The organism is Arthrobacter livingstonensis (assembly GCF_003219815.1).
Taxonomy (GTDB): Bacteria; Actinomycetota; Actinomycetes; order Actinomycetales; family Micrococcaceae; genus Specibacter; species Specibacter livingstonensis.
The window spans coordinates 192,588-247,968 of the sequence record NZ_QJVD01000002.1 but is presented as its reverse complement, the minus strand read 5'-3'; the positions used below and the strand labels follow the sequence as shown (position 1 = coordinate 247,968).

Genomic DNA, 55,381 nt, shown 5'->3' with positions numbered 1-55,381 from the left:
ATCCTGTACCGGACCACAACGCGGGTGCCCAGGGGGAGGGCGGAGAGAAGTTCAAGGGCACGGTTCACCTCTTCATACTAAGTCTCGCTGGGATGCGGGTCGGGGTACGGTGGGGGATAATGAACGTACCCCGGCCTCCAGCCGGCGGTTGAGTCTTTTGTGAGGAAGGTCGGGACGTGACGTATGTAATTGCGCAGCCGTGCGTGGATGTCAAGGACAAGGCATGTGTTGAGGAGTGCCCTGTTGACTGTATCTACGAAGGTGAACGCTCCCTCTACATCCACCCCGACGAGTGCGTTGACTGTGGTGCCTGCGAACCGGTCTGCCCGGTGGAGGCCATCTACTACGAGGACGACACCCCCGAGGAATGGGCCGAATACTACAAGGCCAACGTGGAGTTCTTTGATGTCCTGGGTTCCCCCGGCGGGGCCGCCAAGGTCGGCAACACGCACACCGACCATCCCATCATCGCGGCGCTTCCGCCGCAGAACCAGGGCTGATACGCATCCGATGAGCACGGCACCGCACAATCCAGTCCGGCATGGCCTGCAGCTTCCTGACTACCCGTGGGACTCCATGGCCCCTTACATGGCCACGGCAGCCAAACACCCGGATGGCATGGTGAACCTCTCAATCGGCACGCCGGTGGACCCCACGCCTGCCCTGATTCAGGACGCGTTGAAGGCGGCCTCCGACGCCCCCGGCTATCCCACCACCCACGGGACCCCGGCCCTGCGCCAGGCCATCGTGGACTGGTTTGCCCGCCGCCGCAACGTCCCCGGCCTGGACGCCAACGACGTCATGCCCACCGTGGGCTCGAAGGAAATGGTGGCGTGGCTCCCGCTGTTGCTGGGGCTGGGAGCCGGTGATGTCGTCGTCCGCCCCACGGTGGCCTACCCCACCTATGACATGGGTGCGGTTTTCGCCGGTGCCACGTCCGTTGCCGCTGATTCGCTGGACGACCTCGACGCCGGCACCCGGGCCCGCGTGCGCCTTATCTGGGTCAATTCCCCCGGCAACCCCAACGGCATGGTCCGCCCCATCGCGGAACTGGCCGAACTGGTGGCACAAGCGCGCGGGATTGGCGCCGTGGTGGCCTCCGATGAGTGCTACGGCGAACTTGGCTGGGGCCGGTGGGACCCGGAAAACGGAGGTGAGGCCGTGCCCAGCGTCCTTGATCCCCGTGTCAGTGGAGGCAGCAATGACGGGCTGCTGGCCCTGTACTCGCTGAGCAAGCAGTCCAACGTGGCCGGCTACCGGGCCGCCTTTGTGGCCGGTGACTCCGGGATCATGGCGAACCTGGTCAGCAGCCGCAAGCACGCCGGCATGATTGTGCCGTTCCCGGTGCAGGAGGCCATGCGCGTGGCACTGGGCGACGACGCCCACGTCAGCGCCCAAAAGGCCCTGTACAGGTCGCGGCGCGAACAGCTGGCCGGCGCGCTCGAGGCATTTGGCCTGTCAATCCACCATTCCGAGGCCGGGCTGTACCTGTGGTGCACGGCGGGCGAGGACACCTGGACCACCATTGGCAGGCTTGCCGCGTTGGGCATCGTGGTCGGATCCGGCACGTTTTACGGCGAGGCCGGGCATGGCTTCATCCGCGTTTCGCTGACCGGCACCGATGAGCGCATTGCCGCCGCCGTTGCGCGGCTCGGCGCAAATTCGTGACGATTCAGGCCTTGACGGCCCCGGAACGGGCCGTGGATTGGTGTTGGAAGGCACCTAAGCGGTAGTTTCTTACATAGACGTCTATGCCACCGTGCTCCTTTGCGCCGATTCGCAGCCGCTGCCCCGCAGCAACTTCGACAGCCGCGCAACCCGGTCTTTCGGTGCGTGGTGAACCCCACGGGCGGAAAAGTTGCGTAGATCTGACCAAAGCCTTTCGCGGGCTACCTCATGAAGGGGACTCCATGTCTGATTCCACGAGCGCCACACTGCGCTACGACGGCGGAGAGCTTGAGCTTCCGCGGATTGAAGCCGTAGAAGGCAACGCCGGTTACGACGTGTCCAAGCTGCTGGCAAGCACCGGTGCGGTCACCTACGACCCCGGTTTCGTGAATACCGCCGCCACCTCGTCGGCCATCACCTACATTGACGGCGACCAGGGCATCCTGCGTTACCGCGGCTACCCCATCGAGGAATTGGCGGAGCACTCCAGCTTCCTGGAAGTGTCCTACCTTTTGATCTACGGCAACTTGCCCACCCCGGCCGAGTTGGACCGGTTTGACCAGCGGATCCGCCGCCACACCATGCTGCACGAGGACCTCAAGGGCTTCTTTGGCGGCTTCCCGCGCGACGCGCACCCCATGCCGGTGCTCTCCTCGGCGGTTTCGGCCCTGTCCACGTTCTACCAGGACTCGCTGGACCCGTTCGACGACGAACAGGTCGAAATGGCCACCATCCGCCTGATGGCCAAACTGCCTGTCCTGGCCGCCTACGCCCACAAGAAGTCCATTGGCCAGCCCATGCTTTACCCGGACAACTCCATGGGCCTGGTGGAGAACTTCCTGCGCCTGAGCTTCGGCCTGCCGGCCGAGCCCTACGAGATGGACCCGGTGGTAGTCAAGGCCCTGGACCTGCTGCTGATCCTCCATGCGGACCACGAGCAAAACTGCTCCACCTCCACCGTGCGCCTTGTCGGCTCCGCGAACGCCAACATGTTCGCGTCGGTTTCTGCCGGCATCAATGCCCTGTTCGGCCCGCTGCACGGCGGCGCCAACGAGGCTGTGCTGAACATGCTCCGTCAGATTCAGGCCAGCGGCGAGCCCGTTGAGAAGTTCGTTGAGCGTGTGAAGAACAAGGAAGACGGGGTCAAGCTCATGGGCTTCGGCCACCGCGTGTACAAGAACTACGATCCCCGCGCCAAGATCGTCAAGGAAACTGCCCACGAGATTCTCGAGAAGTTGGGCGGCAACGACGAACTCCTGGACATCGCCATGCGCCTGGAAGAGGTTGCGCTGACGGATGAGTACTTCATCTCCCGCAAGCTCTACCCGAACGTGGACTTCTACACCGGCTTGATCTACAAGGCCATGGGATTCCCCGAAAAGATGTTCACGGTGCTCTTCGCCATCGGCCGCCTTCCGGGCTGGATTGCCCAGTGGCGTGAAATGATGAAGGACCCGCAGACCAAGATTGGCCGCCCGCGCCAGCTGTACACGGGCGAGCCGGAGCGCATGTATCCTTCGCGCTAGTCCCCACTTGCCGGGCCGGGAAATCGCTGGCGCGATTTCCCGGGAACCTGGCAAGCGTGGGCCCAAACGCCCTACTTGCCTCGCAAGCTCGGGGCGGGTCCCTCGGAGCTGTGGGCCCATTGCCGGCCCGATAATCCCCAGCCAAGTACGACGGCGGCGGGCGGCTTTCCCTTCCTGGGAGCCACCCGCCGTTGTTGTGTAGGCAGCAGTTGTGTAGTGAAACAGCCATCAGGAGAAACAAATGTTGAAGATGATTAGCCAGGCCTCCGCCCTGGCGCTGGGGCTGGTCACCGTAGTGCTCGGCGTTGTGGCATTGGTCGGGCATGCGGAACTGTGGCCATTCGTCATTGGGGCGGCCGTCATCACGGCGGCGCTGGTTGTAGTGGCACTCGTGGGCAAGCGTAAATCCGCCCTCGGCAAGTAGCAGTGACCGCACAGATGTGCGACATCCCCCGCGTCGGCAGCGCAATTGGTTGAATGATGAAACATCTGTGCTAAAAAAGACTTGTGCCTAAAATTGTGAATGCGGATGACCGCCGCGAATTGGTTGCCGATGCCGTCTTCGAGGTGATCCAGGGGCAAGGGATCGCACAAGCCTCCCTCCGCAACGTCGCTTCCCGGGCAGGCCTGGCACTGGGCTCGGTGCGCCACTATTTTGAGAACCAGGCAGAGCTCATGGAGTTTGCCTTCAGGGTCAATTCCGAGCGCATCCACCTGCGTGCCCTGGACCGGCTGGAGGAGCTGGAGCAGTCCCCGCTGCCGCAGGACGGCTCGGAGCTCGTGGCGAAATGTGTCGTGGTGCTGGAGGAACTGCTTCCCCTTGACCCGCAGCGCAGCGCCGAGGCTGTGGTCCACATGGAATTCATGTTGGCAGCCCGTACCGGAGGCGCTCTGCAGGACGCCGCGCAGGACGACTACCGAGCCACGGGCGCCGTAGTGGGCCGCGTGGTGCTGCAACTGCTCGAAAGCGGCCTCATGGCAGGTTCTCCCGAACCGGTGGACGAGGCCGAGCGCCTCATCGCCGTGCTGGACGGGCTGAGCGTCCGCATGGTCCTGCAGCCGGGCTGGTCCAGCGCGGAACAGGGCCAGGCCACCCTGCGCCGCCACCTGCAATCCCTGCTGGCTCCCTGACTTCCCACGCCACCATCGGCCCCCGCCTCCCGGGTCAGGGGAAGTGGCTGGATATTGCATGCACGATAATAGAGACTCCCGACAGCCGCTGAAGTTGGTCGATGTGTCTCACGCATGAACATCCGCCAGGACCGGTCCACCGTTCATGGAGAGGCATGAACATGGGGGCGTTGGGCAACCGATCGGCGCCTGAAGTTTTATTTGTTGGCGAGGATGGTGTTGACGAGCTTGACTAGTTCGCCGCCGGCGGCGGGGGTGATCGCAGTGCCGGTCTTGACGACAGTGGCCGCGAGGTTGCCTTTGATGGCGGTCACCGTGAGGGCAGTGATTTTCCGCCCGGTCGGGGCAGTCTCACTGGTCAACGAACCCGGAGAGGTATCACCGCTCGTGGTGACAGGCACCGGCATGACCTTGGTGGTGGTTTTCTTTCCCGCCACGGCGATGGTCACCGATGAACACTGCGAGGCCGCTTTCTGGCTCGCAGATAACTGCCGGGCCATCGAGGAAGCATCCTTGACGGCGAACGCAGTGACGGTGATGCTGGTCTTATCCGCGGCCGAAATGCTGTTCGCGGCCGCGTAAGTGCTGCCCTCAGGCACCTGGGAGTTGTTGGTTGCCAGGACCCCGCACGCTTTCGGGGTGATCACCGCGGTTTTGGGCAGCTGCCGGGCCACCTGCAACCCCTGATCGATCTGCGCGGCCGCAATGACTGTAAACGCCCGGCCCTTGGGGTCCTTGAGCTTCGTGAGCATCGCGGCCAGGTCATCGTTCGTATATGCCTTCGCGACGGCGGAAGCCGAAGGCGTCGCTGAGGTTGTCCCGGCGTTTCCGGCCGGGCCGGTCGAAGGGGAGGTGCCGGCTGTCCCGGAGTTTCCACAACGGGTCAACGCCGCTGCCAGTGCCGCTGCCAAAACAATGCCGCATGGTGCAAAACGGATTTTCATGCGATGCCCCAATCAGAAAATGTATCCACGGGTCGCCGTCGTGCTTGTTTTATCCGTCATTCTGCCTTAATCCCAGCTCTGCAGACACGCCAATTTCAAGGAATTCCTCGGTCGGAGCCTTGACGATTCCCGCTTACCGACCAGGAAAGTCAGGACCAGGAACGTGCCCTCGGTCATCGGCTGCGCCCGTATAGTCATCAGCCATCCGGGCATTTTCGAACCGGTCCTGCCACTGGAACCCCGCACAGAGTAACCTTAGGAGTTGGGAGTGCTGCAGTCCCGCTGCAGCGTGTGGAGGCGAGAATTATGCATCATACGGGCGGCCCCGGGTGGCGCATCACCATGGATACCTGCGGACCCATGCTGATAGCCCTGTACATCCGGGACGTGGCGGACCTGGCGGGCGCCGGCCACCCGGCGCTGTCCCACATGGCCCCACACATCCGGGCAGCGGACCACAGCCAGCTGACCGCACATCTGGGCGGGACCGACGCCCTGCGGGACCAATGGGAGCACTGGTGGGGCAGGCTGATGGCTGTCCACCCGGCGATGGAACCGCCACTGAATCCGCCAGATTTTGGCGACTTCGCCGGCATGCCTGCGCTGCAACGGGTGCTGCAGGCCCACTTTGGCGCCGCGTTGACCTGGTCGCGGGAACAATGTAGCGCCTACCAGCTGTTGGCGGCGGAGCGCGAAACCATGGGCGGGCACAAGGTGCTCGCCGACATGGTGCAGAACCGGGAAATGGAGTTGGGGCGCAGCGCACGGGACTTTACGCTCACCATCGTGGAAATGCCTCTGGCGGAGGCGCGCGCCTGGTTCATCGAGCCCGACCGGCTGATCATGAGCCAGCACCTGCTCGATGACCAGCAAAACTTTCTCAGCTATGTCCAACCGGTGGTCGAACTGCTCGTTTAGCCCACGGTCCCCCGCAGTCTATGGTGCGGGCGGTGCCGCCATGGACAGCACCACGTGGCGGGGCTCCGCTGCGGTCCCGGCGGACTGCCATCCTGCATTGGTTCCATTGTTGTTGGCGTCGCGGTCCCACCGGCGGCCGTCATAGCTGACCTTCGTGATGCCAAATTGCTGGGCGTTGGCCACGGACCAGTGGGCCACTTCCCAGCCCATCGTTGCCGGGACCGGCACCGTGACGGTGGTGGAGGATTCCCCGGCAGTGCTGGTTACGGGGAGCGGGCCCAGTACCGCATCCAGGGCGGCTTCCAGGGTTTTCGGGGTGCCCACGGGCGTGGCCGGCGCCAGCGTGCAGTTCAGCGCGGCGGGCGACTGCCCCGTCAAGGCCGAGGCAAATGCGCGGGAAAGGCCCTCATGCTGGGCATAAGCCTGCGGAAACCCCGAACGCTGGACGATCTGAGCGGCGTCGTTCAGGGGCATGTCAACGTAGCCGGGGACCTTTTCCAGGACGTTGTAGAAGGCCGTGGCGGAGTAGACGGGGTCCATGATCTGTTCAGCCGTGCCCCACTCCTGCGAGGGGCGCTGCTGAAACAGGCCCACCGAGTCGAGGTCGCCGTAGTCGATGTTGCGCAGCTTGGACTCCTGCAGCGACGTGGCCAGGGCGATCGAGGCTGCCCGGGCCGGCATGCCTCGCTGGACGGACAATGCGCTGATCAGCGCCGCATTCTCCGTCTGGTCTACGGCAAGGCGGTAGGTGCCGGTGCCCACAGTGGCCGTGCAGCCAATGGCCAGGGGAGGGGCAAGTGAGTCGCGAAAGTAGCCGGCCACCCAAACGCCGCCGGCAATGAGTAGTGCTGCGGCCAGTGCCGTCACCGTGAGCCAGGCAAGCAACGCCCGGCCGCGTTTGCGGCTCACGGCCGCGCCCCGGGGCCGGGCCGGTTGAAGTGGTGCAAGCTGCCCTAGTTGCTATGCAGCGAGTCATTGAGCTCCACGGTGGAACCCTTGCGGGGGAGCACTTCGACTTCGCCGGAGCTGGAGTTGCGGCGGAACAGCAGGTTGGGCGCGCCGGAGAGCTCGCTGGCCTTGACGATGAGGGTGGTGTCCTCGCCGTCGGCGTTCTTCGGCCCCAGGACGCGGACCCGCGTGCCGGCGGTGACGTAGAGTCCGGCCTCGACGACGGAGTCGTCGCCAATGCTGATGCCCACGCCGGAGTTGGCGCCCAGGAGCACACGGTCGCCGAGGGCGATGCGCTCCTTGCCGCCGCCGGAGAGCATGCCCATGATGGACGCACCGCCGCCCACGTCGGTGCCGTTGCCCACCACGACGCCGGCCGAAATGCGACCTTCCACCATGGAGGCGCCCAGCGTGCCGGCGTTGAAGTTGACGAAGCCCTCGTGCATCACCGTGGTTCCATCGGCGAGGTGGGCACCGAGGCGGACACGGTCCGCGTCGGCAATGCGAACCCCGGCGGGTAGGACGTAGTCCACCATGCGCGGGAACTTGTCCACCGAGTAGACAGTGACGGTGCCGCGGCGGCGCAGCCTGGCCCGGGTCAGCTCAAAGCCCTCCACGGGGGCGGGGCCGAAGTTGGTCCACACCACGTTGTTGAGCTGGCCGAAGATGCCGTCGAGGTTGATGGTGTTCGGCGCGGCCAGGCGGTGGGAGAGCAGGTGCAGGCGCAGGTAGGCGTCCACGGCGTCGGCGGGGGCCTGGTCCAGGTCGATCTGGGCGAACACCACCGTCGGGGTGACACCGCGGTCGTCGTCGCGCCCGGCCACGGCCAGCCCGGTCAGCTCGGGGCCGGCCTCCCTGGCGGCGCCGAGTGAGTTGACGGACGCGCCCAGGGCGGGGCTTGGGAACCACACGTCAAGGACGGATCCGTCGTCGGCAATGGACGCCAGGCCGAATCCGTGGGCGGTGCGTTCGGCGGTCGTGGCGGGGGCTGCGGAGGTCTGCGTCATGCATGAAGTCTATCGAGCGGGCGGGCACCTTAGAAAATGACGCCGGCCCGCCTGGGCGGACAGCCCGCGGTCTACACCACGGTGAACGTGATGGAGTGCCAACCGGAGGAGCCGTCGGGCTCCGGCGGGGCCTGCTTTTCAATCTGCAGGGTGCCGTCCGTGTCATAGGCGCGAACCCGGACATTGTGGGAGCCAGCCGTGGCCCCCTCCCACAGGTACGACCACTGACGCCAGGTGTCCACGGACGCTTCGGCAGCTAGGGTTGCCGGCTGCCAGGCACCGTTGTCGAGCTGGATTTCCACCTTGGAAATGCCCCGCTGCTGGGCCCAGGCGCTGCCGCCGATGCCCACCTTGCCGGCCGGAACGCGCCCCAGCGCGCGCGGCACCTCCACGCGGGACGCAGTCTTGATGGGGCCGTGCGACGACCATCCCCGGGATGTCCAGTAGCCTGCCTTTTCGGCGAAGGTGGTCACCTCCAGGTCCACCACCCATTTGGTGGCCGAGACAAAGCCGTACAAGCCGGGAACCACCATGCGCACGGGGAAGCCGTGTTCCAGGGGCAGCGGTTCGCCGTTCATGCCCACGGCAAGAAGGGCATCGCGGTTGTCCTGCAACACGGGCAGCGGGGTGGAGGCGCTGAATCCGTCGGAGCTCGTGGACAGGACCATGTCCGCCCCGGCCTTCGGCTTGGCCCGGGCCAGCACCTCGCGCAGCGGGTAGCCGAGCCATTTGGCATTGCCGGCAAGGTTGCCGCCCACCACGTTGGATACGCAGGTCAACGTCACATACGTCTCCACCAGATCGGCGGCGAGCAGTTCGTCGAAGGACAGGGTGAACTCGTTGTCCACCATCCCGTGGACGCGCAGCTGCCATTGGCTGGGGTCCAGCTCGGGGACAACCAGGGCAGTGTCAATGCGGTAAAAATCGGCGTTGGGAGTGACAAAGGGGGTCACGCCGTTGACCGCAGCCTGGACGCCCGACGGCAAGTCGCGGGCTTTGACCTTGGGAGCGGGGAGCCTCAGTGCATCACGGACCTGCCGTGCCGTGTTGCGGGCCGTGGAGAGCACATTCGCGCCGACCCCGACGACGACGGCGGCGCCGGCCACGAGTGCCGAGCGCACCAGGAACGCGCGGCGACTGGGAAGCGGGGCGGAATTGCCGGCGTCGAACGGTGCCGTTGCCGCCGTCCGGCCTGCCCTGGTGAGGTACCGCAACGCCCACAGCCCGGCCACCGTGCCTGCCAGCAGCGGAACCAGGTCGAGGACTGTGGCTCCGGACCGGGTGACGATGCAGGCGGCCATGACGACGGCGAAGGCGCCCACCAGGCTTGCGCCGGCGGCGAACCGCTTCCGCGCAACCACGCCGGCCACGGCCGACAGGACGACCGCGGCCACCGCCATGGAAAGCAGCAGCACCGTTTTGTCATTGGTGCCAAAGGTGGCGATGGCGAAGTTCTTCATCCACGCGGGAGTGAAGTCGATGAATGTCGACCCCACCGAGGTGAGGGGGGACGAGACCGAGCCAAAGAATGCGGACAGCAGTTCTGCCACGGCAAACAACACGCCTGCGGCTATGACGCCCGTGGCCGCTCCGGCCAGAATCCCGCGACGGCCGTTCACTGCGTGGCCCGGTGCCGTGCTCTTGCTGCGTTTTCCCATGACGGGCTCCTCAGGACGGTTTTGCCGCTACCGCCTCTCGGGCTGGCAGCTGTTCTAGCCTGTACTTCGGAGCCGGACGCCCCGCGGATTGGAAGCAACCGATCGGACCTTGCGGACAGGAACTCACGGATGACTAACGGTGGACGTCCTTGCGGAGATCCACCGTTAGTCATTCTTTGTCCGCAGCGCCCTAGACGGATTGCACCAGAATGGGGGTGGTGGTCGGCTTCGGGGAACCGCCGTCGGGCTCCACCGTGATGCCAACATGGGTGGCGCCTCCCAGCTCCCCATTGAGGACCTGCATGGCGGCGGCCGTTCCCGTGGCGCCCGGCATCAGCCCAGCAGGGACTGCGCCCGTGGCGGAAATGAACCAGAGTTCGTAGGTCTTCCCGGTGGGCAGGACCGGCAGACCGCTGGCCATGACGGCCGCCTGGTTGACCTTGCCCGAGGAGGCAACGGTTACGGTTCCGCCGTCGGCTATCGAGGTGGTCGCGATCTTCGCGTCGGGGGCGGCCATGATGGCCAGCAGGGCCGCCTGCCTGGCTTGCTGCGCCTGTGCCACGGCGACCTGTTGTTCCAGGCCCTTGTGGCCGGCGGACTGGCCCATGGCCCATCCGCCGAGCCCCACTCCGCCCACCAGGACCAGTGCAGCTGCTGCTGCCACCGCCGGATTCCAGTGCCGTCGCGACTGGGAGGCCCTGCGGGATTGCGGGGAAGTGCCCCGGGCGGAGGAGATGTCCCGGACAACGGACGAGGCCGGAAGCTGGCGGGTGTTGCGGATGGCGGCCATGACATTGGCCTTGAGCTCAGGCGGCGGAACTTCAGTGGGCGTGCCGTAGGCGAGCAGGGCCGCGGTCTCACTGAGGCTGCGGACCTCGTCGCGGGTCTCCGGATTGCCCAGCGCGTGACGTTCAAAGTCCGCACGTTCGGCAGCGGTGACGGCGTTGAGGGCGTAGGCGCCGGTCAGCAAATGCAATTGATTTTCCATCACGCCACTCCTAACCTGTCCCTGAGTCTGATCATTCCATCGCGAATTCTGGTTTTGACGGTACCCACCGGGATTTTAAGCAGCTCCGCCACTTCCTGGTGGGTATAGCCGCCATAGTAAGCCAATCGAATGGCTTCCTCTTGGGGGCCGGTCAACGTCTTCAACGCCCTTTGGACCCGTTCGGATTCCATTTGGGTTTCCACGGTGTCCGCGACGTCGTCGTAACTTTCCTGGTACTCCTTGATGCCCTGACGCAGGTCCCTGTCCATGCTGGCCTGGCTGGCTCGAACCCGGTCCACGGCACGGCGGTGGGCAATTACCAATATCCAAGACATTGCCCGCCCCCTGTCCGCATCAAAGCGGGCCGCCTGCTGCCAGATATCCAGAAATACTTCCTGGGTGACTTCCTGGCTTTGCGCAGGGTCGCGGACCACGCGCCGCACCAAGCCAAAAACGCGGGATGATACTTCATCGTAAAGTTCTTCGAAGGCCGCCTCGTCGCCGAGGGCGACGAGGCGGATCAGGTCTTCATGGGTTGATGGCGCCAATGGCTCCACCGACCGCAACCAAGGTAAGCGCATGGTATCTACCTTGCCACGATCACCGACCATGATGCGTATCCTTACACTTCGTGTTGCAAGCGATGAAGGGCTTGCCGGCTACTTCTTGGCCGGCGGCATCAGGACGGTGTCGATGAGGTAAACGGTGGCGTTCGCCGTCTTGACCCCGCCACAGATCACCTTGGCTCCGTTGACCGTCATGTTGTCGCCGCTGCCCTCAACCTTGAGTGTGCTGCCTTCCGCCGTGGCGTGCTCGCCGTCGATCTTGGACGGAGCCAGCTGGCCGGGGACCACGTGGTAGGTCAGGATGGACGTCAGCGTCTTGGAATCCGTCTTCAGCCCGTCAATGGTGGCCGCCGGGATCTTGGCGAAGGCGTCATCGACGGGGGCGAAGACGGTGAACTGGCCTGAGTTCAGGGTGTCCACCAGGTTCACGTCCTTGTTCAGCTTCCCGGACACAGCGGCGGTCAGGGTCTTCAGCAGCGGATTGTTCGAGGCGGCCGTGGCGACCGGGTCGGCGGCCATGCCGGAGACTGAGCCCGCACCGCTCGGAACGGCTGCAGCGTAGGCGGCACAGCCCGGGCCCACCAAATCGCCGGCAGCGGCCATGGGGGAAGCGGCGGCGGAAGTTGCCATGGGTGCTTCTGACGTTGCAGGTGAGGCGGTGGTGCCGCCGCTGCAGGCGGTCAGGCCCATCGCCGTAATGGCAAGGAGGCCCATGCCGAGGCTGAGGCTCTTGCGGGTGCCAAACTTCTTGGTTGCATTCATGATGGTTCTCCGTGCCTTGAAAGCGGATGGTTTCCACTTGCTTCCCTTGCCGCCGATTCACCCGGTGTTGCTTGGTGTTTCAGGGCGGTGCGGGCTGTCAGGGAGTACTTCGGAACATCGCTGCATCCGGATTGGAAGTAGGCGGAGAAACTTTTCCCCTTGCCTGCCCCCGTAAGCTGGGCCGGTGACTAACGACGACGACACCACCCCTTCCGCATCCCGCACCATTGCGCCCGAAACAGCCGTGCCCCCGGTCCTGGACCTGACGCAGGACGTGGCCGCACTCACGGCGGCCATCATGGACATTGAAAGCGTCTCCGGCAATGAGACCGTGCTCGCCGACGCAGTGGAAGCCGCCCTGCGGTCCCTGCCGCACCTGGAAGTCACGCGCAACGGCGACTCCGTGGTCGCCCGGACCTCGCTGGGACGGGCAGAGCGGGTCATTTTGGCCGGACACCTGGACACCGTCCCGCTGCCCACCACGCCTGGTTCCCGCGGCACGGTTCCCAGCTCCTGGGAGGGGGACGTACTGTACGGGCGCGGCGCCACGGACATGAAGGGGGGTGTTGCGGTGCAGCTGGCCATTGCGGCCACTGTGCCCGAGCCCGTCAAGGACGTGACGTTCATCTTTTACGACCACGAGGAAGTGGCCGCCGCCAAGAGCGGGCTGGGCCGCCTGGTCCGCGAGAATCGGGACCTGCTCGACGCCGACTTTGGCATCCTGCTCGAACCCACCAACGGCACGGTGGAGGGCGGCTGCAACGGCACCATCCGGTTTGAGGCGACCACCCGTGGGCTGGCGGCCCACTCGGCACGGGCATGGATGGGCGAGAACGCAATCCATGCCGCCGCGCCCATACTTTCCCGGCTGGCGGCCTACGAACCCGCCACGGTGGACGTGGACGGCCTGGACTACCGCGAATCCATGAACGCCGTGAAAATCCACGGCGGCACGGCCGGCAACGTGATCCCGGACGCCTGCGTGGTGGAGATCAACTACCGCTTTGCCCCCGACAAGACGCCGGAGCAGGCGGAGGCCCACGTCCGCGAACTGCTGACCGGCTTCGACCTGGTGCGCACGGACTCCTCCGCCGGCGCCCGTCCCGGGCTCACCGCGCCTGCGGCGGCTTCATTTGTCGCGGCAGTGGGACGCGAGCCACTGCCCAAGTACGGCTGGACCGACGTGGCGCGGTTGGGCGAGATCGGCATCCCGGCAGTGAACTTCGGCCCGGGCGATCCCCTCCTGGCCCACAGTGACAACGAGCACGTGGCCGCGGACGCCATCCGCGCCTGCCTCGCCTCCCTCACCCGCTGGCTGGCGTAGCCTCTTAACGAATTCTGTGTTGCACTTGTTGGACGAAAAACCCTGAAATCGGGTCATTTTCGTCCAACAAGTGCAACACAGATGGGGGCTGGTGGATCTTAGCCGGCCAGGCCGACCTTCGTCTTGACGACCTTGACACGGGAGGACATCTTGGATTCCACCAACTTGGCAATGCCGGAGAGGATCAGGCACAGGCCCACGTAAATCACGGCCGCGACCATGAGCGCCGGGACAACGGGCGAGCCGTACTGGCCCTGCGAACCGAGGAAGTTGGCGTAGTACAGGACCTCGTTGTACGTAATCAGGAAGCCGAGCGCGGTGTCCTTGAGGATGACCACGAGCTGCGAAATGATCACCGGAAGCATGGAGCGGACGGCCTGCGGCAGCAGGATGATGCGCAGCACCTGGCCCTTGGACAGGCCGACGGCGAGCCCGGCCTCGCGCTGTCCCTTGGGGAGTGATTCAATGCCGGCACGGAAAACCTCGGCCAGGACCGAGCCGTTGTACAGGATCAAACCGACCACGACGGCGATGAACGGCGTGATGCCCTTCACGCCGGCGGACGGCAGCCCGTAGTACATGATCATCATCAGGATCAGCAGCGGAACGGCCCGGAACACCTCCGTAAACCAGTAACACGGCAGGCGGACCCATCTGGAGTCCGCGAGTCGGCCAAAGGCGAGCAGGATGCCCAGGACCAGGCTCCCGACAGCGGCAACGGCGAACGCCTTCAGCGTGGCCCCGATGACCGTCAGGAACATTTGCTGGACGCGGGGGAAGGTGAAGATTTCCCACTTCTTGGCGGTGAACTGGCCGGACTCGTTAAACCTGAAGAGGATGAAGGCAATGATGCCGACCACCACAATGACGGTGGCCACGTTCAAGTAAACGTTGCGTGTGCGGGCCTTGGGGCCGGGCACGTCAAAAAGTACTGAACTCATCGCTCCACCCTCCACTTCTTCTCAAGATAGCGTTGCAGCGGTGTCAGGATGCCCAGCACCAGCACGACAAAGATCACGGCCACCCACAGCAGGCCCGGCAGCAGTGGCTCGCCACGTTCGCTGAGGTTGGCGCGGATGGCACCGGCTTCCGCCACGGAGAAGCCCGCGGCCACGGTGGTGTTTTTCAAGAGGGCGATGAAGACGCTGAACAGTGGCGGCAGCACCGACCGGAAGGCCTGGGGCAGCACGATCAAGGTCAGCGTCTGCATGAACGGCAGGCCGATGGCGCGCGCAGCCTCGGACTGTCCCACGGAAACTGTGTTGATGCCGGAGCGGATGGCCTCGGAAACATACGTGGCCGTGTAAAGCGAGAGGCCGACGATGGCGGCATTCATGAAATCGATGTGCGGCAGTCCGAGCCTGGGATATCCCAGGGCGAAGAAGGCCAGGATCAGGGTCAACGGCGTGTTGCGGACGGCGTTGACGTACAGGGTTCCTGCAGCCCGCATGGCCGGTGCGGGTGAAACACGCATGCCGGCGACAATGGTGCCCAGGATCAGGGCAAAAAACGCGGAAATGACAAACAAAATGCCGGTGTTCTTGAAACCGGTGACAAAGAGATCGCTGTTGTCAGTAATTACATTCACAGGGCAGCATCGCTTTCAGTGAATTGGAGAGGGCGAAGTGGTGGTGTTGCGGCGAACGGGCTGCTGCAACACCACCACTTAGGAATGGTTGTTACTTTTCAACCGCGGGCTGTTCAACCTTGGTGCCCGACTTGCCCAGCGTGTCGTCGTAGATCTTGGTCCACGTGGCACCACCGTCGGTGAGCGTCTTATTCAGGAAGGTTTGCAGTGCGGTGTCGCCCAGGGGCAGGCCGATGCCGTACTTCTCAACCGTGAACGGCTCGCCAACCACCTTGATCTTGTCCGGCTGCTGGGAAGCAAAGCCCAGCAGGATGGCCTGGTCGGTGGTTACAGCATCAACGGTGCCGGCAATAAGAGCATCCACGCACTTGGAGTAGATGTCGAATTCGGTTGTTTTTACCCCCGGGAAGTTCTCCTTGATGTTCTGGATGGGGGTGGAACCGGTGGCGGAGCAAACGTTCTTTCCCGTCAGGTCCTTTTCGCTCTTGATGTCCGCGTTGTCTTTCTTCACCAGCAGGCCCTGGCCGGTGATGAAGTAGGGGCCGGCGAAGTCGACGAGCTTCTTGCGCTTGTCCGTGATGGAGTAAGTGCCCACGTACAGGTCCACATCGCCATTGGCGAGGGCCGACTCACGGTTGGCGGACGGGATCGCCTTGAACTGAATCTTGTCCTTGGCGATGCCGAGCGATGCCGCCATCCAGGTGGCAATCTCAATGTCGAAGCCGGTGCGCTCGCCCGTGGCCGCATCCAGGTAGCCCAAGCCGGGCTGGTCTTCCTTGACGCCAATGCGGATGGCGCCGGAGGACTTGATCTTGTCAAAGGTGGGGCTGCCGGTCAGGGCGACATCCTTGGCTACCTCGAAGGCGGGGCCGGCTGCGGCGTCGGACGAGCCGCCTCCTGGTGAGTCGGTGCCGCCGCCGCAGCCGGACAGGGCAAGGGCCGCGGCAGCGACGACTGCCGCAACGCTGAGGCTCTTTCGATTGAAGAAGTTCTTCATGGGATTCCTTTCATAAACGGCCGTCTGGCCGCAAGGTGCGAGTGATGATCGAGCGTGATGATCGTTGGAATGAGGGGACTAGTTGGCCAGGATTTTCGAGAGGAAATCCTTGGCCCGGGCGCTTTGCGGGTTGGTGAAGAACTCATCCGGGGTGGCTTCCTCCACGATTTGCCCATCGGCCATGAAGACAACCCTGTCGCCGGCCTTGCGCGCAAAGCCCATCTCGTGGGTGACCACCACCATGGTCATGCCTTCCTTGGCCAGTTCCACCATGACGTCCAGGACCTCATTGATCATTTCCGGGTCCAGGGCGCTGGTGGGCTCGTCAAAGAGCATTACCTTGGGCTTCATGGCCAGGGCGCGGGCAATGGCCACACGCTGCTGCTGGCCGCCGGAAAGCTGGGCCGGCAGCTTGGCCGACTGGTGCCCCACGCCGACGCGCTCCAACAGCGCAAGTGCCTGCTTGTCGGCGTCGGCCTTGGAAACGCCCTTGACCTTGATCGGGCCAAGCGTCACGTTTTCCAGGATGGTCTTGTGTGCGAACAAGTTAAAGGACTGGAAGACCATGCCGACGTCGGCACGAAGGGTTGCCAGGTCCTTGCCCTCCTTGGGCAGTTCCTTGCCTTCGATGGTGATGGAGCCGTCGTCAATCGTTTCAAGGCGGTTGATGGTGCGGCAGAGCGTTGATTTTCCCGAGCCGGAGGGCCCAATGACGACCACCACCTCACCCTTTTTGACTTGCAAGTTGATGTCCTGCAATACGTGAAGGGCGCCGTAGTGCTTGTTAACGGCCTTAAGTTCCACGAGGGCAGGTGCCTGTACGGGATTAGTCATGAAGCGAATCTATCCAACAAACGCGGTCATGGTAAAACTTTTTCACGTTTCCCCGGTGATCGTAACGGGAAAGAGACCTGCCTCACGGCGCCGGTCCGTGGGTGCAGGGCTTTCACGTACCCTTAGTGGCATGAGTGCACCCACCGGATCAAGCAGGCCCCTCCGTCCCACGAAACAGCGCTTCGGCAGCTGGACGAAAGGCGTGCCGGCGGGCTCCACAGCCGATTCGAGGCTGCTGGAGACCCCTCCCAGCAGCGGCTTCACGCACACCGACCCCTGGCGCGTGATGCGGATCCAAAGCGAGTTCGTCCAGGGCTTTGACGCGCTGGCCGACATTGGACCTGCCATCAGCGTATTCGGCTCGGCACGCACCAAGCCCGAAAGCCGCCACTACCGGACCGGCATGGACATCGGCCGGCTCCTGGTGGAGGCCGGGGTGGCCGTGATCACCGGTGGCGGGCCCGGCTCCATGGAGGCCGCCAACCGCGGCGCGAGCGAAGCAGGCGGACTGTCGATCGGGCTGGGGATCGAGCTGCCGTTTGAGCAGGGCATGAACCAATGGGTCAGCCTGGGGGTGGACTTCCGCTACTTCTTTGCCCGCAAGACCATGTTTGTGAAATATGCGCAGGGCTTTGTGGTGCTGCCAGGCGGCCTGGGCACCCTGGACGAGCTGTTTGAGGCCATGGTGCTGGTGCAGACCAACAAGGTCACCCAGTTCCCGATAGTCCTGGTGGACACCGAATTCTGGTCGCCCCTGCTGGACTGGATCCGCAACACCATGGTGGCCGAGGGACTGGTCTCGCCCGGCGACACCGACATTGTGCAGTTGGCCGACTCGCCCGAAGACGCCGTGGCGCTCGTCATGGCGGGCGAGGCCGGCACGAAGGTTGCCGCCGGCTGAAACACCCGCCCGCCGATGGGGCGGGCCGGCCGGGTTGATCTGGCACCATTGAGTGGTGAGCTACTTCCTGATCTTCCTCGCCATCATGCTGGCTGCCGCGGTGGCCGTCTACGTGGTGGGTCTGCGACGGCCCGGCGCGGACGTGTTCCGGGATGGGCTCCAGGCGCCCGTGGCCGGGCTGCCGCCCGTGCTCCTGCCCGCCGTTGCGGCCCCGGAGGACGTCGACAGGGTGCGGTTCGCACTGGGCCTGCGCGGCTATCGGATGGACCAGGTGGACGAGGTCCTGGACCGGCTGCGGGATGAACTGGCCGCCAAGGACCTGCGGATCGCCGAACTGGAAGCGTCCGACGCCGGACACCCAGCTGCCGGGGTTGGCGCGGCCCCGGATGTCTCCGAATCGGACAACGCAGGCCAGCCCGCCGCGGCCCCGGGAGCCGAAACAGACCGCGCAGCGCAAGGCGGGGCGGCCTCCGAAGGCGGCGCGTCCGGCGCGGAACCTGGAAAGGACTCCTGAGCATGGCCGACGTTGTTGTAGGCGCCGATGGGAAGGCCCGTTGCGCGTGGGCGGGGATCCAAACCGATGAACAGTACCAGCGCTACCATGACCAGGAGTGGGGCCGCCCCGTTGAGGGTGAACGCGAACTTTTTGAACGGTTGTCCCTGGAGGCGTTTCAGTCGGGGTTGAGCTGGATCACCATCCTGCGCAAGCGCGACGCTTTCCGGGAAGCCTTCGCCAACTTTGAGCCGGCCATAGTGGCGGACTTTGGCCAGGCGGACATCGACCGGCTCATGGCCGACGCCGCCATTGTGCGTAACCTGATGAAGATCAAGGCAACCATTGGCAACGCCAGGGCCATCCTGGCGCTTCCCGTCGGCGTCACGCTGGGCACGCTGCTCCATGCCCACGCACCCGTGCGCCCGCGCACCGGCGGCGAACCCATCCCGGCCAGGACCGTGGAATCCGCTGCGCTGGCCAAGGAGCTGAAGAAGCACGGCTTTGCCTTTGTGGGGCCGACCACGGCGTACGCCATGATGCAGGCTGTGGGCCTGGCCAACGACCACCAGCCAGGGTGCTGGGTGGCGGAGTCACTGAAGCTTCCGTGACGGAACACGCCCGCCGGGAGGCATCGCAGCGGCAGGCAGCTCCCACGGTCAACGAAGTCCTGTACGCCGCAGGGCGCCGGCTGCTGGCACCCTTGCAGCGGGCGCCGTGGTGGCTGCAGGTCTCCATCATGTACGCCGCCGCGCGGCTGGTCTCCTTCGCCATCCTGGCCGGTGCCGCTTATCACGCCGCAGAATCGCCCTGGTCCGGCGCGCAGCCGGACTACCTTGCCTTCATCAACCGCTGGGACGCCGGCTGGTACGAGCGCATCTTCGCCGGCGGCTACCCATCTGCCATACCTCGCAACCCGGACGGCACGGCGCAGCCCAACCAATGGGCGTTTTATCCGCTGTTCCCGCTGCTGGTGCGCGGGCTTAACGCCGTGACCGGACTGCCATGGGCCGTGGCGGGGCCGCTGGTGGCCACCGCGGCGGGGCTGGCCGCGGCCCTCATGATTTACCTTTTGTTCCGGCATTTCGCTTCGCCCGGCACGGCCGTTTGGGGAGTGGCTTTCTTCGCATTTTTTCCTGTTTCGCCTATCCTGCAGGTGGCGTACGCGGAATCGCTGAACACGTTCCTGCTCGCGGCGGCCCTTTACCTGCTCATCCGGCGCCGGTACTGGACCGGCGTTCCGGTGGTTGTCCTGCTGTGCCTCTCGCGGCCGGCAGGGGTGCCGTTTGCCGCCGTCGTCGGCATGCATCTCCTCCTGCGCCTGCGGCACCGGTGCCGGGAGCCGTTCCCGCCGCGCGAGGTGGCCGGCGCGGCGGTGCTGCTGGCGGCCAGCGCAGTCATGGCGCTTGCCTGGATGTTGGCTGCCTGGTGGGCCACGGGGGACCGCAGCGCCTATACGGACACCGAAACGGCGTGGCGGGGGACCCGTCTGGTGTTGTTCAAGCCATGGTTCGACGCCGGCGTCGCGTTGGCCGGTCCGTTCTGGGGGCCGCTGCTGCCGCTGCTTCTGGTGGCGCTCGCTGCCCTGTACCTGAACTCCCGGGCCGTGCGGCGCATCGGGACGGAACTGCGCCTCTGGTGTGCCTTTTACCTGCTCTACCTGTTGGCGGTCCTGGACCCGCAGTCGAGCACCTTCCGCGTGATGCTGCCGCTGTTCCCGCTGGCGCTGGCCGCAGCGTTCATTTCGGCCGGCCGGGCCTACCGGTGGGCCATTTTGACCATGTTCACCGTGCTGCAGCTGGTGTGGGTTGTGTGGCTGTGGCAGTTTTCGGCCATCAGCACCGGTCAGGCCTGGCCGCCGTGACGATTCATGGCTTTTCGCTGCGGGACGCAGGGGACCCCCGATTAGCACCCGGCAGCAGAAATACTGAATAATGGACTGTGAGGGATACAACACGAACTTGCATGTGGGATTGCCCCGCAGGCCTGTGGGTTCGAACTATGAAAAGGGGAACTCCTTATGGCGGCCATGAAACCCAGAACCGGCGACGGTCCGATGGAAGTGACCAAGGAAGGGCGAAGCCTGATCCTGCGGCTCCCGCTTGAAGGCGGCGGACGCCTTGTGGTGGAAATGAACGCCGACGAGGCCAGCAGCCTCAAGGAGTGCCTGGTGGGCGTGACCGAGTAGCTCGGGCAACCACCACTGATTTACCTGCGGGGCGGCCACGCTGCCCCGCTTGGCGTTTAAGGCGGTCCCGCGTGCATGCTCCCGAAGCCTTGAGGCGTGGATGGGCCCACGCGCCCGTGGGACCCGGCTGACGCGTCAGCGTCAGTCCTTGAGGCGTGGATGGGCCCACGCGCCCGTGGGACCCGGCTGACGCGCCAGCGTCAGTCCTTGAGGCGTGGATGGGCCCACGCGCCCGTGGGACCCGGCTGACGCGCCAGCGTCAGCCCGGGAGGGCGTGGGGATTAGCGTTTGACCGCTAGCAGCAGGCCGTCTCCGGTGGGCAGCATCGCCGAAATCAGGGAGTCGTTCTCCCGGACCATCTTGCCAACCTTTCGCAGTACCACCGTGCTGGTTTCACGGATGGCCGGATCGGAGACCCGGTCCTTGTCCAGGGCGTCGTTGATGACCAGCAGGCCGCCGGACTTCAGCAGCCGGATGCCCTGCTCCACATAGTCCGGGTAGCTGGGCTTGTCCGCGTCGATGAACACCAGATCGTAGGCGGCATCGGTCAGGCGGGGAAGCACGTCCTGGCCGCGGCCGGAGATGGTGCGTGTCCGGTTGGCGGGGGATCCGGACTCGATGAACGCTTCGCGGGCGGCCTTGAGGTGGTCCACGTCAGGGTCAATCGTGGTCAGAACGGCGCGCGGGCCCAGTCCGCGCAGCAGGGCCACGCCTGAAACGCCGGCGCCCGTGCCGACCTCCACGGCCGTCTGCGCCTTGGACGAAGCAGCCAACACGGTCAGCGCTGCGGCAACACCGTGGGTGACGGCGAACAAGCCCAGCTCGTGCGAGCGTTCGCGGGCGCGGCGAAGGACGTCATCTTCCACGGGGAGGCCCTCGGCGTAGGACCAGCTGGTGGACTTGTCGGCGCTCATGGGTGTGGTTTCCTAAACTGTTGCGGCGGGTTCCCCTAGCCTACTGCCTGCGCCGTGGGCTGAATTTCTCATTCGCCCAGCTAAATGTCAGTTTCTTTTGGCACAATATGGGAACCCGGTGGTGACAAGCCGGGCAGGTTTTACGCCTAGCCGCAAGAAATGAGGTGCAGCCATGGATTCAGCCCCCAGCTCAGCAGCTTTGACTGCCGTTTCCGCCGCCGACCCGCAGTGGACGCCGCCGTCGTGGGACGAAGTTGTCACCAACCACGCGGCGAAGGTCTTCCGCCTGGCCTACCGCCTGACCGGGAACAAGTTCGACGCCGAGGACCTCACCCAGGAGGTGTTTGTCCGCGCGTTCCGCTCCCTGGCCAAATTCAAGCCAGGCACCCTCGACGGATGGCTGCACCGCATCACCACCAACTTGTTTCTGGACCAGGCGCGCCGCAAGCAGCGGATCCGCTTTGACCCGCTGGCCGACGACGCCGAGTCCCGCCTGGCCGGTGCCGATCCGGGACCCGAGCGCACCTTTGAATTCAACAACCTTGACGTGGACGTTGCGGCCGCATTGGAGGCGCTGCCCCCGGACTTTCGCGCCGCCGTCGTGCTGTGTGACATGGAGGGGCTCTCCTACGACGAGGTCGCCCACGCACTGAACGTCAAGCTGGGCACCGTCCGTTCACGCATCCACCGGGGCCGGGCCATGCTGCGCGAGTCACTGGCCGACTTGGCGCCGGGGCGCGGCTGCGACGTGCGTCCGCCCAAGAAGCCGCTGCTGTCGATGCCCCGGATTGTTGGCGCCCACTAGGCGTGGACGCCTCCCCTTTCAGCGGGCCGGTGTGGTTCCGGCGGCCAACCACCGGACCCAAAACGTGTTCGGAGTCGTTGCTTTTAGTCTTGAGAGGGTAATCTTCCTAACGTGTTTGGTATCAATACCCCCGAGCTGGTCCTGATTATCGTTGTGGCACTTCTGGTGATCGGCCCCACGCGCCTTCCGGGCTATGTGGAGAAGCTGAAGAACCTGATCCGCGAAGTTCGCAGGATGGCTTCCGGCGCGCGCGAAACCATCAAGGAAGAAGCCGGGCTGGATATTGATGACATCGACTGGAAGAAGCTGGACCCGCGCCAGTACGATCCCCGCCGGATCATCCGCGAAGCCCTGCTGGACGACGACGACGTCAACGCCTTCAATTCGCTCAAGGCCGCACCCGGCGCGGCCATTGCCTCGATGATGGGCAAGGACAGCGACGGGAAGCCTGCCGAATCGACTCCGGCCGCCCCCGCGGTTGAGCGCCTGGCCGAGGGCCAGCGCGCCCCGTTCGACCTCGAAGCGACCTAGCCCCACCGATGCTCCCTCAGAACCGGGTGATTTCCCGCCGTCGCTCCCTCACATTCGGGTCATTTCTCCCCGACGCTCCCTCAGCCGGTGAGGGAGCATTTGCGTTTGGCCCCCCGAAGGTGATGGAGCGTCGGTCAACGCGGGGTGACACCCAGGTGCAGGCCGGCCAGGCCGCGCGGGCGCACGGCTAATTTCTCCGCAATGACCAGCAGCGCGGCAGCTGCCGGCGACTCCGGGTTGGCCAGCACGATCGGCGCCCCGATGTCCCCGCCCTCGCGCAGCGCCACATCGATCGGAATCTGGCCCAACAGCTCCACCGGCGCGTTGACGGTCTGGGTCAGCCGCTTGGCCAGCACTTCGCCGCCGCCGGAGCCAAACAACTCCAGGGTGCTGCCGTCGGGCAGTGTCAAGAATGACATGTTCTCAATGACGCCAGCCACCTTCTGTCCGGTCTGAACAGCGATGGCGCCGGCCCGCTCCGCCACGTCGGCGGCCGCCGCCTGCGGCGTGGTCACCACCAGGATCTCCGCCTTGGGCAGCAGCTGCGCCACCGAAATGGCAACATCGCCCGTGCCTGGGGGAAGGTCCAGAAAAAGTGCATCGAGGTCGCCAAAGTACACGTCGGTCAGAAACTGCTCCAGTGCCCGGTGCAGCATCGGCCCGCGCCAGGCGACAGGCTGGTTGCCGGTGACGAACATGCCGATCGAAATGACCTTCACACCGTGTCCAACAGGTGGCAGGATCATTTCGTCAACGCGCGTGGGAACCTGCGTGATGCCCATCAGCGCCGGTATGGAGAATCCGTAAATGTCCGCGTCCACAATGCCCACGCGCAGGCCCCTGGCCGCCAGCGCGCAGGCCAGGTTCACCGTGACGCTCGACTTGCCGACCCCGCCCTTGCCGCTGGCCACTGCGTAAACCCGCGTCAGCGAGGATTCGTCGTTGAACGGGATGCCGCGTTCGGGGTTTGCGCCCTTCAGGCTTTCCTTCAGCTCGGCGCGCTGCTCCGCCGTCATGACGGTGAGCTCCACATCCACGCCCGTGACGCCGTCGACCTTCGTCAGCGCCTCCGTTGCATCCCTGGTGATGGTGCCGCGCAGGGGGCAGCCGGCAATGGTGAGGCGGACGACGGCGCGTACCCGGCCGCCGTCGAACGCCTCCACCGACTCCACCATGCCCAGCTCGGTGATGGGCCGGCGCAGCTCGGGGTCGATGACCGTGGCCAGGGCGGCGTGCAGGGCTGAAGCGGTTGGTGCGGACATGTGGTGCTTGCCTTAGGGGTTGGAGGTGCGTCTCGGTGAAACCGTCTTGAGGGACGTGGTGGCGGGATTCCGGGGGTTGCGGGACTCGCGGCCGGGTTCGGCGTCGTCGTCCGAGATGGCGATCAGCTCCTCAAGAAGGCTGCGCAGCTCGGAGCGGACAAAGTCGCGCGTGGCCACCTCGCGCAGGGAGATCCGCAGGGCGGCGACCTCGCGTGTCAGGTATTCGGTGTCGGCGAGGTTGCGCTCATTGCGGGAACGGTCCTGCTCGATCTGGACACGGTCGCGGTCGTCCTGGCGGTTCTGGGCCAGCAGGATCAGTGGGGCAGCGTAGGAAGCCTGGGTGGAGAAGAACAAGTTGAGCAGAATGAACGGGTAGGGGTCCCACTTGAGGCTGAACAGGCCAATGACGTTGACGGCAATCCAGACGATCACAAAGACGGTCATGTACAGCAGGAAGTTCGCCGTGCCCATGTAACGCGCAAAACGCTCGGCGAACCGGCCGAAGAAGTCCGGGTCGCCGGCGAGGTTGGGCAGGAGCCGGGACCTCAGCTCCATGGGCGTGTCGAGGCCGCCGCCCTTGGCGTGGTGCCGTTCAGCCAATGCGGCCTCCTAATTTCCTAAACGGTGCGCCGTCCTCATGGGTCCGCCAGTCGTCCGGCAGCAGGTGGTCCAACAGGTCATCTACCGTCACCGCGCCCACGAGCCGCCCTTCCCGGCTGACCACGGGGAGCGAATTCAGGTTGTAGGAGGCCATGATGTGGCTGACCACGGAGATGTCATCCTGGTCGGAGACGGGTTCCAGGTTCTTGTCCACGAGGGTGCCCAGCTGTTCCGGCGGGGCACTGCGCAGCAGCTGCTGGATGTGGACCAGGCCCAGGAAGCGTCCCGTGGGGGTTTCCAACGGCGGGCGGCAGATGAAAATGGCGGAGGCCAGTGCGGGGGAGAGATCCTCGCTGCGTACATGGGCCAGGGCCTCCGCGACCGTGGCTTCCGGCGGAAGGATCACCGGCACGGGGGTCATGAGGGCGCCGGCGGTGCCCTCCTCGTACTGGAGCAGGCGGCGCACGTCCTTCGCTTCGTCCGGCTCCATGAGCAGCAGCAGTTCCTCGGCCTTGGCCTGGGGAAGGTCGGCCAGGAGGTCGGCGGCGTCGTCGGGGTCCATTTCCTCCAGGACATCGGCGGCACGTTCGTTGTCGAGCGCGGAGAGCAGGTTGACCTGGTCCTCCTCGGGAAGCTCGGACATGATGTCCGCGAGGCGCTCGTCCTGAAGTTCGCTGGCCACCTCGATACGGCGCTTGTCGCTCATCTCCTGAAGGGCGTCGGCAAAGTCGGCCGCCTTCAGGTCCTCGTGGGTTGCCACGAAGTGGGTGGCGCCTTGCGGCTGGGCGATGTCGTCGGGGTGGGCCTCGGCCCAGTCGATGAGCAGGGTGTGGCCGCGCCGCAGCCCGCGCAGGCGGGAGGTGGAGCCGCCGCGGCGGACAAAGAGCTTGGTGACCAGCCAGTCGCCATTGCGCTGCTGGTCCATGGCAATGTCCTCGATGACGGCGTCGCCGCTGCCGTCCACCAGGGTCACCTTGCGGTCAAAAATGCCGCCCACCACCAGCTGCTCGGCGCCGCGCTGTTCAAAGCGACGCAGGTTTACCAGGCCGGTGCAGATGATTTGGGACTGGTCCATGGAAGTCAGGCGGGTCATGGGCACAAACACACGTTTTTTGCCGGGCACTTCCACCACGATGCCGACGGCGTGGGGGGCCGTGTGGGGCTGGCCGCGGCCCAGCACCACCACGTCGCGCAATTTGCCCAGCCGGTCGCCCAGCGGGTCAAAGACGTCCAGGCCGAGGAGTCGCGCCACAAAGATGCGCGTGGGTTGTGTGCTCACCCTTACAGGCTACTTCCCAAGCCTGCGATTGGCGTAACCTTGGGGCGCCCTGCAGCGGGCTTGCATTTCACTGCCAGCGATACTACAGCCAATGCGCAGGAACATGGTGAACAATGGAGGGATGGCAAACCTCTTTGGACGTACCCGACCAATGGATGAAGCCCGAGTTGTTCCCACTGGGGAGACAATCGGTTCCTACACCTCGTATCTGGACGCCCAAAAGGCGGTCGACTACCTGGCGGATGAGAAATTCCCAGTCCAACACGTGTCCATTGTGGGCAACGATCTGAAGATGGTCGAACGCGTCACCGGCAAGCTCAGCTACCCGCGGGTGGCCTTGTCCGGAGCGATGACCGGCGCCTGGTTTGGCTTGTTCATCGGCGTCATGCTGTCGTTCTTTGACGGCGGCAGTGGCGCCGGCGGACCCTACCTGAACGTATTCACGGCCGTTCTCATGGGCGCTGCATTTTGGATGTTGTTTGCGATCATTGGCTATGCCGCCCAGCGCGGCAAGCGCGACTTCACCTCCACCAACCAGGTGCTCGCCACCAGCTACGACGTCATTGTCACGCCGGACGTGGCCATGGACGCCCGCCGCCTCCTCGCCCAGCTGCCCATGAAGTCCACCGCGCCGCGCCCGTTTCAGGGGCAGGGGCAGGGGCAGAGCTACCAGGGATACCGTCCGCCTGCGCAGCCGCCTGCCCAGGCTCCCGGGCAGCAGCCGCCGGCCCGCCCTGAAGGCTGGCACGATCCGTACGGGGCAGCGGCGCCCGCATCCCCCGAGGGTGCAGCGGAAGAAAGTCACGACCGCCCCGGCCAGGCACCCCTGGACGGGCCGCGCCGCGGCCAGTTCCCCGATCTTCCCGACGGCCGCCCGCAGTACGGCATCCGTGTGGACACGCCGCCTTCCTCGCCGGCCACGCCGTCGGAGCAGGATGACAAGCCTGCGGAGCACTAACAACACTCCCAACTGTTTGAGGAATCAATAACGCAGAAGTTGGAAGGCCGGGTGGGATCGTGACGGTGGGCGGCGCGGCGACTTGTTGACTTTCCGCATCGGAAAGTGGTTGACTTTCCATTATGGAAAATCAATCGGGAAATGAGGCGCGCGAAGCGCTGTCCGCCATTGGCGATGCGCGGGCTGCTGCGGCAGAGAGGCTTGTAGCCCCGTGGTGGTACTACCCGGTGCTCGGCTTACTCGCGGCCGGTGCCGTCCTCATGGCGTCGCTGGGAAACGTGTTTGTCTTCCTTGGCACGCTCTGGGTGTTCACCGTCGGGCTGGGCGTTCTGATGGGCCTGCACCGGGAACGGACGGGCTTGTGGATCCCAGCGTTCCGTTCCGGCCGAGCCAGCCGGTGGGCGTGGCTGCTGCTGGCGGCATATGCCGTGTGCGTGCCGGCCGCAATCATTACGGGCAGGCTGGCCTCCACGGAGTGGGCGGCCTGGTTGGCTGCCGTCGTACTTTTCGCTGCAACGGCCGTGGCGGGGAGTCGCTTTAACGAGGCGCTGCAGACGCAGCTGCGGGGGGCCCCGTGACAGCGGCGACGGAACCTGTGCTCAACGAAATCATTCATGCGCCCAACCGGCTGCGGATCTGCGCATTCCTTGGCACCGTGGACCGGGCCGAGTTCAGCGCCATCCGCGAGATGCTGGGCGTGGCCGACTCCGTCACCAGCAAGCAGCTGAAGGTGCTCGAGGATGCGGGGTACGTGAAGCTGAGCAAGCCGACAGGCAAGGGTCGGGTTAAGACTTGGGCCGCGCTGACACCGGCGGGCCGCGGGGCCTATAAAGTGCACGTCGCAGCACTGAAGGCGCTGATCGCCGGCTAAGCGTGGTTCCGCCGTCGTCCTTAAAAATCTGTGTTGCACTTGATGGACGAAAATCCCGGAAAACAGGGGAAATCCGTCCAACAAGTGCAACACAGATGCGGGAGGCCTAGCCGAGCAGGCGGGCCATCCAGGCTTCGACGTCGTCCGGGGTGCGGGGGAGTGCCGCGCTCAGGTTGACGGGGCCGTTGGCAGTGATGAGGATGTCGTCCTCGATGCGCACGCCGTTGCCGCGGTACTCGGCCGGAATGGCCAGGTCCTCGTCCTTGAAGTACAGGCCGGGCTCGATGGTGAAGACCATGCCTTCGGTGATGGTGCCGTCAAGGTACAGCTCTGCGCGGGCCTGGGCGCAGTCGTGCACGTCGAGGCCCAGGTGGTGGCTGGTGCCGTGCGGCATCCAGCGGCGGTGCTGCTGGCCCTCCGGCGAGAGCGCAACCGTCGCGGCGACGGGCAGCAGGCCCCACTCCTGAAGCCGCGCTGCCAAAATCTCCATGGCGGCCATGTGCACCTGGCGGAACTTGGCCCCCGGCACGGCCACGGCAAACGCGGCGTCGGCGGCGTCCAGCACGGCCTGGTAGATCTTGCGCTGCACCTCGGAATACCTGCCGTTGACCGGGAGGGTGCGCGTGATGTCCGCCGTGTACAGCGAGTCGGCCTCGACGCCGGCGTCCACCAGCAGCATTTCGCCGTCGTTGACGGTGCCGGTGTTGCGCGTCCAGTGCAGGATGGTGGCGTTGTTGCCGCCGGCGGCGATGGTGTCGTAGCCGAGCTCGTTGCCGTCCTCGCGGGCCCGGGCGAAGAAGGCACCCTCCACCACACGTTCTCCGCGGTGGTGTGTGACGGCGCGGGGCAGGGACTTGATGATCTCCTCAAACCCGGCGGCGGTCGCGGCAATGGCGATCTTCATCTGCTCAACTTCCCATGCGTCCTTGAGCAGGCGCAGTTCGGAGAGGGCTTCGGCCAGCTTGGCGTCCAGTTCATCCAGCGCTGCGAAGTCCATGTTGTCCGGGTCCTTGGCCGTGTTGTAGCGGGCCGTGTCCACCAGGGCATCAATGTTCTCGTCGACCTTGCGGACCAGGCGGACGGAAATGCCGCCCACGGAAGGCTCGCCCACGTTCTTGGTGATGGCCACCTCCAGCTCGGAGATGTCCACGGTGTCCAGGCCCAGCAGCGCCCTGAATTCGGCGAGTGTGGGCCTGGGGCCAATCCAGAATTCGCCGCTGCGCGAGTCGGCGTAGAACTGCGTGGTGTCCCGGCCTGCGAGCGGGCGGAAGTACAGGGACGCGCGGTGGTTGCCGCCGTCGTCCCCTTCGCCGTCGGCAACGGGCTCCAGGACCAGCACGGCGTCGGGTTCGTGGTCCATGCCCAGTCCTGTCAGGTGGGCAAAGGCGGAGTGGGGGCGGAAGCGGTAGTCGCAGTCGTTGGAGCGGACCTTGAGCGCGCCGGCCGGGACCACCAGGCGTTCGCCCTTGAACTGTTCGGAGATGGCACGACGGCGGCGCGCGGCATGGTCCGCAACGTCGGCCCGGGCGGGCAGCACGGAGGAAGCCGGGGCCCAGTTGGAGGCCATGAAGGCGCGGAAGGCATCCGAATCGGGGCGGTGCGAACGGTTGTTCACGCGCTCCTCGAGCGGCTGCTGGATGGATTCGGGATGCTGGGTGGACTGTTCCGTCTGGTTCATCCCCCAAGTCTCTCACCGGCGTCGCGCTCGGACAAAGGCGGGGCAAAGATGCGTGGGCGCGCCATGGCCGGCGCGCGACGTAGGCTTGGAGCGTGAAGATCGACCTGCATGCGCATTCGAACGTCTCCGACGGCACCCAGAAACCCGCAATGCTGGTGGCCGCAGCCGCCGCGGCGCGCCTGGACGTGATGGCGCTGACCGATCACGACTCAACGGCGGGCTGGGCCGGTGCACTGGCGGCCGCCCGCAGCCTGGAGATCGGACTGGTTCCGGGCATGGAGATTTCCTGCAAAACCGACAGGGGCGTCAGCGTCCATCTGCTGTGCTACCTTCACGACCCCGCCCACCCGGGCCTTCTGGAGGAAATCACCAAGGCCAAGGACGCCCGCCTCACCCGCGCCGAACGCATGGTGGAGCGCCTGGCCGAGGACTACCCGCTGAACTGGGACGACGTCAGCGCCCATGTTGCCCCCGGCGCCACGGTGGGACGCCCCCACATCGCGGACGCCCTGGTTGCCGCCGGGATCGTCTCGGACCGCAACGAGGCCTTCGCCAACATTCTTACCTCACACTCGCGCTACTTTGTCAGCCATTACGCCCCTGATCCCGTGCTTGCCGTGGAGCTGGTGCGAGCCGCGGGGGGAGTGCCCGTGTTTGCCCACCCCATGGCATCTGCCCGCGGCCGGGTGGCGGCTCCGGAAACCTTCCATGACATGATCGACGCCGGACTGCTGGGGTTGGAGGTCGACCACCGGGACAATTCCCCCGAAGGCCGCACCTGGCTGCGGGCGTTGGCGCTGCAGGAAGGGCTGCTGGTGACAGGTTCCTCCGACTACCACGGGGCGGGCAAGCCCAATCTCCTGGGGGAAAACACCACCACGCCCGAGATGCTCGAGCGGATCATTGCGGCCGGGACCGGGTCCCGGCCGTACCTGCCCTAGGGTTCGAACAGCGTGGGCTGGCCCGGCCGGATGACCTCTTCTGCGCAGTGCTCCGGGTCGGCGGCGCGCATGACACCGTCCTGCGCGGTGCCTGCATCGTCGGCTGCGCATGACAGGTCAGGGCCGACCACCGTTGCGACGTGCCCCAGGCGTGCCGTCATGACCTCGATGGCCTGGGGGTTCGCGTCCACGCACACAAAGCGGCGCCCCAGCTTGGAGGCCACGGCGCCCAGGGTCCCGGAGCCGGCAAAGAAGTCCAGCACCCAGTCCCCCTCACGGGAGGAGGCGGCCACGGCGCGACGCAGCAGGCCCTCGGGCTTTTGGGTGGGGTAGCCGGTCTTTTCCTTGCCCGTGGGCGAGACGATGGTGTGCCACCACACATCCGTGGGCAGCTTCCCCAACTCACGCTTTTCCGGTGTCACCAGGCCCGGCGCCATGTACGGCTCCCGGTCCACCTCGGCACTGTTGAAGTGGTACGTTTTCGGGTTCTTTACGTACACGAGGATGTTGTCGTGCTTGGCGGGCCAGCGGCTTTTGGCCCGTGCGCCGTAGTCGTAGGCCCAGATGATCTCGTTCAGAAAGCACTCACGGCCAAAGATCGCATCCAGCATGACCTTGGCGTAGTGCACTTCGCGGTAGTCCAGGTGCAGGTACAGGGTGCCGTCGTCGGCCAGCAGCCGCCACGCTTCCACCAGCCGCGGCTCCAGGAACTGCCAGTAGTCCGTAAAGGCGTCGTCGTAGCTGTGCAGGGCACCCTTGATGGTGTCGTAGCTGCGCCCGCCAAAGCCCACACGGTCGCCGGCACCCTCGGCGTTGTGCACCATGGTGGTTTGCCGGCGGCTTTGCACCCGCCCCGTATTAAAGGGCGGGTCCACGTAGATCAAGGTGAAGGATCCGTCGGGAAGGGTGGGCAGGAACTCGGCGTTGTCGGCATGGACCACCAGGTTCGGCCCCGTGGCGTCCGGCTGCCAGGCGGTCGTTGTCATGGGCGCGTCAGACCCTATTCGCCGGCGGTTTCCGGCTTGGCCACGACCTCGCCGTTGCGGCGGCGCGTGCGGCTGCGGCGCGGGCGTGTGGCGGCGGCCTCGCTGGACTGGACTGGAGCGTTGTCCTGGGCAGGACCGTTGTCCGGGGCCTGGCTGCCGCGTTCGGAGGAGGTGCGACGGCGGTTCCGCCCGCCGTCGTTCCTCTCACCGGTGCGCTTCTCACCGTGCTGGGAACCCGAGCGGTTGCCACCGCGGTTGGGACCCCGGCCGGCGTCGCGTCCGTCAGACTTCGGGGCGTTGCGCTTGCCGGTCTCGCCCAGGTCCTCCATGACCTCGGCATTGATGCCGGCGTGCGTGCGCTGGTTGCGGGGCAGGCGGCCCTTGGTGCCCTCGGGGATGTCGAGGTCCGTGTACAGGTGCGGGGAGGAGGAATACGTCTCGATCGGTTCCGGAACGCTCAGGCCCAGGGCCTTGTTGATCAGTGCCCAGCGGGGCATGTCGTCCCAGTCCACGAACGTCACGGCCGTGCCCTTGTTGCCGGCGCGGCCCGTGCGGCCCACCCGGTGCAGGTAGATCTTTTCGTCCTCGACGCACTGGTAGTTGACTACGTGCGTGACGTCGTCCACGTCAATGCCGCGGGCGGCCACATCGGTGGCCACCAAAACGTCAACCTTGTTGTTGCGGAAGGCTCGCAGGGCCTGCTCGCGGGCGCCCTGGCCAAGGTCACCATGGATGGCTGCGGCGGCAAAGCCCCGGTCCACGAGTTCCTCGGATACCTTCGCGGCGGTGCGCTTGGTCTTCGTGAAGATGATGGTGCGGCCGCGGCCGCGGGCCTGCAGGATGCGGGCCACGACCTCGATCTTGTCCAGGTTGTGGGCGCGGTAAATCAACTGGCGGATGTCGCGCTTGGTCAGGCCCTCGTCGTCGGGGTCGGCGGCACGGATGTGTGTCGGCTGCGTCATGTAGCGCCGGGCCATGGCGACCACGGGGCCGGGCATGGTGGCGGAGAACAGCATGGTCTGGCGGACGGCGGGCGTGCCGCCGATCAGGGTTTCGACGTCGGGCAGGAAGCCCAGGTCCAGCATTTCGTCGGCCTCGTCGAGGATCACGATCTTGACGTTCTTTAGCTTCAGGTGGCCCTGGCGCAGCAGGTCGATAAGGCGGCCGGGGGTGCCGACCACCACCTCGACGCCCTTCTGCAGTGATTCGATCTGGGGCTCGTAGGCGCGGCCGCCGTAAATGGTGGCGATGCGCACGCCCAGGTGCTTGGAGGCGGTGGTGAGGTCGCCGGCGACCTGGACGGCCAGCTCGCGGGTGGGCACGATGACCATGGCCTGCGGGGCGCCGGGAACGGGCAGCTTGTCAAAGTTGTCGCTCTTGGGGCCCACCACGCGCTGCAGTGCGGGGATGCCGAAGCCAAGGGTCTTGCCCGTTCCGGTCTTGGCCTGTCCGATGATGTCGTGGCCGGCCAGGGCGATGGGCAGCGTCATGGCCTGGATGGGGAAGGGGTGGGTGATGCCAGCCTCGTTCAGCGACCGGACAATGTCCGCGTGCACGCCAAAGCTGGCAAAGGTTTCCTTTTCCTCCTGGCGCGGGGGTTCGTTGCTGACCAGGCTGCCGTCAATTTCGACCTTCTCGCTGCTGTCTTCTGCCTGCAGGAGGGAATCTGCTTCAATGCTCAAATGCTTACCGTTCAATTCGTCTATTCAGGTGCGCCCTGACGTGGGCTCGACGCCGGCGTTTCATTGCCGAACGGAGCCTGGCGGGACAGCACAACCTTGGGGAAGCCGATCGCGGGCTAACAAAAACTTGTCCTCCCGCCGCCAGATAGCGGGCTGGAAGGATCATAAAGAGACTCGCGTAGGGGCGGGTTTGTTGAATTAAAAACATCAATCAACGACCGGGCATCCATGTCTACTCCCTTAGTCTAGCGGGTCGGCCCCAAATACCTTCGCGAATGGGCAGTTGATGACGGTGTTGGCCGCCAGCACCGTTATCAACTGCCGGTTTGGGTGGGGGCGGCCGGCACAAACTGGACGGTCCGCCTGGCAATGTCCGCCGTCACGAGCTTCACGCGCACCACCGTGCCCGGTTGCAGGTTGCCGACGCAGTATCCGGTGACTGCCGGTTCGGCGATCTGGATGGTGCTGCGGGCTGCGCCCGCCTTCGTGGTGTGGCCGTTTTGCCGGGGCCCGGCAAGGACGACGGCGTCAAATTCCGTTCCGACGCGATGGCTCAGCAACGCCGCCTCCACCGTGTCGATGGCTGCCCGGTCCACCCTGCTGGCGAGCTGGTTGGAGGCGGACATGATCTCAGGAAGCGCATCCAACGCTTGGACAGCCCAGGCCGGCACCTCCGCTCCGGAACACAGCGCGGCGCAGATGGCCAGGACGAACCTGTCCACGAGCCGGCGCAGGGGTGCGGTGGCATGGGCGTAGGGGGCGGCGACGGCGGCCTGGGTCACTTCCTCGGGCACGGTGCCATTGAAGGGGGTGTAGCCGGCGCCACGAAACAGTGTGGCGGCGGCGTGCATCAACGCCAGCTGCCTGGGGTCCGAGGTGTCCAGGGTGCGCAGGTAGGCGCCGTACGCCATGGTCTCATCCCACGGCTTGCCCAGCGCCACGGTCTGCAGCCGGTAGGCCGCAACGGCGCCGGCATCCGGGGCGGGCATGGTGCGCAGGATGCCAACCTTGCCGGCCAGCATCACCTGCGCCGCGGCCATGCCGGTCAGCAGTGAAATCTGGGCGTTCCAGTCCTCGACGGGCAGGCCGGGCCGGAACTGGAGCACGTAGCGCCCGTCCACAAACTCCACTTCCTGGGCCGGCACGTTAAGGCTGGCGCCGCCGCGGGCGCGTTCCAGCTCGATCCGTTTCGTCCCAATCTCGCGTAACAGCGCCAAGGTGCCGGCAAAGGCGGCAGGTGCGTTCCCGGCGTCGAGCATGTCCTGCGACTGGGCATAATCGAGCTTGGCCACGCTTTGGACTGTGGCACGGCGCACCTTCGCCGACGTCTGGGTGGCATCCGCGGCGAGGTGGATTTCCCACACAAACGCCGAGCGCGGATCATTGGCGAAGAGGCTGGCCGCTCCCTCGCTCAGCGGGACCGGGTGGAGCGGGATGCGGTTGCCGGGGGTGTAGATGGTCTGGCCGCGGCGCCGGGTTTCCGTATCCAGCGGGCCTCCGGCGGGGACAAAAGAGGGGACATCGGCAATGGCGTAGTGGACCACATAGCCGTCCCCATCGCGTTCCAGGAACATGGCCTGGTCCAGGTCCTGGGAGCCGGGCGGGTCAATGGTGATGAATGGCAGCGCGGTCAGGTCAGGGTCCGGGAGGGTGTGGCCGGCGATGACCTGGTTCACCTCGGCGAGCACTTGGGGGTCAAAGCCGTCCGGCAGTTTGAACTCCACTGCTAGGGCCTCGAGGGCCCGGGTGAGCGTCTGCTGGGCGGCGCTGCTTCGGACGCCAATGTGAGAGTACGGCACGCAATCAGCGTAAACGATTCGCCGCGTCGCGCAAGGGCGGCACGGCACGGACTACGCTGGAGCCTATGAGTACTGAGCCCCCTGCCGCAGATGAACCCGTCTCCGCCGGAGAACTAAGTGCCCGCTACGACAAGTTTGTGGTTGATTTGCTCGGCGGCATTGCGTACGGGGAACTGTCCGGGTTTGAGCGGCTGTCCTCCGACGCCCGCTACTCTCCGACACTCAATGACCGTGCCGTGCTGGGCAAGATGGCCGTGGCGGAGTTTGGGCATTATGAGATGGTGTGCGGCCGGCTGCTGGCCATGGGCATGGACCCGGAGCTGGCCATGCTGCCGTTCCAGCGCATGGTGGACGCCTTCCACGAGCGGACGCGGCCGGCCGACTGGCACGAATCGCTCATGAAGGCTTATGTGGTGGATGCCATCACCGAGGACTTTTACGCGGCCATTGCCGAGCGCCTGGATGCTGAAACGCGCGGCATCATCGCCAAGGTGCGCACCAGCGAGGAGCAGACCGCGCTGCTGGAAGGACTGTTGAAGAAGATGCTCGACGAGGATCCCCGGTTGTCGTCCCGGCTGGCGCTGTGGGGCCGGCGGATGGTGGGGGAGGCCTTGACGCAGGCGCAGCGCATTGGCGACAGGCACAGCTTCCTGGTGGGCCTGAGCCCGGAGGGGACACAGGAAGAGGCCGCAATGGAAGCGGTGGCGATCATGGCGCAGCTGACGCGCGGCCACTCCAGACGAATGAGCCGCCTGGGCCTGACCGCCTGACTACTGCTTGTGCACCTCGGCCACGATCCGCTGGACCGTTTCTTCCACGGTTTCCCCGGCGCCGATCCGTTGTTCCACAATGCCCTCCAGTGGATCCCAGCCGTGGTACCAGCCGCGCATCTGCTTTTCGCCAAAGTCGGCCAACTTGTGCGGACGGGTCTGGTGGCGGCGCAGGGTCTCCTCGAGCGTGAGTTCGTAGGCATAGAACAGGTTGGGCCCGGAATGCCCGGCGTTCAGCCGCCCGAACGCGGCGCTGTATTTTGAGGCGTTGAACATGCCGTCCATGACGGTTGTGCGCCCATGGGCCAGTGCCAGCGCGGCGGCGTTTTCAATGAGTTCCACGCTCAATGTCGAGTAGTTGCCGGTCTCGCCCAGGATGCCGCGGCGGAAGTAGTCCTGCTCAATCCACACAGCGCCCAATTCCCTTTGCAGCACGCGCGCCACCGTGCTCTTGCCTGAGCCGGAATTGCCGCGCAGCACGATGAGGGTGGCCATGCTTCCATCCAAGCACGGCGGGCGCAGTTCCGGGATGCTCCGCCTGTCATGAGCAGGAATGAAGAAGCGCCGAAGCGCGGACGGGCATAGCCTGTTCACAGAAGGCGGCGGCGACCAGTTCCGCACCAATTATAGGGAGAGCGCATAATGCCCACCACGAATGCCACGTCCGAGTCCACCGGCTTCTCCGCAGCGGAGCATGCAGCAATTAAGGAGCGGGCCGGGGAGTTGCGCGCCGAGGGCAAGCAGGGCGCCAAGAAGGCCGATGGGCTCCAAGCTGTACTCGACAGCATGGCCAGGATGACGCCGGAAGATCGCGTGATCGCCGAGCGCGTACACGTGACAGTGACGGCGAATGCCCCGGAACTGTTGCCGAAGTCCTGGTACGGGATGCCGGCCTACGCGAATGTGGACGGCAAGGTCGTTTTCTGCTTCAAGAACTCGGGTAAATTCAACACCCGCTACTCTACCCTGGAGTTTCAGGACGCCGCACACCTCGACGACGGCGAGATCTGGCCGGTATCGTACGCGCTTGAAAAGTGGAGCCCTGCAGTTGAGAAAAAGGTCGCCGAACTGGTGAAGGCATCGGTGTCCTAACGCCGGTGGTCTAACGGGATTTCGCGTCAATCTCCGCCCGCCGGGCCTGGACGATGCGCCGCACCGTGGCGTCCGGCAGTTGATGACCCACGGAAAAGTGGATGCTGCCGGTCGTCGTTTCGAAATCGGCCAGCAAGTCGAGATTGCCGGCGACAACGGCGCCACTGAACGGGTAGATCGACAGGAACTTCCTTGCCCGCACGGTGGCGATGAGGCCCTTGCCACGGTAGATAAGTGCGGCCATGGCGTAACTGGTGCCTTCCTCGGCCTCGGGCACCATCTTGTGGGCGATGGCATAGACACGTTCGAGGGCGGCGCGCTCGGCCCCGTCAACCGTGCCAAGATATGTGCTGACTGGTCCCATGGAGTGATGGTACGCCCGTCATGTTGCTGCAAGCGTTGCCTCTTGGGCGGGGACTATCGTTTGGGCTCATATCGGAGGGCCATGGCACCGGAACCGAACTCCAGCCGGTCCACGAGACGCAGGTCCACCAGCTTCGACAGCCCCGCGAACAGGGTGGGCCCATGGCCTGCCAACCTGGGCTGGACCACGAACTCGTACTCATCAATCAGTCCGAGTTCCGCCAACGCCATCGGCAACTTCACGCCGCCCACGAATAGCCCGTTGCCCGGCTCCCGCTTCAGCTTGTCAACCGCTGTCATCAGCTCCCCGCGCACGATTTCCGCGTTCCAATCCACGCTGCCAAGCGTGCTCGAAACGACATACTTCTTGGCTGCATCGATGGTCCGGGCGAAGGGCCCCATCCAATCAGGTCTGGCCTCCAACTGCCCTGGGGGACGCCAGGCGGCCGCCATCATTTCGTAGGTGACGCGTCCAAAAAGTAGGGCATCGGCTTGGGCGAGGCTTTCCGTGGCATGCCGGTGCAGTTCCTCATCTGCGGCGATTACGCGATGATCGCAGCATCCGTCCAGGGTGACATTGATGGAATACCGCAGCGGTCTCATCGAGTCAGCGTACTTCCCAAAGTCCTGGGATTGCAGCCCTGTTGGCCGTTGGGGCGCCATGGGTACTGATTCGTCATGTCTTGTCGACGCCGTCAGCGCAATCATTTTTGCTGATGACCCACAGTTCCAGGGCGCCGCAGGCCGGGTCCCGGTGAGGGGCTCCCACCCTGCGCATCTTTACTCGCGTTAGCTGCCCCGATGTGGGACTTCATTATTTGGGGAGCGAATGAACATAATCCTGTTGGCGCCAGGTGTCCAGTTGCCAGTTTCTGGCGAACCTTTCAGGAGGACCCCAGCCCGCGAAGTGGACAATGCCCTGGGCCGCATGCGTCGACAGATTCGCTTCCGAACCTTCGCCCTGATGGTCCTGTCTGTGCTCGGATGCGCGCTTTTCTGGCATGTCCGACAGCCTTTGCGGGGCAACTGGCCGCAGGTCGACGCCAAAGTGAAAAGCCACTATGAATACGCCGCAAAGGGGGTCCACTGCAGCCTTGGCCCGGACTACGCTGCCAACGGCAAACCCGTACACGGCCACTTCACCATCTTGGATTTGTGCAATGCAGCCCCTTCAATTGGCATGATGGCCCAGTTGGGTGTCGATCCGGGCGAGGCCGGATGGTTGATCGTGCCGGAATATTCCGGGATGCCAATGAGGCAGCTCATTGTTACCGGCACGGCCATTGCTGTTCCTGTGCTCGGTTGGGCTTTCCGCACTGGCCTGACGATCCGCAGCCTCCTCGCAGTCTCACGTTTGGGGGCGCGGCCATGGCACGAGGTGGCCGGCGTCGTCGTAACTTCGTCGTGGGCCACGCGCGGACTTCGTTCGCCTTGTCCTGACGCCTGCAATTGCGGGAGAAAGTGACTTCGCAGTAACTTTTGGAACCGGGGGCATCAGCTTTTTCACCGTACCCAAGCCGGGAAGCACCCTGGCCCTGATGCTGGCGGGAGACGGGAGTGGCAAGGTGCTCGTGGGGATCCCGGGACATTGGGGAGAGGCAGTTGGCACGTTGGAGCCGTCGGCTCGCCATCTAGGCGAATAGCGGTGGCACATCCATACCTGCCATCTTCAGGATATCCGCCCAGGGGGGTCTTGCTGCAAGGGCCCGACGAGACTCTCTAATGGTTATTGGCAGGCCTGGTGCCCGCTGGCAGGATTGATGTTGATCCATCATGGTGTGACTCAACGAACTCTGGCCGCTGGTGAACCTGCGAAAGAACCTGTTCCTGCCCACCAAGAAAGTCACCGGATATCACCTCAGTCGCAAGGGAAAGTCCGTGCGCAGCTACGACAATCCACGCACCCCTGCCCAACGGATCAAGGACACCGGGATCATGCTCGAACCCCAACGCCACCACATGGACAAGCTCTACAACAGCCTGGACCTGGCCGGACTGACGAACCGGATCAACGAAATCCAGCAGCGACTCATCCGGCTGGCCGCAGCCAAGACCTACTCCCAAGCACCCCACGCAGCATGACACTTTCGCGAGCACTTTAGATGAGGCACGCAGGAATCATTTGGCGAGCATATTGACATGAGGCACCACGGGGCCCCGCGGGGGCGCATAATGATAGGCCGGCCCCTTCAGGAGCCACCGCCGTGACGTCCGCGGGCGGACCACCTCCTTAAAGGTCTGGAGATTTTTGTGTTCGATGTGATCATTGTCGGAGCGAGCCCCACGGGCTCCATGCTGGCAGCGGAGCTGCGGCTGCACGGCGTGTCAACGCTGGTGCTGGAGAAGGACGCCAAGCCCACCGGGATCGCCCGGTCGCTTGGCCTGCACGTGCGTAGCATCGAAGTGATGGACCAGCGGGGGTTGCTGGAGCGGTTCCTCGCCCGCGGTCAGAAGTACCCGCTAAATGGCTTCTTCGCCGGCATCTCCAAACCGGCGCCCGCGGACCTTGATACCGCCCACGGCTACGTCCTCGGCATTCCCCAGCCGGTCACCGATCAGCTGCTGGAAGATCACGCCGCCGGGCTGGGGGTGGAGATTCGCCGTGGCTGCGAGCTGGTTGCGCTCACTCGGAGTGAAGACCAGGTGGAAGTGGAATTGGCTGGCGGCACTCGGCTGCACGCCCGCTATGTCGTGGGGTGCGACGGTGGCCGCAGTAGAGTGCGCAAACTGCTCAACGTGGCATTTCCCGGCGAGCAGTCCCGGGTGGACACGCTCATGGGCGAGATGGAGCTGACGGCGGCGCCGGAGGAGGTGGCCGCCGTCGTCGGCGAGATCAGCAAGACCCAGAAGCGGTTCGGCGTCGGCCCCATTGGCGGCGGCCTCTACCGGGTCGTGGTTCCCGCCGCCCATGTGGCGGAGGACCGGGCAGTCCCGCCGGTGTTCGAAGAGATCAGGCAACAGCTGCTTACGTGGGCTGGAACCGACTTTGGCGTCCACTCGCCGCGCTGGCTGTCACGGTTCGGTGACGCCACGCGCATTGCCGAGCACTACCGGGTGGGCCGTGTGATGCTGGCCGGCGACGCCGCACACATCCATACTCCCGTCGGCGGGCAAGGGCTCAATCTCGGCATCCAGGACGCGTTCAACCTGGGCTGGAAACTCGCCGCCACCATCAACGGCTGGGCGCCCGACGGCCTCCTCGACAGCTACCACACCGAGCGGCACCCCGTCGCGGCCGACGTGCTGGAGACCACCCGAGCGAACATGCTGCTGCTCGACACCGATCCGGGCCCCCAGGCCGTTCGCAAGCTGATTTCCGACCTCATGGACTTCGACGACGTCAACCGGTTCCTGATCGAAAAGCTCACCGCGATCTCCGTCCGGTACGACGTCGGCCAGGGGCATGATCTGCTCGGGCGGCGGCTGCGGGACATGGAGCTGGCGCAAGGACGGCTTTACGAGCGGATGCGCACGGGCCACGGGCTGCTTCTGGATCAGACCGGACGGCTCACGGTCTCCGGCTGGGCGGACCGCGTTGACCTGATCACCGGCACGGTCGAAGAACTCGATGAACCCGCAGTTCTCCTGCGCCCCGACGGACACATCGCGTGGATCGGCGATGACCAGGACGCCCTCACCGGCCACCTTCTCCGCTGGTTCGGCGACCAGCGGCCGGCACCCACAGGCTGAGACGGGCCTGAGCGCGCTACCCGCGCGTTTGGCGCGACATCAACAACTGGCTTGCTGGATGCGAGTCCGTCCCCGACCGAATTGCCACACCTGCGCCGGTGCCCGCAAGCGGAACGTTCTGCGGAACACGGAGGTGTCCGTACAGAGGATCTGTTACTGGCAAACGCGGCCGCCGATGCATTCGGGCAAAAAATCGGCGTGCCCGCAGTGCCTTGCGTATTCCTCGACCCTGTGTACGAGCAATTCCCTGACAGCGATACCGTTCCTCCCGAGTCGCTCACCCAGATCCGGGTGCTCGGCCAGCGTGGCGTCCGTAGCGGCCTGCTCGTGGTCGAGGTCCGCATACGCGGAGTCGACCACCATCTGCTCTGCGACAGCCCCGTCGAAGTCCGCGTCGCCCTCGCCATATATTTTTGGCAGCGGATCACCAGACGTGATCCAGTTGCGCCAGTCGCGCTCCACTTCGGCGAGATGACGGAGCAGGCCGAGAAGGGACATGGTCGACGGCGGTACCGACCGGCGAGCCAGCTGCTCGCGTCCAGCTCCTCACACTTCATCCGAAGCGTCAGTCGATAGTCCAAGAGGTACCCCTGCAGTGTCGCCAATTCGCCGTCCGGGCTGACTCCGTCGGAGTTGCGGGGATCGTCATCTGGGTTAACCCACGTGTCCGGGTAGACGGTCGCCCTGCTCCATCGCTTGGATTGTTCCTTCACCTTTTTTGTCCTTGTCTACTAGCGCCATTCGGGCTAACCAATAATTGGCGAACGGCACTTGGCTTTCCTCGATAAACGCAACGGGACGGCGGAGACCCCGTAATGCCAACCCCCAGTGGGCACCAACTAAGAAGACCGGGGCAGGCTCGCGTCCGGGGTGGAGGAGCTGCCGGCATCCAGGGCGGAGGCGCTGCAAACGCCGGAATTGCTGCTTCACGGGCAACCTGCGGGCAGTCGGGCCACGTCGGTGGCGCTGTAGGAGAACCACGGGATACCTTGAACTTGATGAAAGTGGGCGCGTTCATCGAGTAGCAGGGGCTGGACGGCCGCGATGACATCGCCGGGATACTGGCCCACGATGCCGAACAGCAGACGGACTACCTTGTCACCCTCCGTTCCTACCTGGCCACCAGCGGTAGCACCTCCGCCATGGCCGCCGGACTCCATGTCCACAACAACACCGTCCGCTACCGGCTCGCCTGCCTGGGCAAGGACTTCTGTATTGATCTGGTCGATCCACAGACGCGGCTCTGGCTGTGGCTCCGGATCACCACCATGGACCTGGCGCCGAAAGCCACGGCGGGGTTGGTGATACACTGATTTCTCGAATACCTGTTCTAGGCGGTGGTGTTGTGTTTGGCATGGACTTGGCAACGTCAGTGGCAGCAGAGACTGATCCGCGGGGCTTCCCCTCCCCGGCGCGCGACTATTTTCATGGTGGGATCGACCTCAACCGCCACCTGATCAGGGACCGCACCAGTACATTCGTCATGCGGGTCAGCGGGAACTCCATGGCCGGTACGGGCATCGCCGACGGCGACGAGATCATCGTGGACCGTTCCTTGCCGCCGCGGGATGGCTGCGTGGTGGTTGCCGTGGTGGACGGAGAGCTGCTGGTGCGCCGTTTCCTCAGGCACAACGACGGCCAGCCTGCCCTGAGCACGGAACCGTCGCCTCCCGCGGCGGGCCAACTTGCCAAGCCCAGTGAGCTGACCGTGTGGGGCGTCGTGACCCGCTGCCTGCACCATGTCTAAGGAGCGGCGCGGCATGCCGACTCACCGGACTAGGGGGGCTGTCCTGAACAGCTCGGGTGGCTGCCCATGAGCCAGGACCGGATCGCGCTCGTGGACGTGAACAACTTCTATGTCTCCTGCGAGCGGGTCTTTGACCCACTGCTGGAAGGCCGCCCCGTCGTGGTGCTTTCCAACAACGACGGCTGTGTGGTGGCCCGCTCGGCCGAAGCCAAGGCGCTCGGCATCGCCACGGGCACCCCCTGGTTCCAACTGCAGGCGCAGGCCCGGGCCTGGGGCCTGATGGCGCGTTCGAGCAACTATGAACTGTACGGAGACATGAGCGCACGCGTCATGGAGGTGGTGGGACGCTTCGGCACGTGGCAGGAGGTCTACTCGATCGACGAGTCGTTTGTGGGCCTGACCGGGACGCCGGAGCAGTTAGGTAAAACCGGCGAGGACATCCGGGCGGCGGTGGACCTGCATGTGGGCGTGCCGGTATGCGTTGGCATAGCCGCCACCAAGACGCTGGCCAAGTTCGCCAACCGGATTGCCAAACAAAACCCGGGGCTGGGGGGCGTGTGCGATCTCGGTGCCATGCCGGCCGGGCATGCCGACGCCATCCAGCACAGGGTGCCTGTCTCGGGATTGTGGGGCGTTGGTGGCCGCACCGCGGCACGGCTGAAGTTGATGGGGATCGAGACCATCGCCGAGCTTAGAGCAGCGGACCCGGCGCTCATCCGCAAGAAGTTCTCAGTGGTCCTCCAACGCACGGTCATGGAGCTCAACGGGACCGAATGCATACCGCACACCGAGGAACGGGCGGACAAGCAGCAGATCATGTTCTCGCGCAGCTTTTCCGCGCCCGTCACCACGGTGGGCGCCATGGAGGAGGTCATGGCAGTCTATGCGCAGAAGGCGGCCGCGCGCATGCACGACGACGGACTGCGTGCCTCCGCCATGACCGTCACCGCCGGAACCAGCAGGTTTGCTGGCGGTGAAGGCAGCTTCCCTGCCGTGACGGTGCGCTTTCCCGTGCCGACCCAGGACCCGATCGTGCTGGTGCGCGCCGCCGTTGCGGCCATGCGAGGCAGCACCGTGCCGGGGGCGGCCTACCTGCGCGCTGGCGTCATGTTCAGCGGCCTGGAACCGGCCGACGGGCCCGAGATGCTGGATGTTTTCGGCTCAGGAACCGGCGCCTCGCAGCCTGGAGTGGGCGGCGTGTTGGGGGAGGTGCGTGGCAGGTTCGGCAGCCAGGCCATCGGAATCGGCCTCGGCGGGCTTGCAGCGCAGCCGGGCTGGACCATGAAGCGGGAGCACTCGTCCCCGCGCTACACCACGGAATGGGCTGAGTTGCCCATCGTCAAGGCCTAAGGCACAGTGCTGTAGCAACTTGGGAGCGCCATGGTCCGTCGTCGGAACACCATGCCCCGGGTCTCCCTCAGAATGCAGCTTCAGCCTCGGGCTCAGGATCCGGGTACCGGACGGGCGAGAGCCCTGGCGCCGCGCGAAGACAGACAACGCCAAGCCACAGGATCCAGGCCCAGAAGAGGAACGGGAAGTAGGAGAGCACCTCAAAGAGCGGCTGCAGGGAAGGGGAAACGGCCAGTTGGGCCCCGGTGATGCCGATGCCGGCGGCGGCGCCAAGCACCACGAGCGGCATGCTGAAGAGCTTGGATTTCCACATGACAAAGACCGCACACACGATGGCGACTCCGAGTCCTCCGGCGATCATGAGGTTCAGGCCCGCACCGGCCTGGTCCATGAGCATGGCAAGTGGTTTGTTTCCTGCATCCGCAGGGGCGGCGGCCGTTGCGGCGATCCCGAAGGACGCAGTCTCAATGCTCACGCTTACGGTCGCAGCCGCCACTGCGAAGTCGAGTAACGGAGGGCGGTGGCCGGAATCCACCAGTACTTGGCGCAGGCCAATGAACAGCAGAATCCGGCCGAGCAGGATGACGGAGAACCAGCCGGCCATGGCGTAGACCACGTCTGCATGACCGGCATACGTTGACAGCACCTCCGCAAGAGCAGCCCCGCGCACGGTTGAAGTGCCGACTCCGGCAATGCCGCCCCAAATGATCGCGAGCAATTCCATCAGGTACAGGACCGCACCTGCCAACACTCACTTGTTGCCAATGAGACCTACCCGCCCCAACCTGCCCATGATGTGCCCCTCTCAGCGGCTCGACGCTTGCCGAGCGGGACATTCACAATGACTGGACCGCCAACGGTAGTCTTCGAAGACATGGACTACATGCGTGGACAGATCAGCTCATCCCAGCTGCCCTGCCAAGGCCATCGGTGTGGTGGATTTTCGTGCCGCAGGAATCGTGTGGAAACTGCCTGACCGCGTCCGGTTCGTTTACTGCAGGCAGCCGGGGCGCACCGCTGCCAGTGTGTGGGCATGCCACCCGTGCCCCTCATCGGGACCGCTGCTCCTCAGGAGAGGGTTCGGCGGCTTCATCGCCGGTCCGGCCTGAGAGTCGAAGCGTAGCCAGCAGCCCGAGCACCAGGAAGCCGGACGCGGCAAACGCTGAATACCGGGTGCCGTCGCTGAACGCCTCACGGGCAGCGGCGCCCACCTGCGGGTCCTTCGCTGCCAACCCCGGAATGGCGCCACCGGCGCTGAGCACCACGGTGTCCACGATCTGGCTGCGCGCGGAGGCAGACAGCGCAGCGGAGTCGTCGGAGAGCCGGTAATTCAGGGATGAGCCAACCGAGGTGAAAAGGATGGTTCCAAGGATCGCTATCCCGAGGGCAGATCCGATCTGCCTGGCCGTGCTGGCCGTGCCGGAGCCCTGGCCGCTCTGTTCCACCGGGACATCTTTGAGCACCACCCCCGTCAATTGGGCCGTGGCCAATCCCACGCCAAATCCGTAGACAAAGAGGAAGGGAATGATGGTCAGCCACGTGGCGCTGGAGGAGATGACAAGACCGAGTCCGGCAACACCTATGATCTCAGCCACGATGCCAATGCGCACGATCGCAACAGGTGAGATTTTGGCCAGAGCCACACTGGAGAGTCCGCTTGCGGCAAAGGATCCGATTGCCAGGGCAAGCAGGACGAGCCCCGTTTGCAGTGCATCGTAGCCAATCACATTTTGCAGCCACAGCGGCAGCGAAAGGATGATGCCGAATTCGCCGAGCGAGACGATCATGGCGGCGACGTTGCCATTACGGAAAGAAGGGATCGCGAACAACGCAAACGCCAGGAGCGTGGTCCTTCCCGCCCGCTGGCGTTGGATGCCCCACCAGATGAAGGCGGAGCCGGATAAAAGGGTCACCGCGAAGGCCATGGGGATGGGCGAGAGCGCGAACGGCCACGCCCAGTTGCCAAAAACGGGTTTGTTGTCCGCAGCCACCAGCCACCAGCCGTAGCTGCGGCCCTCAATCAGTCCGAAGACCAGCGACGCGCTGGCGATGACGGATAGGACAGCGCCGACGATGTCGATGCGTCGCGGCTGGCCGGAATCCTTGGACTCGGGCACGCACAGGAGCACGCCGATGACGATGGCCACGGCGAGCGGCACATTGATGCCAAACGCCCACCGCCACGAGTAGTAGGTGGTCAGCCAGCCGCCCAACAATGGTCCGACGGCCACCATCCCGCCAATGGTAGATCCCCACACAGCGAACGCTATCCCGCGTTCCCTGCCCCGGAAGGTGGCGTTGATCAGGGACAGCGTGGTGGGCAGCGCCATGGCGCCACCGATGCCCTGGATGATCCGGGCACCGATGAGAAGGTTGCCGGAGGGGGCCAACGCCGCGAATACGGATGCAGTGGCAAAGAAGGCGACTCCGTTGAGTAATATCCGGCGTCGGCCGTAACGGTCGGCGAGCGTGCCAAAGACCAGCAGAAGTGCGGCGAAAACGAGCGTGTAGCTCTCCTGCACCCACTGCACCTGGGTCGAGGTGATGTCCAGGTCCCGCACGATCGAGGGAATGGCGACATTTACGATGGTGGAATCGACAATGATCAAGGCCACGGCAATGCTGATGAAGACCAAGCCCGCCCAGCGGCGGCGTGCACTGGTCATCGGCTTGCCTTCTCGGGTGAGGGACGCGAGAGCTTCGAAGGCCACCAAATGGCCTGGCCAATGTCGTAGGACACGGCCGGTACCAGCAGCGAACGCACAATTACCGTGTCCAACAGCACGCCAAAGGCGACGATGAAGGCAATTTGGACCAGGAAGAGAATCGGGATCACGGCCAGTGCGGCAAAGGTCGCGGCCAACACCACCCCGGCCGAGGTGATCACGCTGCCGGTCATGCCCAGCCCGCGCAGGATGCCGGGCCTGGTACCGATGCGCAGCGACTCCTCGCGCACCCTGGTCATCAAGAAGATGTTGTAGTCCACCCCCAGTGCCACCAGGAACACGAAGCCAAACAGTGGCACTGCAGCGTCTGCGCCAGGAAAATGGAATATGTGGTTGAACACGATCGCCGAGACACCCAGCGCGGCGGCATAGGAAACCACCACGCTCGCTATGAGTAGGACGGGAGCCAGAATGGAGCGCAGCAGCAGCATCAAAATCACCAGGATCACCAGAAGCACGATCGGGATGATCTTGACTAGGTCACTTTGCGCCGTTGTATTGGTGTCATAGGCGATCGCTGTCACGCCTCCGACGAGCACACCGGGATCGGCGGCGGGAAGGTCGGCGCGCAAGGTGCGCACTACTTGTTCTGCGGCCTGTGAATCCGGCTCGGATTTGAGCACCGCATTGATGAGTACCTTGCCCTCCTTCACCACCGGCGCAGCCTCCGCGCCCGGGCGTACGTTCCCGGCGTAGATCGCGGCCGAGCTGACGCCTTCCGCCGATTCGACCTTCCGCAAGGTTGCATCGGCCTTGTTCTGGTCCGCCACGATGACCACAGGACTGCCGGCGCCGCTGGGGAAGTGGGCGGAGGAGACCGTCTGACCGGCTGCGGCTTGAGATTTGGTGAGGATGACGTCGCTTTGCGGGACGCCGTTTGCGTGCAGCTGGAAGAGGCCAAGGGTGCACGCGCCAAGGACGATCAGTGAGATGACCCACGTGATCCGAGGGCGCCGGGAGACCATGGTCCCCACCCGGTTCCACAGTCCAGGGATGCCTTCGAGCCCGTGCACCGATTCAGTGGCCTTGCGATGTGGGTGGGCGTCGGGGGCCTCGAGCCGGGGGCGGAACGGCCAGAACGCCACGCGACCGAAGAGAACCAGCAACACCGGAAGGAAGGTCAAGGAGGCGAGCAGGGCAAAGACAATGCCGATCGCGGCGATGGGGCCCAGGCTCTTGTTGGAATTCAGATCGGAGAACAACAGGCACAGCAGGGCGATGATCACGGTGGCACCCGAGGCGGCGATTGGCTCCAAGGCGGCCCGCCAGGCTCGGCCGATCGCAACCCATTTTGACTCCACGTGCCGAAGCGATTCCCGGTAACGGGCCACCAGGAGCAGGGAATAGTCGGTGGCAGCGCCGATGACCAGGATGGAGAGGATGCCCTGGCTTTGTCCGCTGAGCTTGATCCAGCCCCAACTGGCGAACGCATAGACCAGGAGGATGGCGGCGGACAGAGCAAAGACCGATGTCAACAAAACCAGGAACGGCAGGACGATCGAGCGGTAAACCAGCAGAAGGATCAGGAAGACCGCGCCACCTGCGACCAGCAGCAGGATGCCGTCAATGCCGCCGAACGCATTGACCAGGTCAGCAGTCAGGCCGGCCGGACCAGTGACATAAGCTGCGGTCGACGATGAATTGGCAGTACCGGCAACAGTGCGCAGGCCCGCCACGACGGTATCGACGTTGTTGGTGTCGCTTACGGGCACAATGAACTCCACAGCCTTGCCGTCCTTGGACGGTATGGGTCCGACCACCGACGTCGTGGCTGGCGCCTGTGGGGACTGTACGCCGTCGACCGCGGCAAATTTTGCTACCAGCTTTTGGTAGTCCTCAAGCTGGCCCGTCGTCAGGGCGGCCTGGGATGCGATCACCACAATGGCTGGGATGTCCTTGGAATCGGTGAACTTCTGCTGCCAGGCATTCACTTCCGTAGACTCCGCGCTTGCCGGCAGGAAAGCTGCCTGATCGTTGCTGGAAACTGAGGACAGCTTGCCGAAGGTGGGGCCGCCGAAGCTCGCGGCAGCAAACCAGATGATGATCAGTACTGCCGGGAGGAGGATGCGCAACCAACGTGCGGGCTTCCAATCGCTTCGGGATTCAGCGTTCATTGCGTGATCAAGCCCTTTCGGCTTCCTGTCTGGCGGTTGATTTTAAGATAAATATTACTAGAAGATCTAATAAATAACCGAGTAAGCTTTTTCTATGGACATACAATACACTCATGTCCGATCCACGCAACCGTTCGCCTTGGGCGCCAGATTCGATGCTGGATCCCCGGATCATTGACCCGGGCCACGAACTCGTCGAGTACTCCTCGCTGGGCGCGGGGGAGATTGCTCAGATCGTCAGGGTGCTTTCCTGGATCCGCAACTGGCGCGAGACCGAGGCTGCCCTCAGCTTTCAGTCGCGCAATGACATGCAGTTGAACGAAACCGACATGAAGGCGCTCCGTTTCCTGGTAATTGCAAAGAATCAAAGCGTCGTTGCCACCCCCGGTCTGCTCTCCGAACACTTGAACATCTCCACTGCCGCCACGACTAAGCTTTTGGACCGTCTGGCTGCTGCCGGCCACATCGAGCGGTCCCCGCATCCCACGGACCGTCGCGTGTTGATGATCAGCATCACCGACGGTACGCACGAACAGGTGCGGGAGACGGTGGGCCGCAGTCACGCACGCCGCTTCGAGGTGGCTGCGCGTTTGACCCCGGATGAGCGGGAGGTGGTTATCCGCTTTTTAAATGACCTCAGCGGCACCGGCATCACGCCGGACGCAGGAGCGGGAGCTGCGGCTGAACGTTCACCGGCGCGCCGAGAACAGGCGCCCGCCGACCGGATCGACGGTGGCGGGGCCACGCCGGATCCCTGTAAGTGCAGGCCCCTGTAGGCTCGTGGGCATGCCTGAGCCCGACCCTTGCGCCACGTCGAAGAATGCGGCCACGTCCCACGCCCGCAAGCGCCACACCGCAGTTTCCGGCAGTACCGCAGTTTCCCAACACACCGCAGGTCCGCGCCGTAGCGTGCTGGCGGCAGCGGCCGCAACGACAATTGTCCTAGGCCTGGCGGTGCATTTTCTGCTGACTGGCGCCGCTGCCGGACTGCTCGCCGACGCGCTCTACACCGTCCTGGTGTACCTGGCCCTGGCCTTCGTGGCGACCCGGCTTCGACGCACCCGGGCCGCGGCGGCGGCACTGGCGTTGAGTGCCGCCGTCGAGCTCTTCCAGCTCTCCGGCCTCCCGGAGAGGCTGGGACAGGCCTTCCCGGCGTCGCGCCTACTGCTGGGCACCACCTTTTCCACCCTCGACCTGCTGGCTTACGCGGCAGGGGCGGCCGCAGCTCTGGTCGCCGACGCGGCGATTTCCCGGCAGGCGCGCACGTGGGGTCGCTCACAGCTGGAATAGGTCCCGGTGAGCCGCCGTTTTCTTGAGATGTAGGCGACGGAACCGTGAAGGCCAAGCGTGGTGCCGGACGGGAACAGGGCAGACGAGGGAGTGAACACATGCTGGACGTAGTGGTCATTGGGGCCGGGCAGGCGGGACTTTCCGCTGCGTACTACCCGGCCCGGCACGGACTAATCCCGGAGCGCGACTTCGTGGTGCTGGACGCCAACGAGGGTCCCGGCGGGGCCTGGCGTCACCGCTGGCCTTCCCTGACGCTGGGCGCCGCTCACGCCGTTCACGACCTCCCCGGCATGAAGCTCGGCCCGGCCGATGCCGACGAGCCCGCGTCCGCCGTCGTCGCCCGCTATTACGGCAGCTATGAGAAGACTTTTGAGCTGCCGGTCCACCGGCCGGTGAAGGTCCTGGCGGTCCATCCCCGGAACGTGGACGACGGCGGCAGTCCGGCCGGGGCTTCCGGCTCGCCATTGGCGGTGGAGACCGAACGCGGGAATTTCACCACCCGCCTGGTCATCAACGCCACCGGGACGTGGGACAAGCCGCATTGGCCGCACTACCCGGGACTGGAAACGTTCACCGGCATCCAGCGGCACACCCACGACTTTCATTCGGTGGCGGACTTCGCCGGCCTGCGCGTGCTGGTGGTGGGCGGCGGCACCTCCGCCGTGCAGTTCCTGCTGCAGCTCGACGCCGCCGGCGTGGAAACCGCCTGGTCCACACGGCGCCCGCCGGAGTTCACCACCCGCGAATTCGATCCGGACTGGGGCCGAGACGTGGAGCGCCGCGTCAACGAGCGCACTTCGGCTGGACTGCCGCCGCTGAGCGTGGTGGGCGTGACTGGGCTGCCCTTGACACCGCAGTACCAAAACGGGATTGCCGCCGGGACGCTGGTGTCCCGCGGCCCCCTGCAACGGCTCACCGGGACGGCCGCCGTGTTCGGGGACGGCACGGAGTTTGCGGCCGATGCCATCCTCTGGGCCACCGGATTCCGCGCCGCCCTGGACCACCTGGCAGCGCTGAAGTTGCGCGAATCCGGCGGCGGCATTGTCATGGACGGCGTGAAAGTGGCCCGCGAACCCCGGCTGCTGCTGGTGGGCTACGGTGCCTCCGCTTCAACGCTGGGCGCCAACCGGGCTGGCCGGGCCGCAGCGCTCGCCGCCATCGACCGGCTCAGCGTGACGGCTCCGGCCTGAACTGGCGGCGGCTGCGCTCTGCCGTCGGGAGCGGCGCCCCCAACCCGGGTGCCGCCGTCGTACTTCCCCGGCAGGACCGGCGGCGGAAATATCCGGGCCCCTTCCGGGGTTGGCGCAAGGGAGACCACATGAAAGGCAATACCCATGACACTGCCCCTTTCCATCCTTGACCTGGCCCATATTGGCGACGACGGCATAGCCGCGAGTTTCCGGGCCTCCGTGGAGCTGGCGCAAAAGGCGGAGGCGTGGGGGTACAGGCGGATCTGGTTTGCCGAACACCACAACATGCCCTCCATCGCCTCCTCGGCCACGAGCGTGCTGATCGCCCACGTTGCCGCCAACACGAAGTCCATCCGGCTGGGAGCCGGCGGGATCATGCTGCCCAACCACTCGCCGCTGCAGATCGCCGAGCAGTTTGGCACGTTGGAAACCCTGCACCCGGGACGCATCGACCTGGGGCTGGGCCGTGCGCCGGGCAGCGACCAAAACACCATGCGGGCACTGCGCCGGGACCCGTCCGCCGCGGACACCTTCCCTTCGGACGTGCAGGAACTTCAGGCGTATTTTACCGGGGCAACCCGTATCCCCGGCGTGAACGCCTACCCGGGCAGGGACACCAACGTGCCGCTGTACATCCTGGGATCGTCGCTGTTCGGAGCCAGGCTCGCCGCGGCCCTCGGGCTGCCGTACTCCTTTGCCTCGCACTTCGCCCCGCAGGCGCTGGAGGACGCGGTGCGGATCTACCGGCGCGAGTTCAAGCCCTCCGAGGCCCTGGCCGAGCCCTATGTGATTGCCGGCGTCAACGCCATCGTGGCGGACACCCAGGAGGAGGCCGACGCGCTGTTCCTGACGGCCAAGCGGCGTCGCGTGGCGTCCATGGTGGGCCGCGGCCAGACGTTCACCGACGCCGAGATGGATCTCCTGCTGGATTCCCCGGCGGGCCAGCAGGTGCTGAACATGATGCGCTACTCTGCCGTGGGCACGCCCGCGGCGGCCCGCGAGTATATGGAGGGGTTTGCACAGAAGGCGGACGCCGACGAGCTCATTGTGGCCACGCAGGTTACCGACCGCACGGCCTGGATCCGCAGCTTTGAACTGCTGGCAGGGGTTATGGAACTGGCGCCCGTGGGGTAGCGTACCTGCATGGCTATCGCGCGATTTCCGGGATTGGTTATTGACTGCCCCGACGCTGGCGCACTGGCTGGCTTTTATGCGTCCCTGCTCGGCTGGAAGGTCAAGGCGGAGGCGGACTGGATCGAGATCTGGTCCGAGGATAACAAGACGTGCATTTCCTTCCAGCAGGTTGACGCCGGCTACCGGGCCCCTGACTGGCCCGGACAGGCAGTGCCGCAGCAAATGCACCTCGACTTGATGGTGGAGGACCTTGACGCCGGCGAGACGGCGGCCGTGGAGCTCGGCGCCACGAAGGCCAAGGAGCAGCCGGGCACCACCTTTCGCGTATTTCTCGACCCCGCCGGACACCCGTTCTGCCTCTGCCTCTCGTGAAGGCCCACAGTCCTCCCCAACCTCGTGCCTCGGCCGGGGCCGCCGCAGCAGTGGGCCCAGCCGGACCCCTGTGTCAGTTCGCGGGCTTCCGTTGCGCCAGATGCACCCTGTCTGAAAGGGAAATGCTGACGGCCGCGACGAGCACGCCGATGACCACACCCACCAGGGTGTCAGCGACGCGGCTGACGGCGGCGTCCGGCCCCAAATGGGTGCCCAGCCCGGTCATGATCAGCGCCATGGGCGTCACGGCGATGGTGGTCAGCGTGTAGTTCTTGAGCACCAGCAGCTCGGCAAGCATCTGAAACACAACCACCATCACCACGGATGGCCAGAACCCCAGCGACAGGGACAGCAGGGCAACGGCCACGGCGGCGCCCACCATATTGCCCACCAGGCGCTGGATGGCGCGCTGGACCGTGACGCTGTAGTTCAGTCCCTGCAATATGGCCACGGCACCCATCGACGCCCACAGCGGGTGTTCAAGGCCAAGGTCGACCGCGGTCCAGCCGGACAGTGCCGAGGCCGCGGCCATGCGCAGGGCCTGGCTGGCGCTGGACCTCGAGCCCAGGCCCGTGCGCGCGGCTGCCAGGAAGCCCTGGGGTGTGGCTGTTTCCTGTTTGGCCTCGGTTGCCGGCACCGGAATGGCCGGTGTGCCGCGCATTTTCCGCAATTCTGATTCGTGCCTGGCCAGGCCGGCCAGGGCAGCGGCTTGGGCGGCGCCCCGCAGCGTCCGGGTGGCGTCGGCCTCGTCCAGCAGTTGGTTCAGCCGGGCAGCCCTGCCCTGCAGAAGTAGTGCCCGGCGGCCGCTGCCCCGAAGCGGCCCGGCACTGAGGGCCACCGACTCCCTGGCTGAGCGCAGGGCAGCCTGGGCCGCACTTTGGCGGTTGCCGGCGTCGTCCGTTCCAATGCGCACGACGGCGGCGATGGCACGCGCCGTCGCAAGCCGGGCCGGACCCATCGGGACGACCAACACCGGGGCCATGGCCACGAGCCAGCCCGCCACGGCGCCGATGCCCACCGCGGCGAGAACGCTGGGAACGGCGTCGAAGGTGTGAGCGTAGGCGGAACCCGCCGAGGCGGCGAAGACTAGGATGACGGCGCCCGGGCCGGTGATGCCGAACGCGGAGAACACATGCGCGGACAGGCCGGCGATGGCGGACAGGACCACGATCTGGAGCCCGAGCGGCGTCCCGGCGGCGCCCATGAACGCGCCGGCACCCGCGGCGACGAGGAGGGCGACGGCGACCATGGCCAGCATTCGCGCGAGCCTCCGGTACGGCTGGTAGCGGCCAAAGGCGCTGGTCAGGGCGCCGAGGGAGGCAATTCCGGCCAGCGGTTCATGGCCCAGGAGCCCTCCCCCCACGAGGACCAGTGTGGCGGCCACGCCAACCTTCATGGCCGGCGCGAAGATGGCGTCGGCCGGCCGCATGGCAAAGGAAGTCCGCCATGTGGCGAGCGAAACGGAATGGGCCAGGGCAGCGCCGGAGTGGCGCAATCGGGTGGTGGTGGTCATGCTTCCATGTTATTAAATATTTTACTAGTAAAATAGGTACGAAGCATGTGAGAAGTCTTTCTAGGATGGAACCATGACTGTGGATGTGAGCGGCGACTTTGTTGACCAGGCCCGGGCGGGGTGGAGGCGGGTGCGGCCCGAGCTGGACGTGTCCAGCATTGAGGTCATGGGACGGATTTCCCGCATCGGGGCACTGGCGTCCCAGCGCGTGGAGCGCGATCTTGTGACTGTGGCGGTCTCCCGCGCGGAGTTCGATGTGCTGTGCACGCTTGCCCGCAGCGACCGGCCCCTGCGCGCCAGCGAGGTCACGGCGGCCACCATGCTCAGCGGTGCGTCCACCACCAAGAATGCCGACAAGCTGGCCAGGCGCGGGCTCGTCGAGCGGCTGCCCTGGGAGCGCGACGGCCGGGTGGTGCTCATGCGGCTTACCCCCTTGGGGGAGGAGCTGGTGAACCGCGAGTTCCCACGGTTTCTTGACCGTGACAAGGAGCTGCTCGCCGGGCTGAGTGCGGGGGAGCAGGCCCAGTTGGCCGCGCTATTGCGGAAAGTTTCCGAGAGGGTGGAACCGGCCGCCTAGATCCCGGTGCGCCACCAGTCCACTGTTTCCTTCGCGGCAACGTCCAGAGGGGTGGGGGCCAGGCCCAGGGCCCGTTCACTGGCAGTGGAGTCCATGACGAACGGGTGGACGAACTGGTAGAGCGTCTCCGCAAGGTCCCGTATGCCGGGCGAGAACAGCCCCGCCGCCCGGACCACCCCGGCTGGAATGGTGCCCACCATCGGCGCCGCGAGCCCGGCCACCGAAGCGAAGATGCCGGCGAGCTCACGCTGGGTTGGCGCCGGGTTTGTCGGTGCATGCAGCACGGAGTTCCACAGCTCCGGCAGGGTGGCGGCCCTGACCATTGCAGCCGCCAGGTCGGGAACGTAGGTGAAGGAATGGGGTGTGTCGGCACGGGCAATGACGGAAACCCGCTTGCCGGCAAGTATGAGGGGGACCATGCGCTCACCGGCGTGGGCGTTGCGCGCCTGCGGTCCAAAGAAGTCGGAGGCGACCACGCTGACGGTTGGTGTTTCCGATTCGGCTCGGGCCTTCAGCAGCTCCGTGCGGACGCCGCGCTTTCCGGTGGAGGCAGCGCGCGGGCTGTCCTCGACCATGAGCTGCTCCGGCGCGCTGTAGGAGTAGAGGCTCTCCGGGAACACGACGACGGCACCGACCGCGCCGGCCGCCTGCAGGACCGTGCGTTCCGCCACGGGCAGTTCGCGGCGCCAGACGTCCGCGTTGTATT

General features: G+C 65.3%; 61 protein-coding genes (2 of these 61 only partly in view). 32 read left to right on the top strand and 29 right to left on the bottom strand.

Annotated features, from left to right (window positions below; translation table 11 throughout):
* On the bottom strand, nt 1-68 hold the 5' portion of the coding sequence (locus tag CVV68_RS03185; RefSeq protein ID WP_110499553.1) for a putative acetyltransferase. 154 nt of this gene lie to the left of the window's left edge; only the first 68 of its 222 coding nucleotides appear in the window; it begins with the start codon at nt 66-68; its stop codon lies beyond the left edge, outside the window.
* Between the two features lie 108 nt (nt 69-176).
* Here CVV68_RS03185 and fdxA point away from each other — a divergent pair, with 108 nt between their 5' ends.
* From fdxA to CVV68_RS03160, 5 genes are all read left to right on the top strand, one after another.
* Nucleotides 177-500 (top strand): ferredoxin, encoded by a 324-nt coding sequence (gene fdxA, locus CVV68_RS03180; RefSeq protein ID WP_110499552.1) that lies wholly within the window; start codon nt 177-179, stop codon nt 498-500.
* A 10-nt stretch (nt 501-510) separates the two neighbouring features.
* A complete protein-coding gene (dapC, locus tag CVV68_RS03175; protein WP_110499551.1) occupies nt 511-1,668 on the top strand; it encodes a succinyldiaminopimelate transaminase in 1,158 nt (385 codons plus the stop codon).
* 242 nt (nt 1,669-1,910) lie between these two features.
* Complete coding sequence (locus CVV68_RS03170) at nt 1,911-3,194, top strand: citrate synthase (protein ID WP_110499550.1); 1,284 nt, start codon at nt 1,911-1,913, stop codon at nt 3,192-3,194.
* Between the two features lie 241 nt (nt 3,195-3,435).
* Entirely contained in the window at nt 3,436-3,618 is a 183-nt protein-coding gene (locus CVV68_RS03165) for a hypothetical protein (RefSeq protein ID WP_110499549.1), read from the top strand.
* Between the two features lie 83 nt (nt 3,619-3,701).
* A complete protein-coding gene (locus tag CVV68_RS03160) occupies nt 3,702-4,325 on the top strand; it encodes a TetR/AcrR family transcriptional regulator (protein WP_110499548.1) in 624 nt (207 codons plus the stop codon).
* Nucleotides 4,326-4,522: 197 nt separating this feature from the next.
* Here the strand turns inward: CVV68_RS03160 and CVV68_RS03155 are convergent, their stop codons facing one another.
* On the bottom strand, nt 4,523-5,269 hold the full coding sequence (locus CVV68_RS03155) for a hypothetical protein (protein ID WP_110499547.1): 747 nt from the start codon (nt 5,267-5,269) through the stop codon (nt 4,523-4,525).
* Between the two features lie 306 nt (nt 5,270-5,575).
* Between CVV68_RS03155 and CVV68_RS03150 the strand changes: the two genes are divergently transcribed.
* Entirely contained in the window at nt 5,576-6,187 is a 612-nt protein-coding gene (locus CVV68_RS03150; RefSeq protein ID WP_110499546.1) for a hypothetical protein, read from the top strand.
* Between the two features lie 18 nt (nt 6,188-6,205).
* Here the strand turns inward: CVV68_RS03150 and CVV68_RS03145 are convergent, their stop codons facing one another.
* From CVV68_RS03145 to CVV68_RS03120, 6 genes are all read right to left on the bottom strand, one after another.
* Complete coding sequence (locus tag CVV68_RS03145) at nt 6,206-7,096, bottom strand: hypothetical protein (protein ID WP_110499545.1); 891 nt, start codon at nt 7,094-7,096, stop codon at nt 6,206-6,208.
* A gap of 44 nt (nt 7,097-7,140) precedes the next feature.
* Nucleotides 7,141-8,142, bottom strand: a complete 1,002-nt coding sequence (dapD, locus tag CVV68_RS03140) for a 2,3,4,5-tetrahydropyridine-2,6-dicarboxylate N-succinyltransferase (RefSeq protein ID WP_110499544.1) — start codon at nt 8,140-8,142, stop codon at nt 7,141-7,143.
* Between the two features lie 71 nt (nt 8,143-8,213).
* Nucleotides 8,214-9,800, bottom strand: a complete 1,587-nt coding sequence (locus CVV68_RS03135; RefSeq protein ID WP_110499543.1) for a molybdopterin-dependent oxidoreductase — start codon at nt 9,798-9,800, stop codon at nt 8,214-8,216.
* Between the two features lie 190 nt (nt 9,801-9,990).
* Nucleotides 9,991-10,788, bottom strand: a complete 798-nt coding sequence (locus CVV68_RS03130) for an anti-sigma factor (protein ID WP_110499542.1) — start codon at nt 10,786-10,788, stop codon at nt 9,991-9,993.
* A complete protein-coding gene (gene sigK / locus CVV68_RS03125; RefSeq protein ID WP_438502607.1) occupies nt 10,788-11,399 on the bottom strand; it encodes an ECF RNA polymerase sigma factor SigK in 612 nt (203 codons plus the stop codon). The genes CVV68_RS03130 and sigK overlap by 1 nt, the downstream gene beginning before the upstream one ends.
* 48 nt (nt 11,400-11,447) lie before the next feature.
* Complete coding sequence (locus CVV68_RS03120) at nt 11,448-12,116, bottom strand: fasciclin domain-containing protein (RefSeq protein WP_110499541.1); 669 nt, start codon at nt 12,114-12,116, stop codon at nt 11,448-11,450.
* A gap of 226 nt (nt 12,117-12,342) precedes the next feature.
* Between CVV68_RS03120 and dapE the strand changes: the two genes are divergently transcribed.
* Nucleotides 12,343-13,440: a succinyl-diaminopimelate desuccinylase gene (dapE, locus tag CVV68_RS03115; RefSeq protein ID WP_245933312.1), complete on the top strand. Its 1,098-nt coding sequence runs from the start codon at nt 12,343-12,345 to the stop codon at nt 13,438-13,440.
* Nucleotides 13,441-13,538: 98 nt separating this feature from the next.
* On the opposite strand, the gene CVV68_RS03110 is transcribed toward dapE, so the two are convergent.
* The 4 genes from CVV68_RS03110 to CVV68_RS03095 all read right to left on the bottom strand — a co-directional run bounded on the left by CVV68_RS03110 (nt 13,539) and on the right by CVV68_RS03095 (nt 16,859).
* The gene (locus CVV68_RS03110; protein WP_110499539.1) at nt 13,539-14,381 is read right to left on the bottom strand and encodes an amino acid ABC transporter permease; all 843 of its coding nucleotides are present in this window, start codon (nt 14,379-14,381) and stop codon (nt 13,539-13,541) included.
* Nucleotides 14,378-15,028, bottom strand: coding sequence for an amino acid ABC transporter permease (locus tag CVV68_RS03105; protein WP_110499538.1), 651 nt, complete (start codon nt 15,026-15,028; stop codon nt 14,378-14,380). The genes CVV68_RS03110 and CVV68_RS03105 overlap by 4 nt, the downstream gene beginning before the upstream one ends.
* 91 nt (nt 15,029-15,119) lie before the next feature.
* Nucleotides 15,120-16,025 carry a glutamate ABC transporter substrate-binding protein gene (locus tag CVV68_RS03100; RefSeq protein ID WP_110499537.1) on the bottom strand — a complete coding sequence of 302 codons (906 nt, stop codon included), beginning with the start codon at nt 16,023-16,025 and terminating at the stop codon, nt 15,120-15,122.
* Nucleotides 16,026-16,103: 78 nt separating this feature from the next.
* Nucleotides 16,104-16,859 (bottom strand): amino acid ABC transporter ATP-binding protein, encoded by a 756-nt coding sequence (locus tag CVV68_RS03095; protein WP_110499536.1) that lies wholly within the window; start codon nt 16,857-16,859, stop codon nt 16,104-16,106.
* A 130-nt stretch (nt 16,860-16,989) separates the two neighbouring features.
* Between CVV68_RS03095 and CVV68_RS03090 the strand changes: the two genes are divergently transcribed.
* The 5 genes from CVV68_RS03090 to CVV68_RS03070 all read left to right on the top strand — a co-directional run bounded on the left by CVV68_RS03090 (nt 16,990) and on the right by CVV68_RS03070 (nt 20,441).
* Nucleotides 16,990-17,760 carry an LOG family protein gene (locus CVV68_RS03090; RefSeq protein WP_110499535.1) on the top strand — a complete coding sequence of 257 codons (771 nt, stop codon included), beginning with the start codon at nt 16,990-16,992 and terminating at the stop codon, nt 17,758-17,760.
* A 55-nt stretch (nt 17,761-17,815) separates the two neighbouring features.
* Entirely contained in the window at nt 17,816-18,274 is a 459-nt protein-coding gene (locus tag CVV68_RS03085) for a DivIVA domain-containing protein (RefSeq protein ID WP_170133069.1), read from the top strand.
* A 2-nt stretch (nt 18,275-18,276) separates the two neighbouring features.
* Complete coding sequence (locus CVV68_RS03080; protein ID WP_211320701.1) at nt 18,277-18,864, top strand: DNA-3-methyladenine glycosylase I; 588 nt, start codon at nt 18,277-18,279, stop codon at nt 18,862-18,864.
* Complete coding sequence (locus CVV68_RS03075) at nt 18,861-20,117, top strand: putative hexosyltransferase (RefSeq protein ID WP_245933299.1); 1,257 nt, start codon at nt 18,861-18,863, stop codon at nt 20,115-20,117. The genes CVV68_RS03080 and CVV68_RS03075 overlap by 4 nt, the downstream gene beginning before the upstream one ends.
* Before the next feature lie 156 nt (nt 20,118-20,273).
* Nucleotides 20,274-20,441: a DUF3117 domain-containing protein gene (locus CVV68_RS03070; protein WP_082369385.1), complete on the top strand. Its 168-nt coding sequence runs from the start codon at nt 20,274-20,276 to the stop codon at nt 20,439-20,441.
* A gap of 281 nt (nt 20,442-20,722) precedes the next feature.
* On the opposite strand, the gene CVV68_RS03065 is transcribed toward CVV68_RS03070, so the two are convergent.
* Nucleotides 20,723-21,355, bottom strand: coding sequence for an O-methyltransferase (locus CVV68_RS03065; protein WP_110499533.1), 633 nt, complete (start codon nt 21,353-21,355; stop codon nt 20,723-20,725).
* A 172-nt stretch (nt 21,356-21,527) separates the two neighbouring features.
* Here CVV68_RS03065 and sigE point away from each other — a divergent pair, with 172 nt between their 5' ends.
* A complete protein-coding gene (gene sigE, locus CVV68_RS03060; protein ID WP_110499532.1) occupies nt 21,528-22,160 on the top strand; it encodes an RNA polymerase sigma factor SigE in 633 nt (210 codons plus the stop codon).
* 111 nt (nt 22,161-22,271) lie between these two features.
* Nucleotides 22,272-22,691: a twin-arginine translocase TatA/TatE family subunit gene (locus CVV68_RS03055; RefSeq protein ID WP_110499531.1), complete on the top strand. Its 420-nt coding sequence runs from the start codon at nt 22,272-22,274 to the stop codon at nt 22,689-22,691.
* Nucleotides 22,692-22,825: 134 nt separating this feature from the next.
* Here CVV68_RS03055 and CVV68_RS03050 read toward each other — a convergent pair whose 3' ends face one another.
* From CVV68_RS03050 to CVV68_RS03040, 3 genes are read right to left on the bottom strand one after another with little or no spacing between them, the layout of a single operon-like run.
* Nucleotides 22,826-23,953 (bottom strand): Mrp/NBP35 family ATP-binding protein, encoded by a 1,128-nt coding sequence (locus CVV68_RS03050; RefSeq protein ID WP_110499530.1) that lies wholly within the window; start codon nt 23,951-23,953, stop codon nt 22,826-22,828.
* Between the two features lie 12 nt (nt 23,954-23,965).
* On the bottom strand, nt 23,966-24,508 hold the full coding sequence (locus tag CVV68_RS03045; RefSeq protein ID WP_110499638.1) for a DUF1003 domain-containing protein: 543 nt from the start codon (nt 24,506-24,508) through the stop codon (nt 23,966-23,968).
* Between the two features lie 37 nt (nt 24,509-24,545).
* Entirely contained in the window at nt 24,546-25,832 is a 1,287-nt protein-coding gene (locus CVV68_RS03040; RefSeq protein WP_110499529.1) for a magnesium transporter MgtE N-terminal domain-containing protein, read from the bottom strand.
* A gap of 121 nt (nt 25,833-25,953) precedes the next feature.
* Between CVV68_RS03040 and CVV68_RS03035 the strand changes: the two genes are divergently transcribed.
* From CVV68_RS03035 to CVV68_RS03025, 3 genes are all read left to right on the top strand, one after another.
* Entirely contained in the window at nt 25,954-26,790 is an 837-nt protein-coding gene (locus CVV68_RS03035; RefSeq protein ID WP_110499528.1) for a YflT domain-containing protein, read from the top strand.
* A gap of 122 nt (nt 26,791-26,912) precedes the next feature.
* Nucleotides 26,913-27,368: a hypothetical protein gene (locus CVV68_RS03030; RefSeq protein ID WP_110499527.1), complete on the top strand. Its 456-nt coding sequence runs from the start codon at nt 26,913-26,915 to the stop codon at nt 27,366-27,368.
* Nucleotides 27,365-27,661: a transcriptional regulator gene (locus CVV68_RS03025; protein ID WP_110499526.1), complete on the top strand. Its 297-nt coding sequence runs from the start codon at nt 27,365-27,367 to the stop codon at nt 27,659-27,661. Before CVV68_RS03030 ends, CVV68_RS03025 begins: the two co-directional genes overlap by 4 nt.
* A 106-nt stretch (nt 27,662-27,767) precedes the next feature.
* Here the strand turns inward: CVV68_RS03025 and CVV68_RS03020 are convergent, their stop codons facing one another.
* The gene (locus CVV68_RS03020; RefSeq protein WP_110499525.1) at nt 27,768-29,339 is read right to left on the bottom strand and encodes an aminopeptidase P family protein; all 1,572 of its coding nucleotides are present in this window, start codon (nt 29,337-29,339) and stop codon (nt 27,768-27,770) included.
* Nucleotides 29,340-29,431: 92 nt separating this feature from the next.
* Between CVV68_RS03020 and CVV68_RS03015 the strand changes: the two genes are divergently transcribed.
* Nucleotides 29,432-30,280 carry a PHP domain-containing protein gene (locus CVV68_RS03015; protein ID WP_110499524.1) on the top strand — a complete coding sequence of 283 codons (849 nt, stop codon included), beginning with the start codon at nt 29,432-29,434 and terminating at the stop codon, nt 30,278-30,280.
* Here CVV68_RS03015 and CVV68_RS03010 read toward each other — a convergent pair.
* The 3 genes from CVV68_RS03010 to CVV68_RS03000 all read right to left on the bottom strand — a co-directional run bounded on the left by CVV68_RS03010 (nt 30,277) and on the right by CVV68_RS03000 (nt 34,747).
* On the bottom strand, nt 30,277-31,266 hold the full coding sequence (locus CVV68_RS03010) for a DNA-methyltransferase (protein WP_110499523.1): 990 nt from the start codon (nt 31,264-31,266) through the stop codon (nt 30,277-30,279). The two genes, CVV68_RS03015 and CVV68_RS03010, sit on opposite strands and share 4 nt — an antisense overlap.
* A 14-nt stretch (nt 31,267-31,280) precedes the next feature.
* A complete protein-coding gene (locus CVV68_RS03005) occupies nt 31,281-32,891 on the bottom strand; it encodes a DEAD/DEAH box helicase (protein ID WP_438502608.1) in 1,611 nt (536 codons plus the stop codon).
* A gap of 371 nt (nt 32,892-33,262) precedes the next feature.
* A complete protein-coding gene (locus tag CVV68_RS03000) occupies nt 33,263-34,747 on the bottom strand; it encodes an RNB domain-containing ribonuclease (RefSeq protein ID WP_110499521.1) in 1,485 nt (494 codons plus the stop codon).
* 65 nt (nt 34,748-34,812) lie between these two features.
* Between CVV68_RS03000 and CVV68_RS02995 the strand changes: the two genes are divergently transcribed.
* Complete coding sequence (locus CVV68_RS02995) at nt 34,813-35,517, top strand: ferritin-like fold-containing protein (RefSeq protein ID WP_110499520.1); 705 nt, start codon at nt 34,813-34,815, stop codon at nt 35,515-35,517.
* Here CVV68_RS02995 and CVV68_RS02990 read toward each other — a convergent pair whose 3' ends face one another.
* The gene (locus tag CVV68_RS02990) at nt 35,518-36,012 is read right to left on the bottom strand and encodes an AAA family ATPase (protein WP_110499519.1); all 495 of its coding nucleotides are present in this window, start codon (nt 36,010-36,012) and stop codon (nt 35,518-35,520) included.
* A 147-nt stretch (nt 36,013-36,159) separates the two neighbouring features.
* Between CVV68_RS02990 and CVV68_RS02985 the strand changes: the two genes are divergently transcribed.
* A complete protein-coding gene (locus CVV68_RS02985; RefSeq protein ID WP_110499518.1) occupies nt 36,160-36,609 on the top strand; it encodes an iron chaperone in 450 nt (149 codons plus the stop codon).
* 10 nt (nt 36,610-36,619) lie between these two features.
* Here CVV68_RS02985 and CVV68_RS02980 read toward each other — a convergent pair whose 3' ends face one another.
* Entirely contained in the window at nt 36,620-36,973 is a 354-nt protein-coding gene (locus CVV68_RS02980; RefSeq protein ID WP_110499517.1) for an iron chaperone, read from the bottom strand.
* 53 nt (nt 36,974-37,026) lie between these two features.
* Complete coding sequence (locus CVV68_RS02975) at nt 37,027-37,575, bottom strand: dihydrofolate reductase family protein (RefSeq protein ID WP_110499516.1); 549 nt, start codon at nt 37,573-37,575, stop codon at nt 37,027-37,029.
* Nucleotides 37,576-37,879: 304 nt separating this feature from the next.
* On the opposite strand from CVV68_RS02975, the gene CVV68_RS23085 reads away from it, so the two are divergent.
* From CVV68_RS23085 to rox, 3 genes are all read left to right on the top strand, one after another.
* Nucleotides 37,880-38,437 carry a hypothetical protein gene (locus tag CVV68_RS23085; RefSeq protein ID WP_146238812.1) on the top strand — a complete coding sequence of 186 codons (558 nt, stop codon included), beginning with the start codon at nt 37,880-37,882 and terminating at the stop codon, nt 38,435-38,437.
* A gap of 338 nt (nt 38,438-38,775) precedes the next feature.
* Nucleotides 38,776-39,054 (top strand): integrase catalytic region, encoded by a 279-nt coding sequence (locus tag CVV68_RS02965; protein ID WP_110499514.1) that lies wholly within the window; start codon nt 38,776-38,778, stop codon nt 39,052-39,054.
* Between the two features lie 168 nt (nt 39,055-39,222).
* Nucleotides 39,223-40,662: a rifampin monooxygenase gene (rox, locus tag CVV68_RS02960; RefSeq protein ID WP_110499513.1), complete on the top strand. Its 1,440-nt coding sequence runs from the start codon at nt 39,223-39,225 to the stop codon at nt 40,660-40,662.
* Nucleotides 40,663-40,815: 153 nt separating this feature from the next.
* Here rox and CVV68_RS24745 read toward each other — a convergent pair whose 3' ends face one another.
* On the bottom strand, nt 40,816-41,160 hold the full coding sequence (locus tag CVV68_RS24745; protein WP_306415676.1) for a mycothiol transferase: 345 nt from the start codon (nt 41,158-41,160) through the stop codon (nt 40,816-40,818).
* 644 nt (nt 41,161-41,804) lie between these two features.
* Here CVV68_RS24745 and CVV68_RS24105 point away from each other — a divergent pair.
* From CVV68_RS24105 to CVV68_RS02940, 3 genes are all read left to right on the top strand, one after another.
* On the top strand, nt 41,805-41,975 hold the full coding sequence (locus CVV68_RS24105; RefSeq protein ID WP_245933298.1) for a helix-turn-helix domain-containing protein: 171 nt from the start codon (nt 41,805-41,807) through the stop codon (nt 41,973-41,975).
* 41 nt (nt 41,976-42,016) lie between these two features.
* Complete coding sequence (locus tag CVV68_RS02945; protein WP_110499637.1) at nt 42,017-42,409, top strand: LexA family protein; 393 nt, start codon at nt 42,017-42,019, stop codon at nt 42,407-42,409.
* A gap of 66 nt (nt 42,410-42,475) precedes the next feature.
* A complete protein-coding gene (locus CVV68_RS02940) occupies nt 42,476-43,759 on the top strand; it encodes a Y-family DNA polymerase (protein ID WP_110499511.1) in 1,284 nt (427 codons plus the stop codon).
* 67 nt (nt 43,760-43,826) lie between these two features.
* Here CVV68_RS02940 and CVV68_RS02935 read toward each other — a convergent pair whose 3' ends face one another.
* The 3 genes from CVV68_RS02935 to CVV68_RS02925 form a co-directional block, all read right to left on the bottom strand.
* The gene (locus CVV68_RS02935) at nt 43,827-44,507 is read right to left on the bottom strand and encodes a hypothetical protein (RefSeq protein ID WP_110499510.1); all 681 of its coding nucleotides are present in this window, start codon (nt 44,505-44,507) and stop codon (nt 43,827-43,829) included.
* A 301-nt stretch (nt 44,508-44,808) separates the two neighbouring features.
* Entirely contained in the window at nt 44,809-46,425 is a 1,617-nt protein-coding gene (locus CVV68_RS02930; protein ID WP_110499509.1) for an MFS transporter, read from the bottom strand.
* A complete protein-coding gene (locus CVV68_RS02925) occupies nt 46,422-48,599 on the bottom strand; it encodes an MMPL family transporter (RefSeq protein ID WP_110499508.1) in 2,178 nt (725 codons plus the stop codon). The genes CVV68_RS02930 and CVV68_RS02925 overlap by 4 nt, the downstream gene beginning before the upstream one ends.
* Nucleotides 48,600-48,712: 113 nt before the next feature.
* Here CVV68_RS02925 and CVV68_RS02920 point away from each other — a divergent pair, with 113 nt between their 5' ends.
* The 5 genes from CVV68_RS02920 (at nt 48,713) to CVV68_RS02900 (ending at nt 52,585) form a co-directional block, all read left to right on the top strand.
* A complete protein-coding gene (locus tag CVV68_RS02920) occupies nt 48,713-49,375 on the top strand; it encodes a MarR family winged helix-turn-helix transcriptional regulator (RefSeq protein ID WP_110499507.1) in 663 nt (220 codons plus the stop codon).
* 10 nt (nt 49,376-49,385) lie between these two features.
* Entirely contained in the window at nt 49,386-49,889 is a 504-nt protein-coding gene (locus CVV68_RS02915; RefSeq protein WP_170133066.1) for a DUF2809 domain-containing protein, read from the top strand.
* A 98-nt stretch (nt 49,890-49,987) separates the two neighbouring features.
* Nucleotides 49,988-51,079 (top strand): NAD(P)-binding domain-containing protein, encoded by a 1,092-nt coding sequence (locus tag CVV68_RS02910; protein WP_110499505.1) that lies wholly within the window; start codon nt 49,988-49,990, stop codon nt 51,077-51,079.
* A 144-nt stretch (nt 51,080-51,223) separates the two neighbouring features.
* Nucleotides 51,224-52,213, top strand: a complete 990-nt coding sequence (locus tag CVV68_RS02905; protein ID WP_110499504.1) for an LLM class flavin-dependent oxidoreductase — start codon at nt 51,224-51,226, stop codon at nt 52,211-52,213.
* A gap of 9 nt (nt 52,214-52,222) precedes the next feature.
* Nucleotides 52,223-52,585, top strand: a complete 363-nt coding sequence (locus CVV68_RS02900) for a VOC family protein (protein ID WP_110499503.1) — start codon at nt 52,223-52,225, stop codon at nt 52,583-52,585.
* Between the two features lie 73 nt (nt 52,586-52,658).
* Here the strand turns inward: CVV68_RS02900 and CVV68_RS02895 are convergent, their stop codons facing one another.
* On the bottom strand, nt 52,659-54,098 hold the full coding sequence (locus tag CVV68_RS02895) for an FUSC family protein (protein ID WP_110499502.1): 1,440 nt from the start codon (nt 54,096-54,098) through the stop codon (nt 52,659-52,661).
* Nucleotides 54,099-54,171: 73 nt separating this feature from the next.
* Between CVV68_RS02895 and CVV68_RS02890 the strand changes: the two genes are divergently transcribed.
* Nucleotides 54,172-54,675 carry a MarR family winged helix-turn-helix transcriptional regulator gene (locus CVV68_RS02890; RefSeq protein WP_110499501.1) on the top strand — a complete coding sequence of 168 codons (504 nt, stop codon included), beginning with the start codon at nt 54,172-54,174 and terminating at the stop codon, nt 54,673-54,675.
* Here the strand turns inward: CVV68_RS02890 and CVV68_RS02885 are convergent.
* Nucleotides 54,672-55,381: the 3' portion of an NAD-dependent epimerase/dehydratase family protein gene (locus CVV68_RS02885; protein ID WP_110499500.1), read on the bottom strand. 220 nt of this gene lie beyond the right edge of the window; only the last 710 of its 930 coding nucleotides appear in the window; the start codon falls outside the window, past its right edge; the stop codon is at nt 54,672-54,674. The two genes, CVV68_RS02890 and CVV68_RS02885, sit on opposite strands and share 4 nt — an antisense overlap.

Coding starts and splice junctions, on each gene's coding strand:
- dapC (WP_110499551.1), top strand. CDS start 511: ATGAGCACGGCACCGCACAATCCAGTCCGGCATGGCCTGCAGCTTCCT.
- CVV68_RS03170 (WP_110499550.1), top strand. CDS start 1,911: ATGTCTGATTCCACGAGCGCCACACTGCGCTACGACGGCGGAGAGCTT.
- CVV68_RS03165 (WP_110499549.1), top strand. CDS start 3,436: ATGTTGAAGATGATTAGCCAGGCCTCCGCCCTGGCGCTGGGGCTGGTC.
- CVV68_RS03155 (WP_110499547.1), bottom strand. CDS start 5,269: ATGAAAATCCGTTTTGCACCATGCGGCATTGTTTTGGCAGCGGCACTG.
- CVV68_RS03150 (WP_110499546.1), top strand. CDS start 5,576: ATGCATCATACGGGCGGCCCCGGGTGGCGCATCACCATGGATACCTGC.
- dapD (WP_110499544.1), bottom strand. CDS start 8,142: ATGACGCAGACCTCCGCAGCCCCCGCCACGACCGCCGAACGCACCGCC.
- CVV68_RS03135 (WP_110499543.1), bottom strand. CDS start 9,800: ATGGGAAAACGCAGCAAGAGCACGGCACCGGGCCACGCAGTGAACGGC.
- CVV68_RS03130 (WP_110499542.1), bottom strand. CDS start 10,788: ATGGAAAATCAATTGCATTTGCTGACCGGCGCCTACGCCCTCAACGCC.
- sigK (WP_438502607.1), bottom strand. CDS start 11,399: ATGGTCGGTGATCGTGGCAAGGTAGATACCATGCGCTTACCTTGGTTG.
- CVV68_RS03120 (WP_110499541.1), bottom strand. CDS start 12,116: ATGAATGCAACCAAGAAGTTTGGCACCCGCAAGAGCCTCAGCCTCGGC.
- CVV68_RS03110 (WP_110499539.1), bottom strand. CDS start 14,381: ATGAGTTCAGTACTTTTTGACGTGCCCGGCCCCAAGGCCCGCACACGC.
- CVV68_RS03100 (WP_110499537.1), bottom strand. CDS start 16,025: ATGAAGAACTTCTTCAATCGAAAGAGCCTCAGCGTTGCGGCAGTCGTC.
- CVV68_RS03095 (WP_110499536.1), bottom strand. CDS start 16,859: ATGACTAATCCCGTACAGGCACCTGCCCTCGTGGAACTTAAGGCCGTT.
- CVV68_RS03090 (WP_110499535.1), top strand. CDS start 16,990: ATGAGTGCACCCACCGGATCAAGCAGGCCCCTCCGTCCCACGAAACAG.
- CVV68_RS03080 (WP_211320701.1), top strand. CDS start 18,277: ATGGCCGACGTTGTTGTAGGCGCCGATGGGAAGGCCCGTTGCGCGTGG.
- CVV68_RS03070 (WP_082369385.1), top strand. CDS start 20,274: ATGGCGGCCATGAAACCCAGAACCGGCGACGGTCCGATGGAAGTGACC.
- CVV68_RS03065 (WP_110499533.1), bottom strand. CDS start 21,355: ATGAGCGCCGACAAGTCCACCAGCTGGTCCTACGCCGAGGGCCTCCCC.
- sigE (WP_110499532.1), top strand. CDS start 21,528: ATGGATTCAGCCCCCAGCTCAGCAGCTTTGACTGCCGTTTCCGCCGCC.
- CVV68_RS03050 (WP_110499530.1), bottom strand. CDS start 23,953: ATGTCCGCACCAACCGCTTCAGCCCTGCACGCCGCCCTGGCCACGGTC.
- CVV68_RS03045 (WP_110499638.1), bottom strand. CDS start 24,508: ATGGAGCTGAGGTCCCGGCTCCTGCCCAACCTCGCCGGCGACCCGGAC.
- CVV68_RS03035 (WP_110499528.1), top strand. CDS start 25,954: ATGGCAAACCTCTTTGGACGTACCCGACCAATGGATGAAGCCCGAGTT.
- CVV68_RS03030 (WP_110499527.1), top strand. CDS start 26,913: ATGGAAAATCAATCGGGAAATGAGGCGCGCGAAGCGCTGTCCGCCATT.
- CVV68_RS03020 (WP_110499525.1), bottom strand. CDS start 29,339: ATGAACCAGACGGAACAGTCCACCCAGCATCCCGAATCCATCCAGCAG.
- CVV68_RS03010 (WP_110499523.1), bottom strand. CDS start 31,266: ATGACAACGACCGCCTGGCAGCCGGACGCCACGGGGCCGAACCTGGTG.
- CVV68_RS02995 (WP_110499520.1), top strand. CDS start 34,813: ATGAGTACTGAGCCCCCTGCCGCAGATGAACCCGTCTCCGCCGGAGAA.
- CVV68_RS02990 (WP_110499519.1), bottom strand. CDS start 36,012: ATGGCCACCCTCATCGTGCTGCGCGGCAATTCCGGCTCAGGCAAGAGC.
- CVV68_RS02985 (WP_110499518.1), top strand. CDS start 36,160: ATGCCCACCACGAATGCCACGTCCGAGTCCACCGGCTTCTCCGCAGCG.
- CVV68_RS02980 (WP_110499517.1), bottom strand. CDS start 36,973: ATGGGACCAGTCAGCACATATCTTGGCACGGTTGACGGGGCCGAGCGC.
- CVV68_RS02975 (WP_110499516.1), bottom strand. CDS start 37,575: ATGAGACCGCTGCGGTATTCCATCAATGTCACCCTGGACGGATGCTGC.
- CVV68_RS24745 (WP_306415676.1), bottom strand. CDS start 41,160: ATGTCCCTTCTCGGCCTGCTCCGTCATCTCGCCGAAGTGGAGCGCGAC.
- CVV68_RS24105 (WP_245933298.1), top strand. CDS start 41,805: ATGGCCGCCGGACTCCATGTCCACAACAACACCGTCCGCTACCGGCTC.
- CVV68_RS02945 (WP_110499637.1), top strand. CDS start 42,017: ATGGACTTGGCAACGTCAGTGGCAGCAGAGACTGATCCGCGGGGCTTC.
- CVV68_RS02940 (WP_110499511.1), top strand. CDS start 42,476: ATGAGCCAGGACCGGATCGCGCTCGTGGACGTGAACAACTTCTATGTC.
- CVV68_RS02930 (WP_110499509.1), bottom strand. CDS start 46,425: ATGACCAGTGCACGCCGCCGCTGGGCGGGCTTGGTCTTCATCAGCATT.
- CVV68_RS02925 (WP_110499508.1), bottom strand. CDS start 48,599: ATGAACGCTGAATCCCGAAGCGATTGGAAGCCCGCACGTTGGTTGCGC.
- CVV68_RS02920 (WP_110499507.1), top strand. CDS start 48,713: ATGTCCGATCCACGCAACCGTTCGCCTTGGGCGCCAGATTCGATGCTG.
- CVV68_RS02915 (WP_170133066.1), top strand. CDS start 49,386: ATGCCTGAGCCCGACCCTTGCGCCACGTCGAAGAATGCGGCCACGTCC.
- CVV68_RS02910 (WP_110499505.1), top strand. CDS start 49,988: ATGCTGGACGTAGTGGTCATTGGGGCCGGGCAGGCGGGACTTTCCGCT.
- CVV68_RS02905 (WP_110499504.1), top strand. CDS start 51,224: ATGACACTGCCCCTTTCCATCCTTGACCTGGCCCATATTGGCGACGAC.
- CVV68_RS02900 (WP_110499503.1), top strand. CDS start 52,223: ATGGCTATCGCGCGATTTCCGGGATTGGTTATTGACTGCCCCGACGCT.
- CVV68_RS02895 (WP_110499502.1), bottom strand. CDS start 54,098: ATGACCACCACCACCCGATTGCGCCACTCCGGCGCTGCCCTGGCCCAT.
- CVV68_RS02890 (WP_110499501.1), top strand. CDS start 54,172: ATGACTGTGGATGTGAGCGGCGACTTTGTTGACCAGGCCCGGGCGGGG.